This window comes from Robertkochia solimangrovi (genome assembly GCF_007279655.1).
GTDB lineage: Bacteria > Bacteroidota > Bacteroidia > Flavobacteriales > Flavobacteriaceae > Robertkochia > Robertkochia solimangrovi.
Genome location: NZ_QKWN01000001.1, coordinates 807,401 through 865,071 on the forward strand (window position 1 = coordinate 807,401; position 57,671 = coordinate 865,071).

A 57,671-nucleotide genomic window follows, 5' to 3' on the forward strand; every position below is an offset into this window, starting at 1 on the left:
GAATTCAGGATCGGTTTCAGTCCATAGACTGATCTTCGCATCGTCATACAGACGATGTATTTGTTCATTGAGAGATGGCTCCGGGTCCCAGTGATTGCTTCCATATCCCTGAGATATCGGTACACCACGACCTTCTATTCTGGCGATGAAATTCTTTCCTTCTTCATAGATTTCCGACAGGGGTCTTTGGTCACCGGTTTTCAATCGATATTTATAGTATACCCATATAGGATCACCAAAATGCGCTGTAGGATTACCCTGGGCATCTATTACTTCAAGTTTTTTAAAGAATTCCCACATAGCATCATTGACCTTATATCCGAACTGATGACGGATCCTGACATGGTCGCTGAAGGCCGTGGTGAGATAGCTTAGCATAGGGTCGTTCTTGGTGGGTAAGGCCATAAGATATGCCGGATTAGCTGGCATGATCTCGGTGATACACCAATCCAGGTCTTCCAGATTTATATCCATATGCAAGGTAGAGCAAATATCAAGCCCGATAGTGAGTCCGTGGAGTTTACCCATTGCGATATCTTCCAGACAGCAACGCACCAATTGTTCTTTTGATTTGAATACTTCAGGACCAATGAATCCTGCCACATCGTTTACATGCACCCACGAATTATTATCCTGTTTTAAGTCGTTGATGCGATATTTAAGTCCTCTCAGAAAACCATACTTTCTGGATTCATGCATCACCATATCAAATCCTTCTCCGTGACCATTGGTAAAGTCTGCACCCTGCCCGGTTTCGGCATAGAATCCGAATTGTCCGTCTCTGAGGGAAGCATATTTAAGCATTTTATCGATAGTGACGTCAAAGGTCTTGTTAGCGTTAACTGTTCCTGCAATACTCTGGAACCAGATACCTGTAGTACCAGGATGCTCTTTTTCAACTTCGGCCTGAATATCCACATGTGAGAGTACACAGTTTGGAAGCGTCTTTTCAAGTCCGAAGTCTGAAATGATCTTAAATAGTTCTTTTTCGATCGCTGCAACGGATTCAGGATCGCTGGACACCGGGTTTGTACCTAAGACCACATCGCCTACAGCGTAGGACCAGGCATTAAAAACCTGCCAGCTGATATCTTCAACATTGTCGGTGGGTGAATTGGGTTGTACCCTTGCTCCCATATATCCTTTACTGCCGATATTTGAATCTGGCAACGGATTAAATACTTTTTGACCGATAGTGATGAGTTCTTCGTTGGACATCAATTTCACCAGGCAAGCGATCACATCGCTGGAAAGTGCCGGCATGATCGATTTGATTTCATACTCGGGTTGTGACAGGATGAACCGCTTCAGTTCATTCATAGTCCATGTACCTACCTCCTCATTATTAGCGGTAGAAGTATGGATAAAATTCAGCAGCTCATCTTTATATACCGGGTGTAAATCGAGATCCTTTATTTTAGTATTTCCGAGTAGTTCCCTGGCAAATGATCTTGAAGATTCATTTAAAGCCGCGACCTGAAGGGTCTGATCACCTTCCTTGAATTCATTGGCTGCTCCCAGAAGTTGCTTATATTGAAGCATATTAAAAGAACCGTTGGTGCGATCGAGGTAGGAAAAAAGATCTTCACCTTTCAGGGGTTCGATGAATACTTTCGATGGTGCTGAGTTCTTTGAGGATCCGGCCGGGGTGAACAACTGGCATCGATTGAGCAAGAGTACCGAGGCACCCGCCAATCCGGTTTGTTTCAGGAAATCTTTTCTTTTCATAGCATCGGGATTAAGATAAAACATCCTTGTCTGCTAAATGTAAGGAATTAAGAATCAGTATGCAACAAGGGTTGGTGCCTGAAGATTTGATAATGACAGTATGAGGAGGTCTTATCGTTCCCGGTTATTCAGTCCTTTTTAACTTCAGGTCCTGAAAGTCAAAGCTAAAATCGATATCAGGAGAGATCCCTTTCATGGTGATCAAGGTGGCATTATCATTTTCGTCGACCTGAAAGGTAGCGAAGGCATCACATTCCATATCTCTGTACTCCCATGACACGGCAAAGGTGTTGGCATTATAGTAATACATACGCCCGTTGAGTTTAGGTGAACGTTTTGATCGCATCCAGAGTTCATCATTTTTTTGGTAGACCACTACTTCACCAAACCAGTCATCTTTATAGGTGCCTGTAAAGCGTTCTGTGTTGATCTTAGACTTTTTCATTTTATCCACTTTGTTCCATACGGCGGTAACTACAGAATCTGCTTCTGTGGCTCTTTGTGATAAGGCATTTTCGGCCCAGTCTAACCAGTTTAATCCTTCAACATTTATTAATTCATCCTTGATTTCGTTGGTAAGTGTTAACAGGCTGTAACCCCCAGGGTCGGAATTGGTAAGGATGATGATCCCGGCATTAAGCTCAGGTATCATGGTGATCATCGAAAGCATTCCTGGTAATCCTCCGGAATGTTGAACAATGGTATATCCGTTTTCATCTCTAAGGCTGAATCCGAGTCCGTATCCCTGATAATGATTGTTATAGATGCCTCCGCCCATAGCATTATAGTTCATATTCGTATGGATACGCCACAGTTCACGATGGTTTCGACGGGAGATCAGGGTGTCCGATTTCTCCTGGCCATAAAGGCCTTCGTTAAGGTGCATAGTTACCCATTTACTCAGGTCGTTAACGCTGGCATAGATCCCACCGGCAGCACCCAGCGAGCCATCAGCTTTGGTATAAGTAGGTATTTCTTTTAATTTACCTTCCTCGGTCTTATGCGGATAGGCTATGTTGGTGTACCCGTCGATATTTTGAAATATTCCTACAGAATTCTTCATGTTCAGGGGTTTCATGATTCTTTCCTGAACGAATTTATCCCAGGGCATACCACTTACTCGCTTTACTACTTCTCCTGCTACGACATAGAGGAGATTATCATAATCATATTTTGTCCTGAACGCAGATACGGGAGTTTGATATTGAAAACTTTTGATCACATCCTCCACTGTAAAATCTGCTCCATCAGGAAAAAACATCAGGTCGCCTGCCCCTAAACCGAGTCCACTGCGATGTGTTAGCAGGTCTGTGATCATAAAGTTCTCGGTAACATAAGGAGCATACATTCTGAATTCCGGGATATGATCTATTACCTTGTCGGTCCAATTCAGTTTGCCCTCGTCAACAAGGATTCCCAAAGCAGTGGTTGTAAATGCCTTGCTGTTCGATGCTATCGCGAATAAGGTGTTCTCATCTACCTTGGTTTCTTTTTTTACTGAAGTAATTCCATAACCTTTCAAATGGGTCACTTCTCCATTCTGAATGACGGCAACCCCAATACCGGCCTGGGGAAATCGGGACATCGAAACTTCAATAAGGGAATCGATAAAAGCCGAACTGACTTTGTTTTGTGCTGTACTTAGAAAAGGAATAACAAGAAAAAGAAATAATATTTTTCGCATGGTTCACTAGTTTTGCGTTACCTAAAGTAGGGAAATTATGCGAAATGGCTCACAGTGATTACTATGATCGAATGTTAAGACTTTATATTTTATTACTGAAAATCGGATTTATCTTTTTTGTTGGTACTTTCCACGATGGTCTGAGCCCACATGTCGCCAAGCCTTTGGTGCTTTTCAGAGGTTGCGATAATGATCATACCCACTAATCCGAAAAACCACATATCGACAGGGTCCAGTAAATGTCTTTTTAAAGATTGGCCAAAGAAAAGGTCATCTGAGAGGCCGCTGACAGATCTCGGGCGGAGTTCCATCAATGAATTTCCAAGGGTTCTGCCGTGTAGTTGCTCAATGCCAATTGTGAAGATGCCCCAAATGCCTATAACCCCCATGGATTTTAAAGTCCCCAAATGGTATCCTCCTGAAAAGTCCTGTTCTCCCATAAGAATGGCATAGATACAAGTGCATAGAAAAATGATCAGGTAATCTATAATACCGGCAATTATTCTTCTTAGGAAATACTTTTTGTGTGGATTGGTCATAGGTAACGGACAAAAATTAGTATTGGGGCTTGCGGGGAATATAATATTATGGGGTAAAAATAAAAAGATTCAGAAATCAGGGGGTAAGAATCTTACAAAATTTTAATCTTAGAGGCTATTACCTAAGCTTCATGATGGTGGCAGCGGTCAAATGAGGATTGTTGAAATCCACTGCATCGCCCGGTTTTTTTCCCGGTACCGGAAAGAGACGCGCAGAAAGGGCTTTGTTAAAATATTTTAAGGATAGCGTGGCCACATCCAGGTAAGTGTTTTCAAGGGTTTCGATGGAAATGTCTCCTCCCAGGGGCACTACGTCCAGGCCGGTGCCGGATACGGAGGAAAATAGCAGTAATTCTTCGACTGTATATCTTTCTTCCATCGCTCTTTTAGCGAGTACCGGATCTTCTATAACCGGAAGCATTAATCCTGAATATCCACATGATCTTACTTTAAGACTTTTGATCACTTTTGTAATGATCGCACATGCACTTAGAGTGGAAGTATTCCCAAAGGGTACTCCTGTGAGTGCTTCGATGGCCTTCCCGATACTGGCATCGAGTCCGGGAGCCGGGGAGGTATCGATACCGTCATAGTGCCAGGTATCAGATTCCAGGTATAGCGCAATGCGTTCAATGGGGAGGAACTCTCTGTTGAGTTCAGTTCGGAGATTTTCTTCAGCATTCATCCAGTCAGAATTATCAAAAACCCTGGTAATAAGATTCGGATATTCAAGCCCGATCGCAAAGCGATTATCTCCCTGATGGGTAGCAGCGGGAAAGAAAGGAATGTTTGCAGGGCAGTTTGCAGAGGCGGTGAATCTGAAATTCGCTTCACCATCCACACTATTATCCGCAAGGGCTTTGCAAATAGCGGCAGCCGTTCGAATTGTATTGTAATGAATTCCGTACTCTTCCGAAGCTATGGAAACATTGAAGCTGATGTTTTCAGTATGATTCACCAGTTTGACGACCCAATCAGCCATATCCTCTTTATACCGGTTTCCCTTCACCAGTTGACCAACAGAAAGTGCTACTTCATTTTTAAGTAGAAGATTGTCGATCATTATTAAGTCTGATAAGGTTTGTTCATCCGGTGAGTCAGACATTAATAAATAAAGATCCTGTGTAGTGATTCTCAGGGTTTGAACCACATAGCCGTTTTCTTCATAGCGCTGTTTTGAACTTTTCAGAAAATCGATGGCATGCTTTATGGATAAGGTGTCTGAAAGACTGTTTAAATTCACACCTGCAGTAATAGTTCTGATCCTGAAATCACGGCCAGGTAGCTCCTGAGCTTTAGCATCAGTAATTGCCAGTGTCAGTAACACCATCCATATAAGTTTCAAGGATCTAAAGCGCATATCGTTAACCTTCTCTAAGGATCTTCTCCATTTTACGTCCTTTTGCCAGTTCATCGACCAACTTATCGAGATATCTTACTTGTTTCGTCAGGGGAGTTTCTATTTCTTCAATACGGTAGCCACAGATCACGCCGGTGATGAGTTGGGCATTCGGATTTAAGGTGGCTCTTTCGAAGAAAGTTTCAAAGGTGGCCTTTTCGTCTATCAAACCCTGTAGTTGTTGCGGATCATATCCGGTTAGCCATTGGATGACTTCCTGGAGTTCTTCAAGAGTTCTGCCTTTCTTTTCAACCTTGGTGATATAATGGGGATATACGGATGAAAATGTCATTTTAGCGATACGTTCATCATGTTTGCTCGTTGTAGTCATATTAAATAATCTTTTGTAGCTTTAAATTAAACATTTTAAATTTTCTTAAACCTGGTAAAAACCATTTTTTTACCGGTTACTCATTCTACCAGATCATAGCCACTGGTATTACTGTCGTCATTCGTCTTTCTGGTTTTTAATTGTTTTACACCCTCCCCATAGATCACCTTTAAAAGGTTATCGCTGGCGATCTCGTTTTTCGGTACAAATTCATCGGATCCCATATATGAAAGGATCGATTTCAATAATGTATTTGCAGTGACATCTTCGCGGTCACTGAGATCGGTAGAACAAATGAACAGTTTGCCTTTTCCAACCTTGAATTCAAAGAGAACTCCAAGCTTCGAACTCCTCTCAAAATTATCTACCGCCTGCACGATCGGTCTATAACCGGGATCAGTATTATCGATCATAATCGGGTGGGACTTTTTCATCAGTGACCACCATTGCCAGTTTGAATGATCTTCGGTAGGGAAGTTATTAAAAACGGGATGGGTATTATCGATCAGAAGACCAAGAGTCCCCGGTGAAACCGGCTTATTATTATTCTCGCAGATCTGTTTGAACATGGGGTAACACCAGTAATCACTCATGAACAATCCTCCGGTGGAGTTCTGTGCAATACTTTCAGGATCCGGAATCAAAAGTATGTTCTTTCCGTCATTCAGCTGTTTGATAACAGATGCATCAAGTATGGTAGTGATCATGACCGATTCTGGTTTCTGAATAGACGTGGTCGGCGGATACACCCATATTTCATAATCGTTGGTTATGTCACTGGCTATCGTTGACAATGTAAGCACTAATTTCTTTGCAGCTGTAACAGTATTCAGTGGAATCTGAATACTTCCGGCTTCGGTTATTTTTCCCTGATTATAGGTAAAGCTCTCAGTTTTTCCTTCTGTAATGATAGGGCCATCAGCGATCTTTAGCTTCCATGAAATAGCTTCGTCCTTTAGATCGTCGGCTCCATAATTTATGGCGATTAGGTCGGCGATAAATACTTCATCATTTTGCCAGATACGTTTTGGCATTTCAGCCTGAATGGTTTGTGGTGCACAGGATTGGCGCCATTTTTCGGGGGTTATGATTCCTTTGGAATCCATAAAGGCGTCAAGCATACCTACCAGGGCGGTTCCCTGTCCCGGGAAATCCTGAAGATCCAGGATTTGAAACCCTCCAAATCCAGGGGTACGCATGGAGATCTCGTTATCATCCTGATAGCACATAGCGGCATGTTTTCCTGAAGCCATAAAGAGTTCTTTCCAATAGGGATACATATTTCGTTCGATCATGCGCTGACGAAATACTTCAAAATTCCGGGCTTCCAGTACCCCGGTATATTTGTCGGGTTCATCAAAATCTGGCATTACCTGATACTGACCAGTCTCATGACCGATAGCCGGAACTTCACAATATTTCAGGGCATTGTGGAAATTTCGGGTGGTATTTGGAAACTGACCGTTGAGCATTCCTCCATCCGGATCATCGATATAGGCAAAGGAAGCCCTTATATCATTTACGAAGTTTTCTTCCCGCTGTTTGGTTCTTGCAGAAACAAAGAAATCTTCATTGGGTTGTACCTCCGGATCCCAAAAAAAGTTATTTGAGCCCTGTGCATAAAGAATACTGCTATCATAAGATTTCAGCGAGTCAACCACCGAAGCAGTACGTTCCCGGTCTCCGCCTAGTTCATTACCCAATGCTAACATAACAAAGCTGGGGTGGTTGGAGTAGGCTTCCAGAATATTCTTTCCTTCCTGTAATTGAAAGTTGTAGTGCGCGGTATCATTTTTTTCGAAGTAGCGCCAATTCGGCAATTCTGCCTGCAGGTAGATTCCAACGATGTCGGCAGCCTCGAAAGCTGCCTCCGGAGGGGTCCAGCTATGAAAGCGCACATGATTAAGTCCGTATTCCTTGCAGATCTTCATGTAACGCAGCCATTCATCCTTGGTCATTGGAGGGTAACCTGTCAAGGGAAAGACACAGGCGTCATGCTTTCCACGGAGTAAAATGGTCTTATCATTGGCGGTGAATTGGGTGCCTTTGGTTTTGAAATCCAACATGCCAAAGGTATACGTCCCATCATCTTCAAAACTTAGATCCTTGTTGGTTGAGGTCTTTAAACGAACAGAAAGGTTATACAGTCCGGGTTCGAATTCATCCCAGGTCATAAAATCATCCCCCATCTCATAGAATTTCGTGAGGGTTATCAGGTTTTCTTCTGCTGCAAATTCAAAAGTTTGGGTGGAAATTGGTGCCTGAGTTCCGGTTAAAGATTTGGCCTGTAACACCAGAGACCCTTCCAATTTATAATTGTTGGGATTGGTAATTTGGACCACCGCTTTCACCGCTTTATTTTTTACATCGGGAAAGAGTTTAACCGATTTCAAATGTACACTTTCAGAGGCACGAAGTTCGATTTTTCCGATGATACCATTCCAATTGGTCTGCGTATGGCTCGCCAATGCATGGGATCCGCCGACCGGAAAAAGGTCTTTGGAATTGTCTACTGAAATGGTGAGTCTATGATTTCCAGGTTTCAAAGCCGAAGAAAGGTCATAAGTATGAGGAGCAATGAGACTTTTTCGAAGTGGAAAATACTGATCGTCTACCCATACTTCGGTGGCTTTGGTACGTTCGAGGAATAATTCAATATATTTTCCTTCCCAATCAGTCGGAATTGAAATTTCACGCTGATACCAGGCTTTGCCTTCATAGATGAATTTTCGAGTCAGATAATTGACTTCCACTGCGTCATTCTCAGTCCCTTTCAGATTCTCATCAGTAGTTCCAGGAAGTTCAACCAGCTCTTCGAAGGTTTCATTAAACCACTGCGCTTCCTTGCCGATATTGTTCCGGTCAAGTTTAAAGTTCCATTGACCAGACAGGTCTATTTTATCGATTGTTGATTTTTCTTTGGTACAACCTGTGATGGTCAGGGAGATCAACAGGATTACAAGGGTACGGAATACGTGACGATCATTTTTTCTCATATCGTTTAGAAATATAGGAATAATGCGGCATATTCAATGACGTTATCAGTAAAATGAAGGTATTTTAATAGGAGCCTGTAGCCACTTCACCTTCTCGTTTAAAGCTTGCAATGATCACACCGGTAGAAGTAACGGTATGTTCCTGTAAAGAAAACGCAGCGGGAATAACACCGTTCGTAAAAAGTTTTTTTCCATTCCCTAAAAGTAACGGATGGATTTTAAGGCGTAATTCATCTACCAGATCATGATTTAGCAGCAGTGGTACAAGTTCGCTACTTCCCCAAACCTGAATAGGAGCACCAGCAGAGGCTTTGATTTTTTTGACTTCCTCAATATCCCGAATAATTTTGGTATTGTTCCAGCCGATTACCCTTGGATCGGTATCTGACAGGGAATTGCTGAAGATGTATTTGTTTCCTGCATTGATTCCCGGCCAGAATTCACCATGGTGAGGCCAGTAATCGGCCCAGATGTCGAAGGTCTTTCTGCCCAGAAGGTAATCGGAAAAATCCAGTTCCTCCTTGACCACCTTACCATAGGTTTCATCACCAAAGGGTTTGGTCCAGCCACCATATTCAAAATTACCTGAAAGGTCTTCTTCGGGTCCACCCGGAGCCTGTATGACTCCATCCAGGGTTATCATCGCTAAAACCGTTATTTTTCTCATCAGATATTGATAATGATCCTGTTAAAGTTAGTGATATCTCTTTGAATTTTAGAAATTCGAACTGTTTTTCCAGTCGGTTCGAAGCATGGCGAAAATGACATCGTCCACCCATTGATCGTTTAGGAAAAGACTTTTCCTGAAATGTGCTTCTTTTTGAAATCCGGTACGTTCGAGCAGTCGAATTACCGATAGGTTTTCCGGATCGATGGAGGCGATGATACGATGCTTATTCAACTCGGTGAATAAAAATGTAATGATACTTTCTAAAGCTTCTGTGGCAAATCCCTTTCCCTGGAAATCCTGATGAAGAGTACAACCGATCTCTACCTGTTCATTACGGATTCCAAAGAAATGGAGTCCGATATCGCCCATGAGTCTTCCAGAAGCATTTTCAATAATGACAAGCTGAAACCATGTTTCCGGTAGATCTGGTTCACGGGCGGTCTTGTTGATGAATTCGGTTACCTCCGGCAGGGATTCCGGTATCCAGCCTTGATATTTATTGACTTCCTTATTTTTCCGGTAGGCAAAAACAGATTCGCTGTCATCGTGTGCTATCGGACGTATTAAAAGTCGGCTGGTCATCAGTTTCATAGGGGTAAATTATGAATTATTATCATATTAGTACCTTGTGTATGTAGCAATGCGGGAATGTAGTATTGCACATTTATTCACTAAACTTTTGATAATGGAGCTGTACGAGTCCTGTTTCGAAGCTTTTTGCAGAGATCAGTCTTAATGCCTGTTCCGGTCTGCCGTTTTGAAAAAGTCGTATACCATCTCCAGTCAGGACGGGAATCACAGAAATGATAAATTCATCGATGAGGTTTTCTTTAAGCAAAGCGTTTACAATGGCTGCACCTCCATCACAAAATATGTTTTTACCTTTTTTGCTTTTTAAAGAAAAAATGAGTTCTGTTAAGGAACCCGAGTAAAAGTTTATTGTATCCTGTGCAGGTTTCGAAGTTCGGGTAATGATATAGGTTTCCTTGTCGGAATGTGGAAAAAAACCGACTTGCTTTACCACCCAGTCATAGGTTCTTCTTCCTATGATGACCGTATCCACGTTTGCTATAAAATCATGATAACCATAATCTTCTCCTTCCTTTTGAACCCGGTCCAGAAAACTTAGGTCATCGTTCGGTTTTGCAATGTAGCCATCCAGTGAACAGGCAATGTAAACGATTAATTTTCGAGGTTCCATCTTAATTTCTTTTTCAGATCCAATTACTTATTTTTCATTAGTGAATGTCTCATTATTTTTCCTCGAGAAGTTTGATATAAGCCAGTACCAATGAATCGGTTTTTTCTACGAGGTCATCATCGAAAAGGGTGTTTCTGTTCATGAAAATGGCGATGGTCAGGGGTTTGTTCAGATATCGCTTCGTAAAGGTATTTGTACCGAACCATCCTCCGGTATGCATAGCCGTACTGTCGGTTACCATCCATCCCATGGCATAATGCATTTCCTTATCGTTCATAGTGAATTGCGAGCTGGGTTTAAAGATCAGTTCTGCAGTGGCATCCGAAAGTAGCATCCCGTTTCTCAATGCCTGATCATAGCGAAAATAGTCATTTACACTTGTGTAGACCCCACCCGCTCCAAGGAGTCCATTCAGAAAATGACCGTCGACCTTTTTCCAATTTCCCTGAGCGTCTTCTTCATAGCAATATGCTCTTTCCTGAATGTCGATAGGATGAGCCAGATCGAAGAAATTCGTTCCTTCCATTCCCGCTTTATCGAAAACATAGGTTTTGGCATATTCAGCAAACTTTTGTCCGCTGACCTTCTCAACGATACAAGGAATAAGCTCATAGATACCGTTATTGTACTGGAATTCTTCTCCATGAGGCGTTATAGTTCTGTTCTGATGTTGATACCAGGCGAGTATATCTTTATTCTCCGCTACCTTAGTCGAATCCCATTCGGTAAAGAAGGCTTCCTCGGCATCTTGTTTACCTGAAGTATGATTGAGAAGTTCTTCCAGGGTAGTACCATCTTTAAAGGATTCCACAGGAAAAAACGAGTAAACGGAATCGTTCAGATTTATCTTGCCTGCATCTACCAACTGGAGGATACTCAGGGCGGTGAATTGTTTACTGATCGAGCCCATTCTCAGATTTGTACTTTTAGTGATGGGTTGGTTGGCGGATACATCACGTAAGCCATACCCTTTACCGATCAGCATTTCTCCGTCATAAGCTACCAGTAGTGCTGCACCGGGTTCATCGGGGTCGATCTGATCATTGAACAATGCATCAAGTTTGGATTGAAGTTCTTTAAGTTCCTTTGATTCAGAAGCAACAATTTCCCTGGTTTCTGATTTGCAGGAGAGGAAAAGCAGTATTGCAGTACAGATTATATTTTTCATTTCACTTGTTTTAAACATATAGGTTGTAGCCGATATCGTTTGGGGAAATGAAGGTTTAAATGGGGCATTTTATAGCAGCGGACAACTTATTGATTTTGAATTTCGCCGATTCGTATCCAAACGAAAATGTAATTTCCATAATCTTGAGACGTATGGTGTACACCCATACCACCTAAGCCATCGTAGCGTATGCACCCTTTACGATTCTCATTGGAACCGGAAGTGTCATGCCAGATGTTATTCAGAGAATAGAATTCCTGAATTCCATAGAGCGCCCACTGACCTCAGAATCTTTCCGGGTCAGTGGCGGCTGCTACACGGTTACACTTTATAAAGATCTGAGACAGTACAATACCACAAGAACAGACTAGCAGTTTTCGATAGATTCTTGTCATCAGATTTTTAAAAAAGGTTTACTGAAGGATTATATGGTCCAGCTTTTCTTCAACCACTTCTCCGTCTTTTAAGGAAACGAAGTAGCAGTTATATTTCTCATCGATGGAAACTACTTTAAAAGGTTTACCGTTCTTAAAGATGATCCCAGCATTGTTATCCATTGCATATCCTGCTTTGAAAACCCCTTTTTTAATATTTTCATGATACACCGGTCTGCGGAATTCTTCACCATCATAATGCGGACTATGGCTATAGGGCAGGAATCCTAATCCTTCTACAACACTTAATTCGATCGGGCGGGAATCGGTAGTACCATTGTCGAACCAACAAAGGGATCCGGCACTTCCACCGGCAAGTACGATACCTTTTTCCAGTGCTTTCTTAAGTACTTTGTCGATACCCTGTGCCTTCCAGATGGCGATCATGTTAAGCGTGTTTCCTCCGCCGACTACGATGGCGTCCATACTGAGTAATACCTCTTCAAAGGTTTGTTTCTGGCGATAGGAACTTATCCATACTCCCTGTACATAAGGTTCTACCGGAAGGTCATTTACAAGCTCATACCAGCGGATGATCCCTCGTTCACTATCTCCTGACGCCGTTGGCAGATAACAGATTTTAGGGCGTTCCTTGCCGGTTAATTGTATAATCTCCTTCATGAATAATTTGTTTGGACCACTTCCGAACGGGAAGATATACTGATCCTGGCAATAGGCTGTTCCCGAAAGTAAAATAACGGCGAGGTACAGCAGAAATGTTCTTTTCATATATTTTGTATTTGGTTGGATGATACTAATATATGATTTAATTCATATTCTATTCAGAGATTTCAAAAGTCTTGAGCAAGTTCATTTCTGAAGGTTTAGGAACTTCAGAGATCAGTGCATACTTGCCGGGATCGAGCGTAACTTTGAAATATCCTTTGTGTCCGGCAGGCATATCGTTCACGCCACCCAGAAAGGTAAAGCCCTCCGGAACCGGATCGATGAGTCCGTCAAGATTAAGCCAGTTCATCCAGTTCTCTAGAACCGCAAGCTCTGTATCTTCAGCAATCTTTACGAGATTTACATCATGCCCCTGAAAATTATCATATTTTTTCTGATCGATATAGCTTACTGATAGTACATAGGTGCCGGGTTTATCCGGAAGTGTACCTGTGATACCTGCCTCACTTGAAATGCTTATTTCATAATCGGCCGTAGGTTCCGAAAGGGTGGATTTTTCTTCAGAAACGATAAGTGCTTTATACATTCCCATATTGGTATGGAACATCCCATTGCTCATTTTTACATAACATTCGAAAATGTAGAAACCGGGATCCAGAAATAACGTGGTTACGGCAGTTTTTCCGGGAGAAATTAATCCGACACCTCCGGGCCAGGTTGTACTGGCATACCATTCCGGGATCTTATCAAAGGCCGCAAAGGCCTCCTCATTTTTACCCTCATACATTTTGGAGATCCCTTCTCCAAAAGGGGGGAGTAGTTGTTCCTTGAATTCCTTCATCGTAATGGTGTCAATATAATCGTCGATCAGGATGAAGTGTGGTTGGGTGGATTTGTTGTGGTAGGTCCAGGTTGTCCATCCGGAGGGAATGGTGTCAGGAGCAAAGAATTCCATATTCTCAGTAGTGATATCCACCTCATAGTTGTTCTTGACCACTTCCTTTTCAGGTTCAGCAGGAATCTCTTTCTTTTCCGTTTTACAGGAATGAGTCAGCATAAAAATTAACGGCAATAAAAGAAGAATACAGAAGATCGAGGGAATCCTTTTTTGAATTTGGAAGGTTTTCATATGCTTTAATTTTGGTTGATGGTTAGTATTTCAAATTAAAGCAGGATTGAGAATCGCGGTAATTGCGTTCGGGGATTTCCTGAACATAAAGGAAAAGAATGACAACCTGGGAATTTCTGTATATGAAGCTCTAATCTAAGGATTTTTTTGGGAAATCTAAGTCTTGATAGTTATGAATTTAACAATAGAATTCATGATAACCCACTGTAAATTAGTATTATATTCAAAGAGGAGTGATCAGGAAACTATCTTTTCTTTCTACGATAATATCGGATCCCGAATACTATTCCGAAGGCAAACAGTATAAATGGCCAGATATTGATCAAAGCGACAAAAAACCAGATGAGATTCTCCCAGCCATTTCTAAATCCACTTTTGAATTTTCCTCCGAATGCGGTTTGAACAGGATTGCTTTCGTAAAAGCTGATGGTAAGGGTCGAAAAGGAAATACGGTCTTTGAGGTATTTTAAACGGCCTTCTGTCGATTCTATATCAGCACGTAACTTTCCGAGCTCATTCTCGATCTCCAGTATTTCAGTAACATTCTTTGCCTGAGATAAAAGCTCTGTATATCTTTTTTCCAGTTGTTTTTTAGTCGTCATCCTCACTTCGATATCCAGGTACTCTGCAGTAACATCCTTAACGTTAATTTCCTTATTGTCGAACTCCCCGACCCCTACCGTTGCATCGTTGTATAAAGCTTCGAAATTTTCGGCCGGAACACGAATGATGAGCGTATTGCGGATGCGCTCTGCGTAATTGTCTTCCAGATCTGAAGAAACATAAGCTTTATGTTTTGCAACGGCTTCAAGAATTATTTTTCGGGTGACACCAAGGTCGTCGGTCTCAAATTCGATGCGGCCCTCCCTGATCAGTTTACGCGATGCTATTTCGAAATTATTCTCTCCGATGACATCTTCGGATATTTTTTCGGCAAAGGTATTCTCACCGCTCTCAACACTGCTTTCACAGCTCATAAGCAGAAATAAAAGGGGAAGTACAAGAAAGGTAAAGGTGTGTTTCATTGGATATTCAAAGGATTATTGTTTCCGTTTTAGAAACAAATACTATGCCGACCTTAGGCTGCTTTTGTGGATACCATAATTTGAGTTGATATTCGTAGCAATTTTCACCGTTGGCGTTCCTTTTGCTTTTCTGATCCCTGAAAAAAGTTTATAAATTCCATCTGAAAAGGGTGTTCCGGATAATATCGGTATCAAATAAAAATCCTCAATTTAATTGAATGCAATATATGCGTCAGGAATAGTAATTTTTTCATGACTCAATTAAAATTCAATTTCAGGTATTTGATCGGGATTACTCTAATTCTCATTCAGGAAAGCCTTCTCATCGATTAGTTTCATTGCGATCGTAATTGTGAAATAACGATATACAGCTTTTTGGAATTGGTCTTCGGGTATTGGAGCCAGTATTTTTTTAAAATCATTCAGGGGACCTGAATTTCCCTCTTCATTTATTTTGAACACTTCAGACATGTATTTGTATCGCCAGTTTTCACTGTTGTACAAATCAGATTCGTAAGCTTCAACGAAACAAAGCTTATCCAACATTAACGATCTTCGGATATGTGAGTTGAGATCAAAGTTAAGCTTATGATAAATAGTTAAAATATCTTCTTGCTGAAATTCATTTTCTTCTATCTTCTTGAATAGAATCAGGTAATCCTTTTTTGTTCTGCCAGTTAGAATACCATTTTTCAACAGATGATTTTCAAAATCCAGGTGCAATTCCATGGCAGTTAGCTTATGGGATGTGTTCTCATCGTAATTATAATAGGTATTAATACAGTTTTCCAGGTATTGATCAACTTCTTTCTCCCTTATCTGGGAGAAAAGCATAATAGGTACGAGAGTGTACCCAATAAAAAATAAAATTTTGAAATGATACCCTTTCATTTTCTTATCCTTGTCAATGCTACAGGTAAGAGAATCAATATTTACGGATTGCCGTTTTAAGCTGAGCGATAATAACAATTTGTTACTATACATGAATTATTTCTTCGTTACATAAACCACACCTATACTTTCCAGCGCTTCCAGATATTCACTGACCAATGTCATAGGGATCGGACCGAATTCGGCGGAGACCATATTTCTGATATCGGAGACAGAATTTTTGCCATTCACCCTGTTCAGGATCTCATAACCGTACTCTGAGCCACTTCCACGAATTGCATGGTATGAAAAGATCTTGGGTGCGGGCTTGTTTTTACCATAGTGGTCCTTGAAATAATCGTATCCGAACGATAACATCCCACCCTTCAGACCTTCTTTACGACTGTAGATCTTAAGATTAGTATTCTCAATATGCTGCAGGGGTTTACCTGCTCCTATGGTGGTCATTAAATCTTTGAGGAAGGTTTTGTATTCTTTTTCAATTTTGGAGGGGATCACTGCATAGGGCTTGATCGAATTAAATGCCTGAAGTTCTTGTTCCCAGAAATAATATTTACAATTCGCTTGTTCCTCCGCATTTAAGGCACTGCTGAAGCCTAACATTTCATAGGAGCGCCTGATAAGATCCTGCTTCATTTGTTCCAGGAGGGCAGGGACATCCTTACTATTGAAATCAGCCAGATAATAGGCTGATGCCGCCCCGATGAACGCAGAACGTTTCAGGATGGTCGGATCGATATTTCCGGGTGCATCGTAATTGGTATGAATATAGCGGTCGGGATACTGATGTAAATAAATGGAAGGGATTTGGAAGGAGGCCTCGGTAAAAACTTCAAAATCACTTCCCATACTGAAATTCCCGATGATAGCCTGAAGGGGTTCCTTTCCACCTTCTTTTGAAACCATGGGATATTCGGTTTTTGAACCACTAGCATAGGCAAGGCTGGAATAGTTGAGGAACATACCAAAGGATTCCCCGATATCATTGATAAAGCTTGGGAGGCTCATCGGACCTCGGGAAACCTGATAAACCCCTTTGGTTTCGAGTCCGCCGCCCACCATGTCCATATGGATATTGAACTTCGTTCTTTTTGCAAACTCTGGATCGTAATTCAACAGGATCTTGGTGCCTTCAATCTCCGGAGACCAGAGAAAACGTATGGTCCTTTTGGGTCTTTCGATCCTTTCCTCGTCGATGAGTTTTTTCAGACTTCTGGCAACCTCAAGAATAGCAGCGCATCCGCTGGCATTATCATTGGCCCCGGGTCTGGGGTGGTCGAGATGACAGGTGAGCAGGATTTCTTCCTTCCCTTCATCGGTTCCTTTGATAACCGCGGTCAGGAGATCCCAATCCGTTGGTTTGGTTTCAGTTTCCACATATGCGAATAATCGGATCTGTTCCCCTTTGTTAAGTCGGTTTTGAAAAGCTCTTGCCTGCTTCAGGGAAACCATGAATGCAAAAGAATTTATGTCGGCGAAATAATCGAAATGTCCCCATCGTATAAGGTTCTCATCTTCCCCATGCCATGCGGAAGGCTGGTTCTGAGCATAGCTGATAATACCCGCAGCCTTATATTTATTGATAGCGAGATCTGCAATGCTCCCGGGTTGTGAAGAGGTTAGTACCAGCTTTCCTTCGATGTTCTTATTTTCATAATCAGATTCACTGCTGCCGGAGCCTATATCGACCAGTTCAGTAGCTACTTCACCACTTTTACTATCTTGTGCCACAACCATAGGGATCGATTCATAATCGGCGATCTTACTTTTGTTAGTCCAGACACCCCCTTCATTCTGCTGTTCCCATAGCTCTGCAAATTTTACATTCCAGGCCGGACGGGTCTTATGGGTGCCATACATCAACTTACCATCGGCAGGTATCTTTATTACCGCTACCCCTTCTAAATTATATTCCGTAAGTTTTTCAGAAATAAATGCGATCGCTTTATTGTAATCATCAGACCCACGCATACGATGTAACCTTGTGATGTATTCGAGATTTCGCTTTGCAGATTCTCCCGATAGTTCCTGATCTAAATAGGAAACGAGTTCTTCCTGATTCAGAGGCACCTTCTGTGCTGAGGTAAAGGCAGGAAGTCCACAGAGTACGATGAGGCATAAATACTTCAAGGTTGATGTCATTACGGTTTAGTTTAGTTTTATAAAAAGTCGATGGTTGGCGGAAAATAACTGTTAAATGTAAGAAAAGAATTTTTACGTTATCCGGAGGGTATGGAGATTTCAGGAATCGTTGTTTTACTTCTGTAAATAGCGGTTCCGGGATATGATCAGGTTTTAGTTCCCTTAGAATTGTGCTGTAATATAGATCAATGCAAAGATCCAGCCTGTATAGAGCAAAGTATATCCCAGAGCATACATTGTTGATTTCACGATATTTCCCTGCGTGGTTTTCGATCTGATGAATACCATTTTTAAAGCTCTGAAAAATATCCAGTAAAGTATTGCCAATAAGATGAAAATTGAAAACCATAGCGCTGCCTCCAATACAATCATCAATACGATGATGAGCATCGATATCCCAATCCATACCAGAATGGATAAAACCAGTCCGCCAATACCTTCACCGATCGATACTTCCGGTAATTTAACATCTGGAATAGCATCTCCGGTTATAAAGCCTTTTTTAAGATTTTGGAAACTTGGGTAATCATCGATGAGCCCAATACCCGTATACAGACCATAGCTCATAAAAAAGAAGAGTGCGGTTGCAATGATTCCAAGGGAGAAATAGGAGTTGGAGGTCAGACTTCGTTGAATATTGATTCCGGTTAGATATACTGTTAAAATTGTAATTCCGATTACGATCAGGGAAACGTTAAAAACGGATTTCCCCTTTAAATAGGTTTTGCTGGCTTTCATTTTGAGGGTGTTCATAATATTAATCCAATTCATTTAGGAATTGGAGGATCGCTTCAATGATGAGCTCTGGTGAATCCCGGTATTCATAACCAGAGACCATAGGATTCTTAATTCGGGTGAATTTAAGATTTTTCCCAAACGCCTTGATAAACCGGTCTTCTGCTGCAATGGTTTCGGGATATACTATTTCGGAATAGAAGCTGTGTATTTCATTTTGAAGCGTAGTATCCTTCTTTAGCAGGTTAAAAAAGGAACGAGCGGTTGTATCCTGAATGCTGTTGATCCATTGATCACGGAAGAGGGTGTCTTCTGCAAATCGATCCATAAAATCTCTTGTTGGGGAGGGTGGAATGTTGCTTCTTAGTTCATCCAGCAATGGAGATCCGACAAATAAAAGTGCCGGTGAATATGCTTCATAGCCTTGTCTTCCGTTTTCAGCGACAATGGCAAGTGCCTTAATTTTAATTTTGAAGGATTCAGTAATTGCGAGTTTAGGTATGTATTGCTTTCTGGCTGAAGTAATCTTGTTTCTGTCGTTCTTTTCTGAATTTGCCCCGGGGCTTGCTCTGCTATACATTTCATAAGAATCGAGAGGGTCATTTAAATGAACATCGAGCCAGGGAACTCCCAATCCATTTAAATATACGAGACCCGCAATCCTATCGGGGTAATTTTCAGCGAGACAGGTAAGTTCTGCCGTTACGGAAGAATTCCCCATGAATATGGCTTTGTCAAATCCGAAAGCATCAATAAATGAGATTAGGTGATTTGCTTGATTTTCTACCTTGTAAGATCCTTCAGCAGAGCCACCGTATCCGGGTCTGGTAATTGCCATGACTCTGTTGTTCCCGGTAAAAAACGGGCCAAAGTTCTTGTAGGTATATGCGTCCCATGCTTCGGAATGTACCAGAATAAGCGGGATACCTTGACCACCAAAATCGAGGTAATGTGTATTTAAGCCATTTACTTCAATGAACTTACTTTTAAAGTGAGCCTCTTCCGTCTGTCCGGAAGATATATGATGATTGAGCAGGATCATCATGAAAAGCAAGGTTAACCTATTTAAATTCATTTGCTGACTGGATTGTGTTAGTAAGGTGTTTGTAGTTAATATCCGGTTATGGCTTTTAAGGTTTGAAAGAAATCTTTCTTTCGTGCTGAACGGATCTTCCAATCAGCCGGTATACTTTGAAACCCGGATTCATAACCTTCATCTTTTCGTCTGTAATCGAAATAACCCCAGGAAGCATAGTTTTCAATAGCGGATAAAAGGTTATAAGATTCTTTATCAAAATCATAATGGTCGTCTTCATTGAACACGATGGGTTTTGGGGTGTAAGCAACTGAATTTCTAACTTTTTTCACCATAGCTTCAATATCCTGTGGATTGGCACCATTGCCATGAAGCAAAATGAAGTCGGAATTTTTGATAATTTCCTCTGAAGGAATACTTTTCCCACTATAGCTAGTACTGACCAATAGTTCGTTTTTGCTGATGTTTTTTACCCGGTTGATAAGTTCATTTACACGACCCGGTTTGAGGATATCATGATCATAGTGGATGTTACATTCATTATTGATCTCTACAATGATATTACGATATCCCTCATCCAGAATCCATTTCGTGATATGGTCCACGGCATTGATCACAGCATTTTCATCAGTCAGATATTCATCCTGACCAAAATAGAAATAGCCCAGGATCACCACCATGTGTAATTCATCAGCCTTGTCCAGAATCATTTTTAATCGATTTAAATATTCTGAGTTCAGGCTTCCATCTTTCTCAAAGGCTGAGTTTCTCCAACCTTGATTGCCATAACCGGTAGGACTTCCGCCCTGTAAATTCAAAGTGAATGCCAGTAGGCCATAAGACCTCCAGCTTTCCATCGCTGCGACGAACTCCCCGGTGTTTCTGGATGGATCCCATTCCTGAGTATCCGGATAGACGAATCTTTTTTTTGTAGTGGGGTTTGAGTCGTCAAAGATACCCTGTACCATTCTTGAATTGAAAAGGAGGCCTTCGATCTTATGATCATTCCAGTATCGTCCTTTATAAGTAAGCTGGTCATTGATGTAGAATTGCTCTCCTTTGATCGATACCATAGTGCTGGATTTCTGTTCAGAACTAAAGGAAAGGAATCCCAATGACAGCGGTAAGAGCGTTGCGAATAGTATCAGGATGTTGTATTTTACTTGCATAACGGCTTCATCTAAATTTCACAGCACTTTTTTCAATAGACATACTTAACTGTTGCTCGTCGTCAATTCTGCTTACTCGGCATTCAAATACCTGAGTCCTTCATAAATCGCAGGTAATGGAACGGAGCGATGATCTTCATTTTCCCAATAGTTATGTGTTATATTCATGGAATTTCCAGTAGCGAGAATTCCTTTATAAAATCGTTCATGACGTAATTTATTTTTTCCTTCATTTTTTTCGCCCTGATTTGCAGTTGCTATATAGAGCCGTTTTTCAAAGCATCGTGGATCTGTGTTCTCGATCTTTTCAAGCATGGTGGCTTCATCCCACCAGAGACTAGGGTCAATGGCCAAAAAATTGTCGAACATACTGTTTTCATCCAGGTAGGCATTGACGGTAAGGAGCCCTCCCAACGAGTGTCCGACTAGCGTACGTGATGCTTGTGTTCTGTAATTCTTATCGAGGTACGGAAGAAGTTCATTTTCGATAAATTTCAAAAAATGCTTACCCCCTCCCATCGTGTTGGGCCTTGTGGTCTTTATTTTGGTAATGGTGAAGTCCCGTTCCCTGTCAACATTTTCAATGGCAACAATGATCGTTTCCGGCATAAAGTAGTTTCGATTCGTACCGGAACTCATGAAATGCACGATACCAGAGGTAGTTTTAAAAAAGGTTTCCCCATCAAGCAGGATCAATACGGGATAGCTGTGGCCGGGTTCATCAGGGTCATTGTAAGAATCGGGAAGGTCGATCAGACAAATTCTCTCTTCATTTAGAATTTCGGAATGGATCGAAATGCTTTTCTTTTCCGGTTCAGATTTTTGTTGGCATGAAATTATACCAAAACTAACCAGTAACAGTATTAGTAGTTTTTTCATAGGTCAGTTTATGTCAAGGCTGTAAATGCTGTAAGTCATTGATTTTTACTGTTTAGTGCCGAAAGACAGAATTTTATTCCTGACTGGATTCATCAGTTGAGCCCGGCTCAGAGCCAGGTATCGGTAAGGGTAATTCACTTACCGGGGCGTCCCAAACGATCTTCCAGTCACCTTCAGTCTTTTCCCAAAGTACGACATATTTTCCTTTATCGGACATGGCTGGTATCGGTGCGTTTTCATAAGGTTCGAAAGTAAGTGTATACTGTCCGAGTTCAGTGGCCAGGTCACCGCTGGCCTTCACTTCCTGAACCCTAAGGTCAAATATCCATTTCCCGAATTGTATATTCTGTTTCCAGCCTTTTATCAGGTTATCACGGCCAACCAGTGGAGGTTGATTCGGAGGTAATTGAATACAGTCTTCGGTAAAATACATGGCCACAGAATCGATCATTCCTGTTGCATACCATTGCTGAATTTGTTTATTCTTATTGTCGATGATCGTTTTCACCTGCTTTGAGTACTCAGTTCCAGTCAAATCATCAATGGGCTTTGGATTGGTGCAATTGTATAACAGTAAGACGAATAAAGCCAGAGATGAAAGGAGGATATATTTTTTCATTTTCAAAAGAAATTGATTTTAATTTATGGTGATCAGGTATATTTCACATGCGTATCCGTCGTTTCGCTGACGGATGCTTCAGGTTCATATTTGATGACCTGTACCCTGCAGTTTTGAATTGCTGCACCACCCCCGAGGTCGGTAAGACGATCATTGGTCAGTGCATTGGCAGTACTACTTCCTTTAATGTGGGAAGGCCAGAAACCACTGGGCATGAGAACTACACCGGGTCGTATCCGGTTTTTTAATCTGGCCTTGATAATGACCGAACCATTTCTGTTTTCCACCCTGATCAGGTCGCCATTACTAATATTTCGACTCAGTGCATCTTTACTATGGATCTCAAGTGTTGGAGCTCCCTCGGTTTCGATTAGATGGCGGACATTGGCATGCGAAGAGTTATGGAAATTTTTGGTAGCCTTTACGGTCATTAACTGTAGTGGGTAGTCCCTGGAATTTCTATACCGAACGGCCCTGTATTTTGGTAAGGCGTGTCCGTTATTCTTAAGGGAGGTTGCATAAAATTCACATTTACCGGATTCGGTTCCGAAACCACCTTGTGCATGAGGCATAAAGGGTTCGGGTATTTTTAATTTTGCCCATCCGTGTTCCATCAGGTAGTCGAAGGTGATTCCTTCCAGATAGGGGTGGTCTGAATCGACAACGGACTTTACCAAATCCAGATCGGATTCTTCAAAGCACGGATCGGTGAACCCCATTTCCTTAGCCAGCAATCTGAAAAATTCACTGTTTGGTTTTGCTTCCCCGATCGGTTCGATAGCGGGCTGATTCAGATTGATATACACCTGACCCCAGGAGTCGGCAATGTCCCAATGTTCCAGCTGTGTGGTGGCCGGAAAGATATAGTCGGCATATTTTGCGGTATCGGTGATAAAGTGTTCGACGACCACTGTGAACAAGTCTTCTCGTTCCAGTCCTTTTCGAATCAGATTCTGATTAGGGATTGAAACAACCGGATTGGCATTAAAGACGAATAAAGTTTTTATCGCTGGTCTGAGTCTGCGGTTGTTCAACACACGACCGAGTTGTACCATATTGATAAAGCGTGTTTCTTTTTCTGCCAGTGTTGAGTGCATGTCCAGTCGTTCCCAATTCAATGCCTTGCCGAATAATTCATAGGTGAAATGCATCAATCCGCCACCGTGTTCACGCCAGGCTCCCGTAAGAGAAGGTAGCATACCGATAGCCCGGAAGGCATCACCGCCGTTATGAGAATGTTCCATCCCGATAAGGTAGCGGATCAGGGAAGGTTTGGCCTTCGCATATTCATGGGCAAGATCGATGATCTGAGATTCTTCCAATCCGCAGATCGCAGCTACGGAAGCAGGGTCATAATTTTGAACGTGGGCTTTTAAAGCCTCAAAACCAAGGGTGTATCTTTCGATATAATCATTGTCGGTGAGTCCTTCATTGATGATGATATGCATCATCCCCAGGGCAAGAGCAACATCAGTATCGGGCATAGGTTGAATATGGAGGTCCGCTTCCATGGCGGTAACTGACTTGAACGGGTCGATCACGACAAGTTTAGCACCTTGTTCCCTGGCTTTCAAGATAAATGGCCAAAGGTGGATATTTGATTTTTTGGTATTGGTACCCCAAAGAATGATATAGCGACTGTTTACAATATCTTCGGGTAGTACCCCGGTCGTTTGTCCGTTAGCAAGAAGATTTCCGGTAACCGCGGGAGCCCCACAAATGGTTTCGGATAAATTGGAAGCCCCCAGCTTTGTAAAGAAACGTTTGCTCATCGCACTTTTTTGGATCAGGCTCTGCGTTCCCATATAACCGAAGGGGAGTACCGATTCACTCCCATATTCTTCAACAGAAGCGGTCAGTTTTTCTGCGACTTCCCTGATGGCCTGCATCCAGCTGATCTCTTCGAATTTCCCTTGCCCTTTCTCACCGACACGTTTAAGGGGTGTTACGATACGGTCGGGGTGAAAGGCGATATCCTGTGGGAAGGTTTCCATTTTACCACAGAGTTTCCCTGCGGTGAACGGGTTATTCTTATCGGCTGCAAACGCTGTGATGACTCCATGTTTTACAGTTACTTTCCAGCTACAGGAATCCGGACAATCATGATAACAGACACCATGGAAAGTTTTTGCTTCACCCAGCGTACATCCAGAAAGCGACAACAATGTTCCCGGAGCGAGTGAAGCTAATTGCAGCCCGGCATATCCCTGAATTCCGAGGTCGATGAATTTTCGTCTCGTTAATTTTTTGCTTTTCCCGGACATAGTGTATTGTTTTAGTGATCGCTTTCGCAATCGGTTAATTTTTCACGGAGGAATAGGGGAGCCGGATGAGATAAAGGGGAATTATGTTGTAAATACGGATATTTTTAGTCTGATCGATTAAGGTCATACGCTAAAAATAAACTACTATGAATCATCTGTAAAGATTCGGGGGAGGTTGTCTTTTTAGGGGTTCAGGTATGGGGGATGGCGGGTACCTTGTTTAAGGTATTGTCTAATTTAAGAAATATTTCTTAAACCTTTATTCAGGTTGTGATCCCTAATCCTATACGAAGTATTAGGGATAGGTTAGTTTATGATTCCTTTCTAAGGGTTGGATGCAAAATTAAGTTTATTTAAAGATCTTAATCTGCTTCGGGAAGTAGTTTGTCAATAATCTTGAAAAATGAAGAATTCAGTTCTTGGGCTCGTTAAATAATAAGGTTCGCATCTTGTTTGCCAATTATGGCCATAATTTCAACGTGGTCATTATTGATTCTGTAATAGATAGTGTCGGCACCGCAAACACATCTTCTGTATCCTGTGCGCAGATGTTCTACAGATTCTAATGAGAAGGGTTGTTCAGCGATCAATTCAAAATGTTTAAAAAGCGTTGTAAAATATAGATCTGCCTGGCGTTCTCCGAATTTATGAACCCCAAACTGATGAATACGAATTAAATCTTCTTTTGCTACAAGGCTTAGCTTGTACTTAGCCATTCAATAATGCTTTGGATTGTTTAAGAATGTCCTCTTTGCTATCGGTAGTAAAACCACTTTTCTCAGCATTTTCTAATTTTTTATTGATCCAATCAATTTGAATCTGTTGTTTTCTAGCTTGCCGGATCAGATCATTAACCAATTCACTTTTGCTTGAATACTCCTTTTTATCAACCTGAGCTTTCAACCATTCGTCATTTGGATCGGTCAGGGAAATACTTTGTCGTGCCATAATTATTCAGTTCTGATGTAAATATACACCACATTTGAATCATTTTCAATGTTTATGAATGTTATTTTATTAGGGAATCTATCTCAATTTCGGTTAAAAACTTTAACTTGGAAAATCTCGTATCAATTGGAAAAATTCCTAATTTTGGGAAAAATTCCAATTTGATGAACCGAACCATTCTTCATCTCGATCTCGACACTTTCTATGTGTCGGTAGAGCGACTTATCGACAGTCGGCTGCTGAAACGCCCCCTGCTCGTGGGAGGTACGAGCGACAGAGGGGTGGTGGCGGCTTGCAGCTACGAAACCAGAGCTTTTGGCGTACATTCCGGAATGCCGATGCGCATGGCGAAAGAGCTTTGCCCGGAAGCTGTGGTCATCCGGGGAAATGCGGGTGTGTATAGCAAATATTCCGATCAGGTCACCGATATCATCAAAGAACGGGTTCCCCTTTTCGAAAAATCAAGTATCGATGAATTCTATGCTGATCTCTCCGGAATGGACCGCTTCTTTGGATGCTATAAATATGCCTCCGAACTTCGACAGAATATTATCAGAGAAAGCGGACTCCCGATCTCGTTTGGGCTCTCCGTGAATAAGGTGGTTTCCAAGGTGGCTACCAATGAGGCGAAGCCCAATAACCAGCTGCGTATCGATCTCGGCTATGAGAAAGCGTTTCTCGCTCCGCTGTCTGTCAAAAAGATTCCCATGGTGGGCGATAAGACCTATCAGACGCTGCGTAATCTCGGACTCAAACAGGTGCGTACCATTCAGGAGATGCCAAGGGAGATGATGCATACGGTACTCGGGATGAACGGACTCACCATTTGGGAGCGGGCCAATGGTATCGATACCTCTCCCGTGATCCCTTTTAATGAACGGAAATCCATTTCCACTGAACGCACCTTTGATAAGGATACCATCGATGTCATAAAGCTTAAGGGAATTTTGACGGCCATGACCGAGAATCTGGCCTACCAGCTGCGAAGAGGAAATAAGCTTACTGCCTGTGTAGCGGTAAAGATCCGCTATTCCGATTTCAATACGTATTCAAAGCAAATGCGGATTCCTTATACCAGTGCCGACCATGTTCTGATCCCTACCATTATGGAATTGTTTGAGAAGCTCTATAACCGAAGACTTCTGGTTCGCCTCATCGGGGTGCGGTTCAGTCACCTTGTGGGCGGAAACTATCAGATCGATCTCTTCGATGATACCGAAGAGCAGCTTCGCCTGTACAGTGCCATGGATCATATCCGGAACCGTTTCGGTGAACGCAGTGTCCTCCGGGCCTCAGCCATGGATGCCCGTACCATCGGAAGGATGTATAACCCCTTTAACGGGCAACCACCACCGGTACTGGCACATCGGAAACAATGAAGGTTAGTGATAATAGTGACACTGGTGATATTAGTGACACTAGTGTCACCGGAATTAAACTTACAACTCATACTCACAATTTACAACTGTCTCATGTATCTCAATTGCCATACCTATTACAGCATGCGTTTCGGGACGTTCTCGGAGATCGATCTTTTGAAGCTTGCCGTGGAGAACGGGGTGGGGAAGCTTGCTCTTACCGATATCAACAATACCTCGGCATGCCTGAACTTCATCCGCAAAGCCCCTGATTTCGGAGTTCAACCGGTGGTAGGGATCGACTTTCGTAATGGGATCGATCAGCAGTTCGTCGGGATCGCCCGAAACAATGATGGCTTTTTTGAGCTCAATACCTTTTTGACCGATCACTTGCATCATGAATTGCCTTTCCATCATACCGCACCTTCCTTCCGACAGGTATTCGTGATCTATCCCTTTGAAAAGGTATTGCATACAGAGAAGGATCGTTTTGAAGAGAACGAGTATATCGGGGTATCGGTGGATGATCTTCGCAAACTTCCTTTTACCCGCTATATCAGTTATCGGGATAAGCTTGTGGTGATGCAGCCGGTGACCTTTCGCAATAAAAGGGATTTCAATGCACATCGCCTGCTGAGATCCATCGATAAGAATATCCTGTTGAGCAAGCTTCCCAGAGAGGAGGAGGCTTCGGAGAATGAACGTATGTATCCCGTCACGAATCTGGCAGCAGCTTTTTCTGAATATGCCTTCATCCTCGAGAATACTGCCGCCCTTTTAGGGTCCTGCACGATCGGGTTTGATTTCTCTCCGGAAAAGGAGGTGCAGAATCAGCATACCTATACCGGAGATCCTGATGAAGATGATGCCTTGTTGCTGGAATTATGTGAAAAAGGACTCCCCTATCGGTATCCTGAAGGAGGAGAGGCAGTGCTTAAGCGGATGGAGATGGAGTTGGGAGTGATCAAAAAGATGAACTTCGTAGCCTACTTTCTGATCAATCATGATATCGTATCCTATGCAAAGCGAAAGGGGTATTTCCATGTGGGGCGCGGAAGTGGTGCCAATAGTGTGGTGGCTTATTTGCTGGGGATCACCGATGTCGATCCGTTGGAGCTCGATCTGTATTTCGAACGTTTCATCAACCTTTATCGTACGAGTCCGCCCGATTTCGATATCGATTTTTCCTGGCGTGACCGGGAAGATGTGACCCGGTATATCTTCGAGCGTTTTCCCAATGTGGCATTGCTCGGCGCCTATGTTACTTTTCAGTATCGGGGGGTGGTCAGGGAACTGGGGAAGGTGTTCGGACTCCCGAAAGAGGAGATCGATAAGCTTTCGGATGAACATCTCCTGATCAAAGAAATGGATCAGACCGCTCAGCTGGTGATGAAGTATGGGAAGCTCATTCACGGCATGCCTAACTATATCAGTATTCATTCCAGTGGTATCCTGATCAGTGAGAAACCGCTGACCTGGTTCTCGGCTACCAATATGCCTCCCAAAGGCTTTCCGACGGTGCAGTTCGATATGCATATCGCAGAGGATGTCGGACTCTATAAATTCGATATTCTGGGGCAACGCGGACTCGCAAAGATTAAGGAAGCGATGGAGATCGTAGCGGAAAATCAGCCAGATGCCTCTCCCTTTGATATTCATGATATACGGAAACTGAAGCAGGATGTCACGATCAATACCATGATCAGGCAGGCACAGTGTATGGGGTGTTTCTATGTGGAATCCCCTGCCATGCGGATGTTGCTTAAGAAGCTGGAGGTGGATAACTATCTCGGCCTCGTAGCAGCGAGCTCTATTATTCGACCCGGGGTTTCACAAAGCGGAATGATGCGGGAATATATTCTGAGGCACCGGAATCCGGAACGGCGTAAGGAGGCGCATCCGGTCATGATGCAAATCATGCCGGATACTTACGGAGTTATGGTGTATCAGGAAGATGTGATCAAGGTTGCGCACCATTTTGCCGGACTCACTCTGGGAGAGGCGGATGTGTTGCGAAGGGGAATGAGCGGGAAGTACCGGTCGCGGGAGGAGTTCAAGCGGGTGGAAGACCGCTTTATCAGCAACTGCCGGGAGAAGGGTTATCCCGAAAAACTGATCGGTGAGATCTGGCATCAGGTGGCCAGTTTTGCAGGATATGCCTTTGCCAAAGGGCATTCGGCTTCCTATGCGGTGGAAAGCTATCAGAGTCTGTTTCTCAAAGCCTATTTTCCTCTTGAGTTCATGGTTGCAGTACTCAATAACGGAGGGGGTTATTATCGTACAGAGATCTATATGCATGAAGCCCGAATGCTTGGGGCAGTGATCCATGCTCCCTGTATCAACCGGAGTTTTGCACAGCACACTATTAAGGGTAGGGACCTGTTCATCGGACTCTCGGCATTGAGGGAGCTTGAAGACCGGGTAACTGCCCGGATTCTGAAAGAGCGATTTCTCAATGGTGATTTTTTGTCTCTGGATGATTTTATAGACCGGGTGGTGATCAGTATCGAACAACTCAGTATTCTGATTCGTATCGATGCCTTCCGTTTTGCGGAAACCGATAAGTATGAGTTGCTTTGGCATGCACATTTTAAACTCGGGCACCAGGTACGCAGCGAGATACAGCAGCGCCTTTTCAAGCCACCCCACAGGAACTTCGAGATCCCGGTGCTGGAGACGACTTCTTTGGAAGCCGGATTTGACCAGCTTGAATTGCTGGGCTACTGTCTTTGTAGTCCGTTTGAATTATTAAAGGAGGAGCCCGTCAATGCCCATGGAGCCAGGGGTCTGCCCGGTTACCTTGGCAGACACATCGATATCTATGGGTATCTGGTCTCTGTAAAACGCACCAAAACCCAGCATGGGGAAGAGATGAATTTCTCCACCTTCATCGATCAGCAGGGAGAAGTTTTCGATGGAGTGCATTTTCCGCCTGTGGTCAAACAATATTATTTCCGCGGCAAAGGAATCTATCGCCTTTATGGCAAAGTAGTGAGTGATCCCGAGAATGACCGAAACGGTTATCTCAGCATTGAAGTGATCAAAATGAGGAAGGAAGCTTACATTGAAGATCCCAGGTATAAATGACAACGTCGTCGCCCGACTTTGCCAAAGGCAATGCGCCCCGAAGGCAATGCGCCCCGAAGGCAATGCGCCCCGAAGGCAATGCGACCCGTAGGGGAGCGAGCCGTAAGGTCACTCAAGGGAGTTTTGCGTCAGCAAAAGAAACCGCGACACTGGAGAACTGATCGCATGAGCGATCAGGATCGACACTCAGCACCGCCAAGTGCACGTCACTGGGTTAGAATAAAACATTAAAACTGAAAAATCTCTCCCCTAAATGTCCACGCTTTTGAAATAAAAATCCCAAAATAAACAACGGCGATAACAAATTTGAGAAAAGTACCCGTCAGGAACCCAAGAAAAGAACCAAAGGCCGCTTTTAGGGCTTGCTTGTGTTCCACCTTATTGATCATCTCTCCAACAAACGCTCCGATAAAGGGCCAGATGATAATGCCAAAGACGCCAAAGATCGGAAAGACCAAGGCTAGTATGAGTCCGATCGTTGTGCCCCAGATGCCATATTTGCTCCCTCCGAAACGTTTGGTTCCTGCAGCCGGAATGATATAGTCCATGATCACAACAATGATAGCAATGGCCAAAGTGATGCCTAGCAGCCACCAATTATCCGGTACCGCTTTGGTAAAATACAGACAAAGAAGTCCCAGCCAACTCAATGGCGGACCTGGAATCACTGGGAGAAAACTCCCCAATACTCCGACGAACATTAAAAGAAAGCCAATAACAAAAAGCAGTATATCCATGATATGGTTTTAAGAGGTTTGACGAAGATAGGTATTGTTTGTTACATGAAACTTAATACTGGGACATTCCCAGTGACCCTCCTGTCTATCGCAGGCAGACTACAGCCTTTGGCTGTGTCGAGTGTCGTCGCTAGTAGTGGCTAAAGGCAAAAGAGGAGGCATACGGAAATGCGACCCGAAGGGGAGCGAGCCGTAAGGTCACTCAAGGGAGTTTTGCGTCAGCAAAAGAAACCGCGACACTGGAGAACTGATCGCGTGAACGATCAGGATCGACACTCATCACCGCCCGGTGCACGTCATTCGGTAGGGTAAATCATTTTATTTCATTTTTTTCAACTAAAAAGTTAGTTTAAACTAAATATTTAGTTATATTTGAATTATTGAACTAAACAATTAGTTGAAAAAATGAAACAATTAACAAAAGCCGAAGAAGAAGTAATGCAGATCCTCTGGCAATTAAAAAAAGCCAATGTAGCTGCGATTATTAATGAGCTTCCTGAGCCAAAGCCAGCCTATAATACGGTGTCGACCATCGTGCGTATACTCGAGAGCAAAGGTTTTGTGGATCACGAGCAGGAAGGAAAAGGCTACCTGTATTTTCCGCTTATTGCCCAATCGGAATACAGCAACCAGTCGATCACGAAGCTGGTGGATAACTACTTCCAGGGGTCTTTTAAAAGTATGGTGTCTTTCTTTGTAAAGAAGAATGATATCAGCCTTCATGACATGGAAGCCATCATGAAAGAACTCAACGATAAAAAAGACTGATTATGTTACAATACCTGATCGAAAGTATTAGTTTCCAGCTCTTATTTCTGCTGGTATACGATCTGTTCTTAAAGAAAGAAACCTTCTTTAACTGGAACAGAACCTATCTGATCATCACTCCTTTGTTGGCTATGGTATTACCGCTCATCAGGCTGGAAATACTGAAGACGACCGTGCCTCAGGAGTTAGCGGGAAACATCCCTGTGATCTTACTGGGTGAAGCTGCTCCTCCGGTAGTACTGGCGGAACAAGCGGTCGAACCTGTAGTGACGCTGAATTTATGGGAATGGATCGGAGTCTGTGGCGCTATCATTGCCTTTTTCCTGTTCCTGTTCAAATTGCTACAGATCATACGCCTTCGCAGATCCGGAGAGCTGCATCGTTATGCTGAATACCTCCAGATTGAAGTACGTGACAGTGAAGTAGCCTTCTCTTTCTTCAGGCAGATATTTTTAGGAAAACGCCTGGTGGAACGCGAGCACGATCATATCATTGCTCACGAGCTGGTGCATATTCGTGAACGGCATTCCTGGGATCTGATCTATTTCGAAATATTTCGCATACTCATGTGGTTCAATCCGCTGATCTATGTTTACCAGGCTCGTATAACTGAGCTGCATGAATACATCGCCGATTCCATTACCGCCAAAGATCATCGCGATGAAACTTATCAAAATCTACTGGAGCAGGTCTTCCAGACTCAAAAGATCTCATTCATCAACGCATTCTTTAATCATTCACTAATCAAAAAACGAATAGTTATGTTAAACAAAGACCGATCGAGCACGATCAAAAAGTTCAAGTATCTATTAATGGCTCCGCTAATGCTAGGGATCTTATTATATACTTCCTGTGAACGGGAAGTCGATACCGTAGTAGGCGTAGAAGAGCAACTCACGAATCCAACCCTGGATAAGTATTACAAAGAATATAAGAGCAGGATCGATAAGGGCGAAGAAGCCAATGTTATCTATTCTGAAATTCTCGAGCTGACACCGGTGGGTGAGGTTTCTACAGAGGAAGCTTATTATCGTAGTAGTGCCTATTTTCTTTTACGACAGGAGCATTTTAATGAGACAGTAGGATTATCAGACGGACTCAACAAAGAGATCAGCGCGATTGCAACGCGAACCTATGAGGATTATCTGGCCTGGACTAAAACAGAAGAAGGACAGATGCAATTGAAATTGCGTAGTATGCCTTATTTCAGCTTTGACTCCAATGGTAATTTGACTGCTGGTTCCGGAGGTGATGTGCCTTTTACTACCATTGCTGTAAAACCTAGTTTCAAAACTGATTGCGGTGAAGGGATGAGTGATTTCGATTGTTTTAAGGAGCAGTTGGATGCGCATGTGAGATCCACTTTTAAATATCCGGTAGAAGCGCAAGAAGCCGGAGCTCAAGGTAGAGTATATGTCAATTTCCGAATCAATACCGATGGTTCTGTGACTATACTGAATACCCGAGCCCCTGATGAATCGCTGGATCAGGAAGCCAGGAGAATTATCGAGGCATTGCCATCTTTCAATCCTGGGAGTGATGTGGAAGGGAAACTATATCCCGTAACCTTCGCCTATCCGATCGTCTTTAAATTAAGCGGTGGTGTAGCAGGTACTTCAGATAAAACGATCCCGCTTACTGTAGTGGCGGAAAAACCGAGCTTTCCGGGAGCATGTGACGATGGGCTTAGTGCTATAGATTGCTTTAAATCCAATTTGGATAAGCATGTTATTAAGAATTTCAGATATCCGAAAGAAGCACAGGAGCAGGGAATTCAGGGAAGGGTTTATGTGCAATTCCAGATCAAACCTGACGGAAGTATCGCACTGGAAAAAATGAGAAGTCCTAGCACGCTTCTGAGTGAGGAAGTAAGAAGAATTATGAATGCCTTGCCTAAAATGAATCCGGGGAGAGATGCTGATGGTAACGCTGTGGCTGTTTCTTATGCCTATCCGGTCGTTTTCAAACTGAATACGAATAAGGGTGATAGTGCCGATTTAGATGGAGAGCCAATATTGGTGGGGTATAACAAGGATGGTTCTAAAATAACTGTCCCGAATCAACATGGAATGGGAGCGGAAATATCGGAAAGGAATGGAATTCCTAAAGGAGTCATCGGTGGTAATATTAAAGATCTGGAAGGAAAAGGTCTGCCCGGGGTGAATATTACCATAGAAGGGCAGAATTCAGGCGTGGTAACTGATTTCGATGGTAATTTCAGAATTTCAGCAAAAGTTGGTGACATTGTTGTTTTTCAGCATTTAGATCATGGGACTTACAAAATGGACTTATCTGAAATTTTTAAGTATGACAACTATATGGACATACGTATGTAAATCTTTTCTATGAATAAAAAGTTATTGGCTTTTAGCCTACTGCTTTTAGGTTTAGCGAAGGGAGTCTGTGCTTATGCACAAGACTCCTTGTCCGTTGCCGATAGCTTATTCGCAGCGGGGAAGTTCACCGAAGCGATCAATACCTATTCGGGGGTCAATACCCGTCATGCCGATGTCCAAATTGCCAAAGCCTATGACCAATTGGGGAATTATGGAAAATCAGTACTACAATATGAATATCTGGTAACAAAGTACCCCGAAGACCTTCAATTAAAAAGAGATTTAGGAGCCTTGTTATTCAGAACCCGGAAGTTTGAATCTGCAGCGGCTACCTATGAGTCATTGCTCAGCATCGATTCCCTTAATCCGGAATTGAACTATAAGCAAGGTCAGGTGTTTTATGCCTGGAATAAGGATTCGATCGCAATTCGTTATTTTCAACGTGCTTTCGAACTGGATACAAATCATGTCAAGAGTGCGATCGCTCTGGGTGAGCATTATCTGAAATACCGGAAGTATGATACCGTGCATTTTTATGCAGACCGCGGGCTAACCATAGCACCGGAACATGCAAAATTGCTGAATATTAAAGCGCTTGCCTGGTTTAATAATTACCGGTTTAAGGAGGCAGTGCCCTATTTTGAAAAACTGATGGCTAATAATTATCGCGATCAATATATTCTTATGCGACTCGCGCATTCTTATGCTGAGACCTGGGAGCCACAAAAGGCTTTGAAGCTGTATAAGGAAGTGGTTAAAGTCGACGCTGATCAGGCAGATGCGTACAATGCCATGGGGAAAATATATTTTAAACACAAACAATTGGATTCTGCAATGGTTTGTTTTAAAAAGGTAATAGCGATCAATAATACCGATCTCAGTAATGAATATGTTTCTATAGCCAGTATCTACAGAGCGAAAGAGGATCTGAATTCTGCATTGACATATTACAAGATGGCGGCCGATGAGGATCCGGATAATGCCCTGATCTATTATAATGTCTGTGAGATCATCGATAAATTATATGCAGATAAACAGGTTAAGCTTCGTTATTATGAAAAATTTTTGAATGAATATTCCGACTCGGTTTATATGACGGTGTTTCGAAAAAAAGTGGAAGATCGCATCGCTGAACTCAAAGGATGACAAATGATAGTTTCCCGTTATTGAAAAAATCGTATTTTCGGGTACTAAAGAACTTTCATGCATAAAACGGGGCTTTTTCTTATCCTATTAACCTTGGTCTCTTGTGAGTACTTTTCCTCGAATAAGGTTTCGAAGGAAGAGATCGTGCGTAAGGAGATCCAAAGTATCAATTGGGATGATATCGATCGGTATCCGTTATTTGATGATTGTGATGAGACGGCTACGAAATATGAACAGCGGCGTTGCTTTCAGTCTGAGTTCTCTCAAAAATTCTTTTCGATCCTTAAAGATGAGCTCAGCGTAGCTCATAAGCCGATCAATGATACGGTAAGGGTGCAATTGCTGATCGAACGAACCGGTACGATCAGTATGGTAGCTGTGGTGAAAAATGAATATGTTGCCCGGGTTATACCTGATCTTGACTCCATTGTAAAAAGAACTATAGCTAAACTTCCTAAGGTTTATCCCGCCTTGAAAAGAGATATTCCCGTTAATACAAGAGTAGTACTTCCACTGGTGCTCAGGGTGGAAACAGAACCTTTGAATTCTCCAGAATAAACCTGAGGCAGCAATGTTTACTTAGGTTTGGGACCATTCTTGTATCTTCCTGTGCCAGTAACATTGAAGATTTTAACAGAATGGCCATAATTCACAATTCTCAATTAATATGTAGATTTGCACTATTGCCTTATCAGAATAAATACCTTGCCTTTGAAACAGGAGAAGATAATCTTAGGGATCGATCCGGGAACTACCATCATGGGGTTCGGACTCATCCGTTGCGTTGGTCAGAAAATGCAACTCATTCAATTGGATGAGCTGATCCTGAAGAAGTATATTGATCATTATGTGAAGCTTCGTAAGATCTTTGAGCACACGATTGGACTTATCGATAGTTATCATCCGGATGAGATTGCGATTGAGGCTCCTTTTTTCGGAAAAAATGTTCAGTCGATGTTGAAACTGGGCCGGGCACAGGGAGTGGCAATGGCAGCGGGATTGTCACGGGATATCCCCATTACTGAATATTCTCCCAGAAAGATCAAGATGGCAATTACAGGTAAGGGAAGTGCGAGCAAGGAGCAGGTTGCAAAAATGTTGCAAAGTCTGGTCGGACTAAAGGAGATTCCTAAGAATCTTGATGCTACCGACGGGTTGGCGGTAGCGGTTTGCCATCACTATAATAGCGGAAAGCCCGAAATGGGAAAACAATACACAGGCTGGGAGGCGTTCGTCAAGCAGAACGAATCTCGGATAAAGTTAAAATAATGGGCGGAAGTCTTTATAAGTCAATGGAAGAGGTGACCGGTATCTATGAATTATTATCACTGGCAGAGGAAAAGAAACTCTACCGTGATCTGATACGCCAATTAAACAAAGATTTTAAATTTGCGAATCTTGAAGCAGATTATGAAGAGGATATTCATCCGGTAACACTCAAGCAATTATTGCATGAAACCGTGTTCAATCTCATCAATCAAAGATTTGCTGATTATCTGAATCTTCTCTATATCATCGATGTCTCTGAAGCTAAGGTGAAGGAACTCGACGGGTCTGATATCCTGAAACTCTCTGAGGCAGTGGTATTGCTGATTCTCAAACGTGAGTGGCAAAAGGTTTGGTTTCGTTATAAATATCAGTGATCAGAAGTAAACTCTAATGAACGGCATCCAGGCATTACCATAGATGCTTTTGTCTTCATCATAAAGCACATCATAGCGTATTCCTACCGTGATGGGTCCGGTGTTATAACCTGCGCCCAGAAACAAAGCCGGATACCAGTAATCTTCATCGGCAAAGAATTGTGAATCGTAATTTCGCTGTACATACAGCTCTTCGAATTCACCCGATAATTGCAGTTCCCGTATCGGGGTGTAGATCCCGATCAGACTCCCACCCATAATGGTGGATTTATAGAAGTCACGTTGGTTAGCCCAGGTGAAATTCAGTCCGGCTCCTGCTGCAAACTGGGGGTTGAATTGATAAATAGCACTAGGAGCGATTGTGCCACTGAAAAAGCCATCACCAAAACCCAACCCGATATTACCTCCGAAATGAATACGGGATGGCTGAGGTGCATAATTTTGGGCTTGTAAAAAAAACGTGGTAGAAAAAAATAAAATGAGAGGAAGATACCATTTTAAGAAAGTTATGTTGTAAATCTTCATAAGTGATGGTTTTAACTTATAAATATACTAAAATCAGCTAGCAATTTTCTTATTTATTGTACTTTTGTATTAAAATTTTGCCCCCTAAAGGCACTGAAATAATAACATGGATAAATATTCCTTTTTAAATGCGGCCCACACCGCTTTTTTTGCGGAGTTATATGACCAATACCTAATCAATCCTGATAGTGTGGAACCAAGCTGGAGAGCTTTTTTTCAGGGTTTTGATTTTGGAATGGAAAGCGCAGCTGATGGTGATTTTCACCAGCCTTCTGAGAATGGAACCTTTACAGTAGAGGTGCCTGCTACAGGAGAAAAGATCGAGATCTCTCAGGATGTGCACAAGGAATTTCAGGTGGTACGACTCATCGACGGATACAGAAGTCGTGGGCACCTTTTCACAAAAACGAATCCCGTTAGGGAAAGAAGACAGTACTCGCCTACGCTGGCGTTGGAAAACTTCGGTCTGAACAAAGGAGACCTTGAAACCGTATTCAATGCGGGTGAGATCCTTGGGATAGGACCTTCTACACTTACCGAGATCGTGAAACACCTCGAGTCTATTTATTGTGATTCGATCGGTGTGGAATATATGTATATCAGAGACCCTGAAAAGGTAAACTGGATTCAGGATTGGCTGAACGTAAATGATAATCACCCTCGTTTTGATGTGCCTCACAAGAAGCATATTCTTAAGAAGCTGAATGAGGCTATTTCCTTTGAAACCTTTCTTCATACGAAATACGTAGGTCAAAAACGATTCTCTCTTGAAGGTAATGAATCACTGATCCCGGCGCTTGACGCTATCGTTGAACATGCAGCCGGAAAGGGTGTGCAACAGTTCGTGATGGGAATGGCTCACCGTGGACGTCTTAACGTACTTACCAATATTTTTGGAAAGAGTGCCAAAGATATCTTCAGTGAATTCGATGGTAAGGATTATGAGATGGATATCTTCGATGGTGACGTTAAATATCACCTTGGTTGGACCAGTGATCGTGTTACCGACAACGGGAATAAGATCAACATGAATATCGCTCCTAACCCATCCCACCTGGAAACAGTGGGTGCGGTTGTGGAAGGAATTACCCGTGCGAAACAAGACAGGCACTATGGTGACGATTTTTCGAAGGTGTTGCCTATCGTTGTTCATGGAGATGCAGCAATCGCGGGTCAGGGTATCGCTTACGAAGTGGTGCAAATGGCCAGACTGGACGGTTACAGAACCGGTGGAACCATCCATATCGTGGTGAATAACCAAATCGGATTTACTACAAACTATCTGGATGCACGTTCTTCAACCTATTGTACCGACGTTGGGAAAGTAACCCTTTCTCCGGTACTTCATGTAAATGCTGATGATGCAGAGGCGGTAGTTCATGCTTCGCTGTTTGCACTCGAATATCGTATGCGTTTCCAGCGCGATGTATTTATCGACCTGCTGGGTTATCGTAAATACGGACATAACGAAGGGGATGAGCCAAGGTTTACCCAGCCTAAACTCTACAAAGCCATCGCTAAACATAAGAGTCCGCGCGATATCTATGCGGAAAAACTGATCGGTGAAGGCGTGATCGATGAGAGTTATGTGAAACAACTTGAAGATGATTATAAGGCTACTCTTGAAGAGGAACTGGAAGATTCCAGGAAAGAAGAGACAACGGTGATTACTCCCTTCATGAAGGATGAGTGGAGTGGGTTTACACCAGCTCTGGAAGATAAGATGCTGGAAGATATCGATACTACTTTTGAGAAAGATAAACTTACGGAGATCGCGAAATCCATCACTGAACTTCCGGAGGGTAAAAAATTCCTTCGCAAGATCGAAAGATTGATCGGGGAACGTAATAAAATGTTCTTCGAGACCGATAAACTGGATTGGGCGATGGGTGAGTTACTTGCTTATGGTTCTTTGCTTGCCGAGGGTTATAACGTGCGTATGTCTGGTCAGGATGTTGAACGCGGTACTTTCTCCCACCGTCATGCGGTGATTAAAGTTGAAGATTCGGAAGAAGAAGTGGTGCTGCTTAATGAACTAGGCGAAAATCAAAACGGCCATTTTGATATTTATAACTCGCTGCTCTCCGAGTACGGTGTCGTAGGATTCGATTATGGCTATGCCATGGCAAGTCCGAATACGCTCACGATATGGGAAGCACAGTTTGGAGATTTCAGTAACGGAGCGCAGATCATGATCGATCAGTATATTTCCGCGGCAGAAGACAAGTGGAAATTGCAGAACGGACTCGTGATGTTGTTGCCTCATGGTTACGAAGGTCAGGGTGCAGAGCATTCCTCAGCAAGAATGGAGCGATACCTTCAACTTTGTGCAAAGGATAATATGTTCGTGGCGGATTGTACCACTCCGGCTAACCTTTATCATTTGTTAAGAAGGCAGATGAAGGCTGATTACCGTAAACCTATGGTGATCTTTACACCAAAAAGTTTGTTGAGGCATCCGAAGGTGGTTTCTACAGTTGCAGATTTGGCAGAGGGTAGTTTCCAGCGTGTGATCGATGATGCTGAAGCAGATGTTAAGAAGGTGAAGTCGTTGGTTTTCTGTACCGGTAAGTTCTACTATGATCTTCTGGCTGCTAAGGAAGATAAAGGTCGTGATGATGTGGCGTTGGTACGTATTGAGCAATTATTCCCGATACCTGCCAAAGAGATCAGAGAGGTGATCGCTAAATACAGCAATGCTGAAGAAGTAGTCTGGGCGCAGGAAGAGCCGCGCAATATGGGTGCATGGAGTCACTTCCTGTTGCATCTTGAAGAGGCGCGTACGTTCCGTGTGGCATCGAGAAGATTTTATGCTGCCCCAGCTGCAGGTAGTTCGACAAGATCTAAACGTCGCCATGAACAGGTGATTGAATATGTCTTTGATAAGACAAAAGATAATATGCAACGTAAATCCAAATAGGAATATAGATATATTTGTAACTGTTTTCCTTACAACCAAATAATAAAAAAGAATAAATATACATACAATGGTTTTAGAAATGAAAGTTCCCTCACCGGGAGAATCCATTACCGAAGTTGAAATAGCAGAATGGCTTGTTGAAGACGGAGATTATGTAGAAAAGGATCAGGCTATCGCTGAAGTTGATTCTGATAAGGCAACACTAGAACTTCCTGCAGAAGCCAGTGGTATCATTACCCTGAAGGCGGAGGTTGGAGATGCTGTTGCTGTTGGTGAGGTGGTTTGTCTGATCGATACCAGCGCTGCCAAACCAGAGGGGGCATCAGCAAAAACTGAAGAAAAATCGGAAGCTCCGGCTCCTGAAGCTAAACCGGCAAAAGCGGAAGCTCCTGCGCCGGCTAAAGAAACCTATGCCAGTGGTGCGGCCAGTCCTGCAGCGAAAAAGATACTTGCTGAAAAAGGAATGGAAACCAATCAGGTCAAAGGAACCGGGAAAGACGGAAGAATCACTAAGGAGGATGCTGTTAAGGCTGTTCCTTCAATGGGTACTCCAAGTGGAGGTGCTCGTGGTGAATCGCGTTCTAAGCTTTCCATGTTGCGAAGAAAGGTTGCTGAGCGTCTTGTAAGTGTAAAGAATGAGACAGCGATGCTAACTACTTTTAACGAAGTAGATATGAGTCCGATCTTCGAATTAAGAAATCAGTATAAAGATCAGTTCAAAGCGAAACATGGGGTAGGACTCGGGTTTATGAGTTTCTTTACCAAAGCGGTAACAAGAGCATTGGAGCTTTATCCTGCAGTGAACTCAATGATCGACGAGAAAGAAATGATCTCTTTCGATTACTGTGATATCAGTATTGCAGTTTCCGGGCCAAAAGGACTTATGGTTCCTGTAGTGCGTAATGCTGAGAATCTGAGTTTCCGTGGTGTTGAAGCGGAGATCAAGAGGCTGGCGATAAGAGCTCGTGAAGGTGAGATCACAGTAGATGAAATGACAGGTGGTACGTTCACGATCACCAATGGAGGTGTTTTCGGATCGATGCTTTCTACGCCTATAATCAACCCTCCTCAAAGCGCAATTCTCGGAATGCACAACATTGTTGAGCGTCCGGTAGCCGTAAATGGGAAAGTGGAAATCAGACCTGTGATGTATGTGGCCCTTTCTTATGACCACCGAATTATCGATGGTAGAGAGTCGGTAGGATTCCTGGTGGCTGTTAAAGAGGCTTTGGAGAATCCAGCTGAATTATTGATGAATTATGATGTTAAAAAGGCGCTAGAGCTCTGATTAACGAGAACATAGCATAATAAAAAGCCCGAAGGACAGTAATGGACTTCGGGCTTTTTGGTTGTTCATGAGATCCTGGGGACTTACAGTCGAATGACTAGAAAGAGATTCAGTAATATTGTGAAAAGAGCAAGAGTGATAATCAGAGCCGCTAAACCAAAATAATCTTTGTTCTTAATATCCTGTTCTGTAGAAGATCTCATCTGATTGGGTTTTATAAATGGATTGTAAATTTCCTAAAACCTTAATGGTTGTGTTAGGGGAAAAAGACCCTTTTTAGAGTAATCGGTGTAAGGAATAGTGAGCTCGTATACGGTGACATCGTAAAGCTGTATGGCGGTTATCTGTTTTCAGTTTGGTAATGATGTTAGCTGTTGCTTCAAGGTAGGGCTGCCGATTTCTCGTGAAACACTCCTCCTTCACCGAAGTTGTCCTGATAATTCGGGAGCAGGATCGTCTCCCGGATAGCTATCGGGATTCCAGTGCGCCAGTGGACCAGAAGATTAATCGACACCGGTAATTCTAAACCAAATAGCAGGTGATCGTATAATTAACCTTTAAGATGAAGCATCTTTTTGTTATAGTCGATTACCGCTTTTCCTTTTCGTAATATATCTGCACCGATGATACCATGAACAGGTAGTGCGTCGTGTTCAGTAAGCGCGGCATTGACGTGGGTAAGGTCGAACAAAACCAGCTTGATCTTTTTGACCGACCAGTTGCCGATCTCGATCATATTCTTTTTCGAAACCTGAGTAAGCATATTGGAGGCGCCTGCTCCTGTGGCTTTGATCTCTGAATCTTCCGATGTGAGATTGAAATGATCTATACAGTCAAGTCCGATACAAGTGCTCGATGCGCCGGTATCGAGAATAAACCTGCCTTCGATCCCGTTGATGCTACCACGAACTTCGAAATGATTCGTTTTGGTAAGCGTGAGTGGCGTGGATTCATAACCTTTCGATTTCAGGAGTTTCTTCAGACTTTGCATGTTCACTTATATGTTTTGGCAAATATAGCTGATTAACCCTTATTTTTGTGCCATGATTTTAACTGATACCCATACACATTTATATAGTGAGGCATTTGAGGAAGATCGTGACACGATGATACAACGTGCACTGGATCTGAATATAAAACGATTTTTTATTCCGGCGATCGACTCTACTTATGTGGCATCGATGTATGCATTGGAAGAAGCCTATCCGGAGCATGTATTCCTTATGGCGGGTTTGCATCCGACTCATGTAAAGGAAAACTATCGGGAGGAGCTCGATCTAATCAGGAAGCAGCTTGAGACGCGTAAGTTTGTGGCGATAGGTGAGATCGGGATCGATCTCTACTGGGATAAGACCTTTTTGAAAGAACAGCAGGAGGCTTTTCGTGAGCAGATACGAATAGCTAAATCGTATGACCTCCCGATCGTTATTCACTGTCGGGACGCTTTTGAAGAGGTATTTGACATTCTGGAGTCTGAAAAGGATGCTAAGTTAAGGGGGATATTCCATTGTTTTACAGGTAATGAGGAGCAGGCGCATCGGGCGATCTCCTACAATATGTTGCTGGGTATTGGTGGGGTGGTTACCTTTAAAAATGGAAAGATCGATCAATTCCTCGGAAATATAGATACGAAGCATATTGTGCTTGAAACAGATTCTCCTTATCTGGCTCCGGCACCATTTAGAGGAAAGCGAAATGAAACGGCGTATTTGACCTATGTGCTGGATAAATTGGCAGGAATCTATCAATTAACTCCGGAAGAACTCGCGGCGATTACCACAGAAAATTCACGGTTAGTTTTCGGGGTTTAAGATAATTTAATGTGAAACTAAGTGTTTTTTTGTTCTTTTGTACTTAAATAACTTAATCATTGATACAAATAGACGATATAAGGCCCTATCATGATGATGAGGTAAATGATGCCCTGCAGGCAATCAGCCGACATCCCATGATCATGGCGCTTCTACAGTTTACCTTCCCGGATAAACCGATGGCAGAGATCAAAAAGATCGTTGAGTCTTGTCATTCGATCAGGGACTTTCAGACCAGAGTGATCTATAAAAGTGTTCAAATGGTTCTCGAAAGGAGTTCGGAAGGATTTACAACCAGTGGATTTGAAAAGCTCGAGCCGGGAGTGCCTTATCTTTTTATCTCCAATCACCGGGATATTATATTAGATACCTCCTTGCTGAATGTTGCGCTTTATGACCATGATCTTATCATGACTGCTTCGGCTATCGGTGACAATCTTGTCGGGAAGCCTTTTTTGCTCGCATTATCCAAATTAAACAGGAATTTTTTAATTCTGCGCAATTTGGGTCCGCGGGAGATGTTGCAAAGTTCAAAGCTGGTATCGTCTTATATCGGAGATCTCATTCTGAATCGTTCCAGATCTGTCTGGATCGCTCAGCGTGAAGGGCGAACTAAAGATGGTAATGACCGAACCCAGCAAGGGGTGCTTAAAATGATCGCGTTGGCAAAGGGTAGAGATGAAGAGGTGATGGATTATTTTAAAAAATTAAAGATCGTACCGGTATCTATTTCCTATGAATTTGATCCGACCGATGTGTTGAAGATGCCAGAGTTGATGGCGAAGCATTATGATGTGGAATATGTGAAGTCTAATAATGAAGATTTTAATACAATATTGAAGGGAGCCACCGGAAGGAAGCGTAGAATACATATGAGTGCCGGTGATGTGCTTGATGCGGAACTCGATGTGATCCGTGATTCCGGAGAGCCTGTGAACCGGCAGTTTCAAATGCTGGCGGAAGAAATCGATCACATCATACATAAGAACTATAAGTTATGGCCTTCAAATTATTTCGCTTATGACCTGTTGAATGGTACTAAAGAATTTGAGGCAGAATATGACGAAAAGGAACAGCGCCAATTTGAAAGACGGATCAAGAGAAGAGTTGAGGATGATCATGAGATCGAGCTTAAGAATTTTCTGTTGATGTATGCCAATCCGGTGATCAACAAGTTTAGTGATGAACAAGTACAGAAGTAAGATACTCCTTGTCTATACCGGTGGTACTATCGGAATGATCAAGGATTATGAAACGGGAGCCCTTAAGGCGTTTAATTTTGATGAATTGCTCAATCGTATTCCTGAATTATCACATTTAGATTGTGAGATTCAGACCGTTTCTTTTGAAACTCCCATGGATTCATCAAATATGAATCCGGAGCACTGGATTCGTATCGCCGATATCATAGAGGATTCCTATTCAGATTTTGATGGATTTGTGGTATTGCATGGCAGTGATACGATGAGTTATACGGCTTCTGCGATGAGCTTTATGCTGGAAAATCTTGGTAAGCCTGTGATCTTTACCGGCTCACAATTACCTATCGGAGATATCAGGACCGATGCCAAGGAGAATCTGATAACGTCGATTGAAATTGCTTCTTTAAGAAAGAACGGACGTCCTGTGATCCAGGAGGTTTGTCTTTATTTCGAATATAAACTATACCGCGGAAACCGCACCACAAAGATCAGTGCGGATCACTTCCAGGCATTTGCTTCCCTTAATTTTCCACCCCTTGCTGAAAGCGGGGTACATCTGAAAGTAAATGAAGATCAACTGCTAAGGTCAGGGCGTAAAAAGTTTAAAGTACACCGCGATCTCGATCCTTCGATCGCATTGGTGAAGTTATTTCCCGGAATCAACAAAACGGCGGTCAGAGCAATGGTGATGACCGATGATATTAAAGCGGTGGTCATCGAGACCTATGGAGCCGGTAATGCACCCACCGACCAATGGTTCAGCGATTTGGTGAAAGAGGCGGTTTCGTCAGGGAAGTTTTTGGTTAATGTTACGCAATGTTCCGGAGGAAGCGTGATGATGGGTCATTATGAGACGAGTTCACATCTTAAAAAAGCGGGTGTAATCAGTGGGAAAAATATTACAACAGAAGCTGCTTTAACGAAATTGATGTATCTTTTAGGAAGTGGTGTCGGACCTAAAGTGTTCAGAACCATATTCGAAACTTCACTGCGTGGTGAAATGGATTAAAATTAACTACATAAATTTTAACAACTAAAAAAAAATTCGTTATTTGCCGCTCTAAAGCTAAAGAGAGGTGGCCGAGTGGTCGAAGGCGCACGCCTGGAAAGTGTGTATACGGCAAAACCGTATCGAGGGTTCGAATCCCTTCCTCTCTGCTGTAGTTTTAACGTTTAATAACAATTTTTTTTTATCTTTAACCCTATTAACTAACAAAATTAAGTTTAGAAGAAATGAAAAGACTATTCTCTATTCTGGCTATTGCTGGATTATTGGCTTTTAATACGACAACTGCCAACGCGATGGTTGCAAATTCAGCGATTTCTGCAACATCAACAGAAATGATGTCTGCTGACGATGCAGTAGCATTACAGGATGAGGCTGAGCCTGCCGCAACCGAATCAGTAAGTTTCCATCAGGAATTAAAAACCCGTTTCATCGAGGGGGGTGCCGGCTTCATGGGAATCGTATTACTGTGTTTGATCCTCGGACTTGCAGTGGCTATCGAAAGAATTATTTATCTTAACATGGCTACAACCAACACTAAGAAGCTTGCACAAAAAGTGGAAGATGCACTAAACAGTGGAGGAGTTGAAGCTGCTAAAGAAGTTTGTAGAAACACCAAAGGGCCTGTAGCTTCTATCTACTATCAGGGTCTTGATCGTGTAGACGAAGGTGTTGACGCTGCTGAAAAAGCTGTTGTGGCTTACGGTGGTGTACAAATGGGTCAGTTAGAGAAAAACGTTTCTTGGTTGTCTCTGTTTATCGCGATTGCTCCTATGCTTGGGTTCATGGGTACGGTAATCGGTATGATTCAGGCGTTCGATAAGATCTCTGCTGCTGGTGGACTTGATGCTTCACTTATTGCAGGAGATATTAAAGTAGCGCTTTTGACAACTGTATTCGGTCTTATCGTGGCTATTATTCTTCAGATATTCTACAACTATATCATCGCTAAGATCGATAGTATAGTAAATGAAATGGAAGATGCATCTATCTTATTGGTAGACCTTCTTGTAGATCACAAAAAATAATAGTTTAAAGACCTAATAAAATTAATTATGTACAAAATAGCTAAAATAATAGCGATCGTACTGGGAGTTATCGGACTTGTCCTCTGGTTGATGCTTATGCGTCTCGGAGAAGGAGAAGTTGAGACTTCAAGTGTGGTTGACTTTATGTTAAATCTGGGTATTTGGATGACCGTGATTCTTGCACTTGTAACGATCGTATTGTCATTCTTCCAGTTACTGACACATCCGGAGAAACTTAAAAAAGCACTTATTTCTGCTGGAGCCTTCATTTTGGTGATCGTAATAAGTTACTTCGTGCTTTCAACAGGATCTGATCTTGATTTTGCAGGTCTGTCCAGAAAAGGTATCGAAGTTACTGAAGCAACCTCTAAGTGGGTTGGTGCCGGTCTTTGGGCTTTCTATTTACTTGCTGGTATCGCGGTATTGGCAATGGTTATCTCAGGATTTAAAAAACCTTTAAGTAAATAATACTATGGCGAGAAGAGGAGGAGCACCGGAAGTAAATGCTGGTTCGATGGCAGACATCGCGTTCTTGTTGCTTATCTTTTTCCTGGTTACAACAACCATTGAAACTGATGCAGGACTTGATCGTAAGTTGCCGCCTGACGAGCCGCCAAAGGATAATGTAGTTATCAAACAAAAGAACATATTTACCGTAGAGGTAAATAAGGATAACCAACTCCTGGTTGAGAACGAATTGATGGAGCTGAAGGATTTGAGAGCAGCTGCAGTAAAGTTTCTTGACAATGGAGGAGGTACCGGAGAAAAAGGTGAAAAATGTGATTACTGTAAAGGGGCTAGAGATCCTGAATCTTCTGACCACCCGAATAAAGCAGTTATCTCCCTTGTAAATGACCGTCTTACAAAGTATAGTACTTATATCGCAGTTCAGAATGAATTGGTAGCTGCATATAATGAGCTTAGAAATCGTGAGGCAGAACGTTTATACGGCACGGATTTCACGACCATGGAAGCGGACTTTAATGATCCAAAAACGTCAGATGCGGTAAAGGATGAGTTAAAGCCTAAGATTGAAAGAATTCAGGAGATGTATCCTCAGAAACTTTCAGAAGCGGAACCTAAGAAAAACTAATTTCATTATGTCAAAATTTAATAAGAAAAAAAGCGGAGACTTGCCAGCGATTTCAACAGCATCCTTGCCTGATATCGTATTCATGTTACTCTTTTTCTTCATGACTGTAACAGTAATGAAAGATAGTTCGCTTATGGTTCAGAATGAGCTTCCTTATGCAGACCAGATACAAAAACTCGATAAGAAAGACCGTGTGATCTATATCTATGCGGGAAAACCTAGCGAGCGTTATCAGTCTACTTATGGAACCTCAGCCAAAATTCAGCTGAATGATAAGTTTGCGGATGTTTCCGACGTTGCAAATTATATCCTGGCTGAAAGAGCGAAGAAAAGAGAGGAGCTTCAAAACGTTTTAACTACAGCTTTAAAAGTTGATGAAGAAACGAATATGGGGCTTGTTTCCGATATAAAACAAGAACTGCGAAAAGTGAATGCATTGAAGATCAATTACACCACTAAGAAAGGTGATGCATTCAGAAACATGCAGAAATAATCTTCGATAAACTATTTGTTTAGTTATAAAAAAACGCTTCCGAACGTTATTGTTCGGAAGCGTTTTTTATTTTTACAGTATACTTTCATCCATGACCAAAAGGCTTCTTACCCTATTGCTGCTCACCGCCACAGGTGTGATTTACAGCCAGTCTGATACCCTCGGATTAGGAGGAGTTGTCGATGATAAATATTTTGAAGATCAGTTCTATTACGGTCTCTCATATGATGTGTTGCTGAACCCGCCTACCGATGTTAAGCAAAATAACCTTTCTTATGGGGTTCAGGGAGGTTTTATTAAAGATATACCACTAAACAGACGCCGTAATATTGGGTTTGGTATCGGGGCCGGATTGGCATTGAATGTGATTTACAGCGAACTTCAGGCAGATCTGCAATCCGATGGTACCGTGACCTATCATAAGATCGATGATGATACCGATTATCGCAGAAATAATATGTCTTCCTTTTTGGTAGAATTTCCAATAGAATTCCGTTGGCGCACCTCTACTGCAACGCGCTATCAATTCTGGCGTATCTACGGAGGCGTTAAATTAGGTTATTTGTTGTATGGACGTTCGAAGTTCGTGACGGATCAAGTGGTGAAATTTAAGAATCCGGATATTGAAGATCTGCAATATGGAGTTTATTTCAGCTTTGGATACAACACCTGGAATTTCTACACCTATTATCAGTTAAATACCCTGCTCAAAGACGGTACACAGACCGTCGACGGTGAAGCCTTGAATATGCGAACTCTTAACGTAGGATTGATTTTCTATATTTTATAGTCTATTGCTTTCCTATTTAAACCTTTTTGTCTGCCCGCTCAGTTTTCTTGGTTTCACAGGCTCAGTTTTTAATTTGTAATTCTTTGGTTTGAATACTAGAGCTATGCTTTCGGTCTTTATTGAATTAGGTATCTGCTAACTGACTTTATGAATGAAATTTAATGTTTTCGCGGTTCTTCCCGTACTTCGGTAATTCTATAATCTAAGTATACCGGAAATTTTTTACTTGATGTACCAGTTTTACTTTAAAACTGTGATCTTTAGGCTGTCATCTTGGTGCTACCTGATCGGTATCCGTTAACGTAAGCATTTGCTGCTACATTCATATTTTCTGAGCTGATTTCAGATTTACAACCAATATGTAAACGTGATGAATTGTGGTAGGGCGCCTAAAAGGATCCCAGCGATAATCTCCGGACCATCGTGGTTCTTCAGGTAAAGTCTGGAAGTTGCAATAGCACCACTGACCAGAACGAGTCCGGCGAGTGCGAGCGTGATGTTTATTTCATAGTGAACAGCCAGGCCGAATATAAAGGTCGTCAGGCCGCTTATTCCAATCATATGCATAGATGCCTTGAATTTTAGAAAAACCATGATCAGGCAGGCTATAAGAGCCCCTATGATGCCTACAAAGAAGAAGTTCAGTTCAGATGAAGCGCTGTTCGGTAATATTTTAATAATTGTGATATAGTTCAGAATAATGAAGATCAGTAATGGTAATCTGCGTTCTTTGGTTTTGCTCAGATCCGAGTCAGACACCCAACCCAGATTCTTCAGTAGGAAGAAAAATAGAATCGGTATAGCAATGGTAACGATTAGAATTGCAAATATGATGCTTTTTTTGACCTCTGGGGCGTTGTATTTGGGTGAAACCAGATAATAGGCTACAGTTCCAGCCAAAGGCATGAAAAGTGGGTTGAAAAGGTGGCTGGTGATTTGGGAGAATGTTCGCATCATATTTCTTTACGGAGACGCGCTACGGGAATATTCAATTGTTCCCGGTACTTGGCTACCGTTCTTCGGGCGATGGGATATCCCTCTTCCTTAAGTAAGCTGGCAAGTTTGTCGTCGGTCAGTGGTTTGGTTTTATCTTCATCCTCGATCAGGTTTTCGAGGATCTTTTTAATTTCTCTGGTTGATACATCTTCACCCTCCTCATTTTTCATCGCTTCTGAGAAAAGTTCTTTGATCAGTTTCGTGCCGTAGGGGGTGTCGACATATTTGCTGTTAGCGACTCTTGAAACAGTTGATACATCCATACCGATCTTGTCTGCGATGTCTTTTAAGATCATCGGTTTCAGTTTTCGTTCATCTCCGGTAAGGAAATATTCCTCCTGATGATGCATGATCGCGTTCATGGTTACCCAAAGTGTTTCCTGTCTTTGACGTATCGCATCGATAAACCATTTAGCAGCATCAAGTTTCTGTTTGATGAACATCACAGCATCTTTTTGGGATTTGCTTTTCTCCCGGGAATCTTTGTAGCCTTTAAGCATATTGTTGTATTCTCTGGATACATGAAGTTCCGGAGCATTTCGGCCGTTAAGTGTAAGTTCCAGTTCGCCGTCATTGATGCGGATGGAAAAATCAGGAACGACATGTTCAACCATCTTACTATTTCCTGAATAAGCGCCTCCCGGTTTCGGAGTGAGGCGTTCGATTTCATGGATAGCATCCCTGAGTTCATCTTCAGTGATCTCATGACGTTGTAGTAATTTCTGGTAATGTTTTTTGGTGAACTGTTCAAAAGAACGTTCCATGAGGTCGATGGCCAGATCTACCGCCGGGGTAGGTTGTTTTCGGTGTAACTGAATGGTGAGGCATTCTTGCAGATTTCTTGCACCCACACCGGCCGGGTCCATCTCCTGAACGACTTTCAGTACCTCCTGGAGCTTCTCTTCATCGGTGTAGGTGTTTTGAGTAAAGGCGAGATCATCGACAATATCACTCAAGTCCCTTCTCAGATAGCCGCTCTCATCGATACTTCCTACCAGAAATTCTGCGATCTCCCGATCGTTCTCATCCATGATGAAAGTATTGAGTTGATTTAGTAAATACTGATGGAAGGAGGTTCCGGCTGCATAGGGCACCGATTTATCCTCATCGTCGGCACTGTAATTATTCGATTGTAAGCGATATTCCGGAATTTCATCATCACTCAGGTATTCATCGACATTGATATCCTCAGCTCCGATGCTTTCATTTTCGTAATCGTCTTCGTAAGTATTGTCAAAATCGTCAAGTCCGGCTTCGTCATTGGACTCCTTTCCACTTTCCAGAGCGGGATTCTCTTCGAGCTCCTGCTTTAAACGTTGCTCAAAAGCCTGCGTAGGCAACTGGATCAGTTTCATTAACTGTATCTGTTGCGGAGAAAGTTTCTGCGATAATTTAAATTGTAATTGCTGCTTTAACATCTTTGACGAAGCTTTGTATAAAAATAAAAAAAACTAGCTATTCGAATGAATTTCGAAAGCTAGTTTGGTTAAGAATATTTTGTTAAATTCCAATTAGAATTCAGCGTTTTGCGGCGTTCTTGGGAAAGGGATAACATCCCGGATGTTCGTCATTCCGGTCACAAACAAGACCAGACGCTCAAATCCGAGTCCGAAACCACTGTGAACAGCCGTTCCGAATTTTCTCAGTTCGAGATACCACCAGAGTTCTTTTTCATCGATTCCCATATCGGCCACTTTCTGACGAAGTACATCATATCGTTCCTCACGTTGTGAACCACCTACGATCTCACCGATACCCGGGAAAAGGATGTCCATCGCTCGAACAGTATTACCATCTTCGTTAAGCCTCATGTAGAATGCTTTGATCTTTGCCGGATAATCGAAAAGGATCACCGGTGCATTGAAATGTTTCTCTACCAGATAACGTTCGTGTTCACTTTGAAGATCTGCTCCCCATTCTTCGATGATATACTGGAATTTTTTCTTTTTGTTCGGTTTAGATTGCTTCAGGATCTCAATGGCCTCAGTGTAGCTAACACGCTTGAAGTTATTGTCGATCACAAAGCGAAGTTTTTCGGTAAGACTCATTTCGCTTCTTTCCGCTGCCGGTTTTGTTTTTTCTTCATCCTTAAGTCTGTCTTCAAGGAATTTCAGATCATCTTCACAATGTTCCAGCACATAACTCAATACATTCTTGATAAAATCCTCTGCGAGATCCATATTTCCGTCAAGATCTAGAAATGCCACTTCTGGTTCGATCATCCAGAATTCGGCAAGGTGTCTGGAAGTATTGGAATTCTCTGCGCGGAAAGTAGGTCCAAAAGTATACACTTTTCCAAGCCCCATCGCATAGGTCTCTGCTTCCAGCTGCCCGGAAACGGTAAGGTTGGTCTCTTTTCCAAAGAAATCCTCAGAATAATCCACCTGTCCATTCTCGGTTAATGGTGGGTTTTTAGGATCCAGTGTGGAAACACGGAACATTTCTCCCGCTCCTTCTGCATCTGACCCTGTAATTACAGGGGTGTGTACATAGTTAAACCCGGTCTGACGGAAATAATTATGAATGGCAAATGCCAGTGTTGAGCGTACACGCATGATTGCACTAAAGGTGCTGGTGCGTACGCGAAGATGCGCCTTTTCTCTAAGGAATTCCAAAGAATGTTTTTTGGGCTGTATCGGATATTCTTCCGGATCTGAGTCACCAAGGATCTCGATATGTTTTACCTGTACCTCATAACTTTGTCCCCGACCCTGGCTTTCCACAAGGGTTCCTTTGATAGAAACAGCAGCTCCGGTAGTGATTCTTCGTAACGTCGCTTCATCGGTATTTTCAAAATCAACGACACACTGAATGTTATTTATAGTCGATCCGTCGTTAAGAGCGATGAATCTGTTACTTCTGAAAGTTCGTATCCAGCCTTTGACATGGATTTCCTGTAGGAGGCTTTCTCCGGCTAAAAGCGCTTTAACACTTTGTATTTTCATTTCAAATGCTATTCAAATTTTAGGAGTCCAAAGATAAAATAATTAACTCTAGTATTGAACTAATCGACATGGAAACCGGTAAAATATAAAGATGAATTTAAAAAAGGGGATTTTCCCCCTGTGCCGTAACGTATACAAAAGGTATATTTGTATTGTTAATAGGAAAAGATACTTCTCTGTATTAAAATATATAAAATGTAGGTTTGGGGGAACCTTAAAGTCTGTTCGGAAATTTTTTCGGCAGACTTTTTTTATTTTATTTCATCTTCATCAGCCTCATCATCCAATACATTGATATGGGGTTCTTTCAGAACTTGCTTGTTGGCAATGTTTCTTTCCAGTGCCAGTAAGAGTGACGGCAGCAGAATCAGGTTGGCCAGCATGGCAAATAAAAGGGTGAAGGATACCAATCCTCCCAATGCCTTGGTTCCGCCGAATTCACTGATCATAAATACGGAGAATCCAAAGAAAAGCACGATAGAAGTATAGAACATGCTTACCCCGGTCTCCCTTAAGGCATTGTATACCGATTTTCTGATATGCCAGTGGTTGGCGGTTAATTCCTGTCTGTATTTGGCCAGAAAATGTATGGTGTCATCGACAGAGATACCGAAAGCGATACTGAACACCAGGATTGTTGACGGTTTGATAGGAATTCCAAGGAAGCCCATCATTCCTGCGGTGATGATCAGTGGTAGTATATTCGGGAGTAAGGAAATGAGTATCATTTTGAACGACCGGAACATATAAGCCATGAAAAGCGAAATGAGCACGATCGCCAGGGCGAGAGACATCACCAGATTCTTAACGAGGTATTTGGTTCCTTTCATGAAAACCAGCGCTTTTCCGGTAACTGTAACATCGTAACGGTCTTCCGGTAAAACCTTGTGTATTCGTTTTTCCAATTCGTTTTCGATGCCTTCCATTTTGTCTGTGCCGATATCCTGCATGAAGGTAGTGATCCTTGCGATCTGACCTGTTGAATCAACAAAACTGTGCAGAAGATTTGAGTTGCCTGATGATTTTTTGGCATAACTTAGGATGAACGTGTTCTCCTGATTGTTAGGAAGCTGATAATAGTTAGGATTTCCGTTATAATAGGCCTGCTTCGAATATTTTACAAGATTGGTGACAGAGATCGGATCTGAAAGCTCAGGAATCTCTCTGATCAGTTCTTCAAGTTCATCCATTCTGCGAAGGGTAGATAGCTTCATGACTCCGTTTCTCCGTTTGGTATCAACCATGATCTCTACGGGAAGCACTCCGTCAAATTCCTTTTCAAAGAATCGGATGTCCTTAAAGAAGGGAGCGCCTTTAGGCATATCTTCGATCAGGCTACCGGAGATTCTGATTTGGTAGATACCGATGATACTTACGATCAGTGCGATCAAAGAAACGATAAATACAGCGATGCGGTGTTCGCGTACCGTTTTTTCCATCCATCCTACAAAAGTTCCAATCCATCTTTTGTTCAGGTGCTTCAGGTGTTTGGTCTTTGGAAGGGGGAGAAAACTGTATATGATGGGTATGATCAGCAGTGATAGTATAAAGATCACAAAGATGTTCAGGGAGGCAACGATACCGAATTCTTTTAATAATTTACTTTCAGTGATAATGAAAGTGGCAAATCCTGCTGCCGTCGTAACATTGGTCATCAGGGTGGCATTCCCAACACGGGATATCACCCGTTGTAAAGATTTAGCCTGGTTTCCGTGCTTCTTTACTTCCTGCTGGTATTTATTGATCAGGAAAATACAGTTCGGGATTCCGATCACAATGATCAGTGGTGGAATAATCGCAGTTAAGACGGTGATCTCGTACCTCAATAAGCCCAGTATTCCGAAAGCCCACATCACTCCGATCATAACGACTACCATCGATATGATGGTTGCTCTTACCGATCGAAAAAAGAAAAAGAAGATCAGGGAAGTGACAAGCAAGGCTGCACCGATGAACAGACTGATCTCATCGATGATACTTTGAGCATTCAGGGTTCTGATATAAGGCATACCAGAAACTCTGACATCCATTCCGGTTCTTTCTTCAAATTCCTTGATCAGTGGTTCGAAATCGTTGAAGACGAAATCTTTTCGGACAGGCGTATTGACGATCTCCTTGTCAAGGTATATGGCGGTTCGTACCGTTTGTGTCTCTTTGTTGTAAAGAAGGTGGTCATAAAAAGGCAGTTTGTGAAATATCTCCTGCTTGATAGAGTCTACGTCCTTTTGTCTTTCGATATTTCCGCCGATCAGGGGCTTTAGCTCAAATTCCTGCTTTTCGGTATTCTTTACGAGGGTTTGTAGATTATCGGTTGAGATTACCAGGGAAACCTCAGGCATCGACATCAATTGCTTGCTCAGTCGGTTCCATTCGTTGAGTTTTCTCGGAGTAAAAAGCGAACTGTCTTTTACCGCGATGACGATCAGGTTACCTTCTTCTCCAAAAACATCCAGAAAATGATTGTATTCAATGTTGACCGGATGATGATCGGGGAGCAGGTTTGCTTCCGTGAAGGTGAAACGCATGTATTTCCATTGCATCGCAAGGAAAACCGTACACGCTGTTAATAGTACCAGGATGAGAATCCTGTTTCTAAGGATAATTCTTGCTACACGCTCCCAAAAGCCTTTCGTGATCCAGTTCGTCATTGAAAAAAATTTCCGTGCAAAGTTAGAAAACTCATATGATAGCGCCTAAATTCCAAGTGATAAATAAAAGGTGAATTTAAACGAAAGATTATCTTCAAATATCGGCAAATGATAAGCGCCGTATCGATACATCAGATTCAGTCCGAATCCGGACAGAATGTTGTTGATCTCAAATCCACTTTCCATGAATCCATTTTCCAGTGAAGTAAAGGGTACGCCCACATGGTTTTGCAGGTCGTTCACGTCACCTATTGCGAATCTGGATATAAGCACGAGTTCCGGATTTATGATCTTTGAAATGTTCCAGGGCTTGAAAAAATATTTTGACTGTAGACTCATGTAACGATCAGAATAGAATTCGTCGAAATACATGGTTTCAAAACTGTCGCGACCGGCTACTGAGAAACGTTGTAGCAGTGCGTCCTTTTTTGGTTGGTTTGGAGAGGCGTGATAAAGTTCGGTTATAGGAAGTTCACCGAAAGCGATACCGCCTCTGAAATTAAAGGTGAATTTACTCTCGTCAAATAGTTCAATTTCGTGTACGATCATCGCCTGGAACTTTGTAAAACTGAAGTCACTTTTGAAAGTATCCTTGAATCCCTGAGTTGCCTGAACGGTAAATTGCGGGAATCCGGTTTTGTATGGCAACACTTCGTCGGCCGTCCTGATGTATTCTGAGAAAGGATCCCAGTGGAATGCAACAGTGGCGGTGCTGGTCTGATAATGCGTAAAAGGTACTTCTCCATCCCTCAGATATACATAATAATAGGTCGGTGCTGTATCCGTATGGTCGAATTGCAGTTTTGCCTTTAATTTCGGGTTGAAATTATAGGCGATATGAGTACTGATCATACGGTTTCTCTGGAATGACGTAATATTGAAAAGCCTCGGTTCAAAAACATAGAATTTTCTCCCTTCGGTAATGAACTTAGAACTTCCCGTTTCAACGAGATCATCTACGTAATTAAAACCAAGCCAGGAATCCGACGCCTTGTCGTACCGATAGGCGCCTCCAAAACCATACTTCAGGTCTTTATCTCGTGTACCATAGGCAGTATAGGCACTCAGTCTTGCATTTTTAGAGAAGCGATCATTGGTAATTGCTCCCATTCCTGTACGAAATGCTTCGTAGTTGTTGTATTTGATCAGGTATTTCAGGTCGAAATCTATATATTTTGTGGTCAGGTAGCCTGTGAAAAGCTTCTTCCAGAATCCTATTTTTTCATTAAGCTTGTTGGCGGTGGCAATGCTGTCGAGTACGACATAAGTTTCCTGGTCGCGAAGGGTGATGCTGTCACTGCGGAATTCATTCCAGTAAGACTCAGGACGTATTGATGCGCTGTCTGCTACTTTTACCGCTAAACCTTTTTCTTCGATATTCACCTTTTGATTAAAAGAAAAATCAAAGGCCGTCTCTCTGGAATAGAATTTAATAAAGGAAGAAACCTTTTCCCTGTTGGTATGATACTCCAGGGTATCGTTTATTTCCGGTTGTTTTTTAATGTCTACTTTTCCAAACAACTTCACCGGAAGATCTTCAGAACCTTCGCCAACGACAATATCGGTTAAGGAGGGAAACCACAGGTTTGAATCTTCGATGTAAAAGTACTCCTGCGTTACGTCGATATCAAGGGTGCCTTTTAGCTGAGCGATCCCCTTTTGAAGGGCATAGCTTTCTTTATCGATGTAAAGGACGCCTTGTAAACGTGCGGTCTTGTGTTCATTGGCAGGGTAATAATAGATCATATACGCATCTCTTCCATATTGTGAAACCGTATCGAGAATACGAAAATTATAAGTGTTGAATGGGTTGTGACTAAGCGGACTTTTGTATTTGGTGCCAAAGAGTTCGTAGGCTTCCTGATAGAATGAGAAAGACTGCAGCTTAAAGCTCAGCAGGCGGTAAACAGGTTCTTCCAATCCGGCCATTCGGTTCGCCATTATGGTTTCCTGCTGTCCAAGTTCCTTTTGAAAAGCCGTATTGGAGAGTGTTTCTGTGATGTATAAATGTGATCGTTCCATTTGTTTTTTCATCGAATAGGCCGTTGAATCGGCGGATACAAATGAAAGTTCACCCTCTCTGGTGGTGAAAATGGAATCAACTTCGCCTTTGAGGTCTTCAGGGTTAGCGGTTACGACTGCTCTTCGGTAGCTTTTGAAGGAATAGGAATTCAGAGCTGTTTTTGGGTCATTCTGTTTTTTAAACGCGATAGCTTTCCGAATAATGTCATCGGCTT

49 protein-coding genes and 1 tRNA gene (2 of these 50 running past the window's edge) are annotated in these 57,671 nt (G+C 42.5%); 19 read left to right on the forward strand and 31 right to left on the reverse strand.

The annotated features are described in order from the left end of the window. The 23 genes from eutB to DMZ48_RS03580 all read right to left on the reverse strand — a co-directional run. Positions 1-1,728: the 5' portion of an ethanolamine ammonia-lyase subunit EutB gene (gene eutB, locus DMZ48_RS03470; RefSeq protein WP_143953693.1), read on the reverse strand. It extends 588 nt beyond the left edge of the window; 1,728 of the gene's 2,316 nt are visible here — the first part of the coding sequence; its start codon is at positions 1,726-1,728; the stop codon falls past the left edge of the window. A gap of 124 nt (positions 1,729-1,852) precedes the next feature. Continuing rightward, on the reverse strand, positions 1,853-3,412 hold the full coding sequence (locus tag DMZ48_RS03475; RefSeq protein WP_143953694.1) for a serine hydrolase: 1,560 nt from the start codon (positions 3,410-3,412) through the stop codon (positions 1,853-1,855). 92 nt (positions 3,413-3,504) lie between these two features. Continuing rightward, a complete protein-coding gene (locus tag DMZ48_RS03480; RefSeq protein ID WP_143953695.1) occupies positions 3,505-3,951 on the reverse strand; it encodes an RDD family protein in 447 nt (148 codons plus the stop codon). A 118-nt stretch (positions 3,952-4,069) separates the two neighbouring features. After that, positions 4,070-5,365, reverse strand: coding sequence for a DUF711 family protein (locus DMZ48_RS03485; RefSeq protein WP_143953696.1), 1,296 nt, complete (start codon positions 5,363-5,365; stop codon positions 4,070-4,072). Then, positions 5,316-5,681: a DUF2200 domain-containing protein gene (locus DMZ48_RS03490; protein ID WP_143953697.1), complete on the reverse strand. Its 366-nt coding sequence runs from the start codon at positions 5,679-5,681 to the stop codon at positions 5,316-5,318. Before DMZ48_RS03490 ends, DMZ48_RS03485 begins: the two co-directional genes overlap by 50 nt. Before the next feature lie 80 nt (positions 5,682-5,761). Beyond that, positions 5,762-8,677, reverse strand: coding sequence for a sugar-binding domain-containing protein (locus tag DMZ48_RS03495; RefSeq protein WP_143953698.1), 2,916 nt, complete (start codon positions 8,675-8,677; stop codon positions 5,762-5,764). A 64-nt stretch (positions 8,678-8,741) separates the two neighbouring features. Further along, positions 8,742-9,344, reverse strand: coding sequence for a dihydrofolate reductase family protein (locus DMZ48_RS03500; protein ID WP_143953699.1), 603 nt, complete (start codon positions 9,342-9,344; stop codon positions 8,742-8,744). A gap of 48 nt (positions 9,345-9,392) precedes the next feature. Then, the gene (locus DMZ48_RS03505; protein ID WP_143953700.1) at positions 9,393-9,938 is read right to left on the reverse strand and encodes a GNAT family N-acetyltransferase; all 546 of its coding nucleotides are present in this window, start codon (positions 9,936-9,938) and stop codon (positions 9,393-9,395) included. Positions 9,939-10,011: 73 nt separating this feature from the next. Continuing rightward, entirely contained in the window at positions 10,012-10,548 is a 537-nt protein-coding gene (locus DMZ48_RS03510; protein WP_143953701.1) for a dihydrofolate reductase family protein, read from the reverse strand. Between the two features lie 52 nt (positions 10,549-10,600). Next, positions 10,601-11,716: a serine hydrolase domain-containing protein gene (locus tag DMZ48_RS03515; protein WP_162558657.1), complete on the reverse strand. Its 1,116-nt coding sequence runs from the start codon at positions 11,714-11,716 to the stop codon at positions 10,601-10,603. A 413-nt stretch (positions 11,717-12,129) separates the two neighbouring features. Further along, a complete protein-coding gene (locus DMZ48_RS03520; protein ID WP_143953703.1) occupies positions 12,130-12,879 on the reverse strand; it encodes a Type 1 glutamine amidotransferase-like domain-containing protein in 750 nt (249 codons plus the stop codon). 49 nt (positions 12,880-12,928) lie between these two features. Further along, entirely contained in the window at positions 12,929-13,906 is a 978-nt protein-coding gene (locus DMZ48_RS03525; RefSeq protein ID WP_143953704.1) for a hypothetical protein, read from the reverse strand. Positions 13,907-14,151: 245 nt separating this feature from the next. Next, positions 14,152-14,931 (reverse strand): DUF4349 domain-containing protein, encoded by a 780-nt coding sequence (locus DMZ48_RS03530; protein ID WP_143953705.1) that lies wholly within the window; start codon positions 14,929-14,931, stop codon positions 14,152-14,154. A gap of 297 nt (positions 14,932-15,228) precedes the next feature. After that, entirely contained in the window at positions 15,229-15,765 is a 537-nt protein-coding gene (locus DMZ48_RS03535) for a hypothetical protein (protein WP_143953706.1), read from the reverse strand. Positions 15,766-15,918: 153 nt separating this feature from the next. Next, on the reverse strand, positions 15,919-17,964 hold the full coding sequence (locus DMZ48_RS03540; RefSeq protein ID WP_143953707.1) for a DUF4910 domain-containing protein: 2,046 nt from the start codon (positions 17,962-17,964) through the stop codon (positions 15,919-15,921). Positions 17,965-18,126: 162 nt separating this feature from the next. Further along, positions 18,127-18,702 (reverse strand): hypothetical protein, encoded by a 576-nt coding sequence (locus DMZ48_RS03545; protein ID WP_143953708.1) that lies wholly within the window; start codon positions 18,700-18,702, stop codon positions 18,127-18,129. A gap of 19 nt (positions 18,703-18,721) precedes the next feature. Beyond that, entirely contained in the window at positions 18,722-19,744 is a 1,023-nt protein-coding gene (locus DMZ48_RS03550; protein WP_143953709.1) for an alpha/beta fold hydrolase, read from the reverse strand. A gap of 65 nt (positions 19,745-19,809) precedes the next feature. Then, positions 19,810-20,904: a hypothetical protein gene (locus tag DMZ48_RS03555; protein ID WP_143953710.1), complete on the reverse strand. Its 1,095-nt coding sequence runs from the start codon at positions 20,902-20,904 to the stop codon at positions 19,810-19,812. Positions 20,905-20,976: 72 nt separating this feature from the next. Further along, complete coding sequence (locus tag DMZ48_RS03560; protein WP_143953711.1) at positions 20,977-21,783, reverse strand: alpha/beta hydrolase; 807 nt, start codon at positions 21,781-21,783, stop codon at positions 20,977-20,979. 73 nt (positions 21,784-21,856) lie between these two features. Beyond that, positions 21,857-22,402: a YybH family protein gene (locus tag DMZ48_RS03565; protein ID WP_143953712.1), complete on the reverse strand. Its 546-nt coding sequence runs from the start codon at positions 22,400-22,402 to the stop codon at positions 21,857-21,859. A 32-nt stretch (positions 22,403-22,434) separates the two neighbouring features. Further along, positions 22,435-24,666, reverse strand: a complete 2,232-nt coding sequence (locus tag DMZ48_RS03570) for a molybdopterin-containing oxidoreductase family protein (RefSeq protein ID WP_143953713.1) — start codon at positions 24,664-24,666, stop codon at positions 22,435-22,437. Positions 24,667-25,094: 428 nt separating this feature from the next. Then, entirely contained in the window at positions 25,095-25,382 is a 288-nt protein-coding gene (locus DMZ48_RS03575) for a type II toxin-antitoxin system RelE/ParE family toxin (RefSeq protein WP_143953714.1), read from the reverse strand. Continuing rightward, the gene (locus DMZ48_RS03580; protein WP_143953715.1) at positions 25,375-25,614 is read right to left on the reverse strand and encodes a ribbon-helix-helix domain-containing protein; all 240 of its coding nucleotides are present in this window, start codon (positions 25,612-25,614) and stop codon (positions 25,375-25,377) included. The genes DMZ48_RS03575 and DMZ48_RS03580 overlap by 8 nt, the downstream gene beginning before the upstream one ends. A 164-nt stretch (positions 25,615-25,778) precedes the next feature. On the opposite strand from DMZ48_RS03580, the gene dinB reads away from it, so the two are divergent. Both dinB and DMZ48_RS03590 read left to right on the forward strand, forming a co-directional pair. Further along, positions 25,779-26,993, forward strand: coding sequence for a DNA polymerase IV (gene dinB, locus DMZ48_RS03585; protein WP_143953716.1), 1,215 nt, complete (start codon positions 25,779-25,781; stop codon positions 26,991-26,993). 93 nt (positions 26,994-27,086) lie between these two features. Then, complete coding sequence (locus DMZ48_RS03590) at positions 27,087-30,059, forward strand: DNA polymerase III subunit alpha (protein WP_143953717.1); 2,973 nt, start codon at positions 27,087-27,089, stop codon at positions 30,057-30,059. 227 nt (positions 30,060-30,286) lie between these two features. Here DMZ48_RS03590 and DMZ48_RS03595 read toward each other — a convergent pair whose 3' ends face one another. Further along, positions 30,287-30,796: a DUF456 domain-containing protein gene (locus tag DMZ48_RS03595; protein ID WP_143953718.1), complete on the reverse strand. Its 510-nt coding sequence runs from the start codon at positions 30,794-30,796 to the stop codon at positions 30,287-30,289. Between the two features lie 405 nt (positions 30,797-31,201). Here DMZ48_RS03595 and DMZ48_RS03600 point away from each other — a divergent pair, with 405 nt between their 5' ends. The 6 genes from DMZ48_RS03600 (at position 31,202) to DMZ48_RS03625 (ending at position 36,689) form a co-directional block, all read left to right on the forward strand. Beyond that, complete coding sequence (locus DMZ48_RS03600) at positions 31,202-31,564, forward strand: BlaI/MecI/CopY family transcriptional regulator (protein WP_143953719.1); 363 nt, start codon at positions 31,202-31,204, stop codon at positions 31,562-31,564. 2 nt (positions 31,565-31,566) lie between these two features. After that, on the forward strand, positions 31,567-33,900 hold the full coding sequence (locus tag DMZ48_RS03605) for a M56 family metallopeptidase (RefSeq protein WP_143953720.1): 2,334 nt from the start codon (positions 31,567-31,569) through the stop codon (positions 33,898-33,900). A 9-nt stretch (positions 33,901-33,909) separates the two neighbouring features. Next, a complete protein-coding gene (locus DMZ48_RS03610; protein ID WP_143953721.1) occupies positions 33,910-35,046 on the forward strand; it encodes a tetratricopeptide repeat protein in 1,137 nt (378 codons plus the stop codon). Positions 35,047-35,103: 57 nt separating this feature from the next. Beyond that, a complete protein-coding gene (locus DMZ48_RS03615; RefSeq protein WP_143953722.1) occupies positions 35,104-35,604 on the forward strand; it encodes an energy transducer TonB in 501 nt (166 codons plus the stop codon). A 153-nt stretch (positions 35,605-35,757) separates the two neighbouring features. Beyond that, positions 35,758-36,315, forward strand: a complete 558-nt coding sequence (gene ruvC / locus DMZ48_RS03620; RefSeq protein WP_143953723.1) for a crossover junction endodeoxyribonuclease RuvC — start codon at positions 35,758-35,760, stop codon at positions 36,313-36,315. Then, entirely contained in the window at positions 36,315-36,689 is a 375-nt protein-coding gene (locus DMZ48_RS03625; protein ID WP_242009094.1) for a hypothetical protein, read from the forward strand. Before ruvC ends, DMZ48_RS03625 begins: the two co-directional genes overlap by 1 nt. Here DMZ48_RS03625 and DMZ48_RS03630 read toward each other — a convergent pair whose 3' ends face one another. Further along, positions 36,690-37,214, reverse strand: coding sequence for an alpha-ketoglutarate decarboxylase (locus tag DMZ48_RS03630; RefSeq protein WP_143953724.1), 525 nt, complete (start codon positions 37,212-37,214; stop codon positions 36,690-36,692). It lies immediately after the preceding gene. A gap of 106 nt (positions 37,215-37,320) precedes the next feature. On the opposite strand from DMZ48_RS03630, the gene DMZ48_RS03635 reads away from it, so the two are divergent. Next, positions 37,321-40,134 (forward strand): 2-oxoglutarate dehydrogenase E1 component, encoded by a 2,814-nt coding sequence (locus DMZ48_RS03635; protein WP_143953725.1) that lies wholly within the window; start codon positions 37,321-37,323, stop codon positions 40,132-40,134. Positions 40,135-40,201: 67 nt separating this feature from the next. Beyond that, positions 40,202-41,422 (forward strand): 2-oxoglutarate dehydrogenase complex dihydrolipoyllysine-residue succinyltransferase, encoded by a 1,221-nt coding sequence (odhB, locus tag DMZ48_RS03640; RefSeq protein WP_143953726.1) that lies wholly within the window; start codon positions 40,202-40,204, stop codon positions 41,420-41,422. 550 nt (positions 41,423-41,972) lie between these two features. Here odhB and DMZ48_RS03645 read toward each other — a convergent pair. After that, on the reverse strand, positions 41,973-42,413 hold the full coding sequence (locus DMZ48_RS03645; RefSeq protein ID WP_143953727.1) for a retropepsin-like aspartic protease family protein: 441 nt from the start codon (positions 42,411-42,413) through the stop codon (positions 41,973-41,975). Between the two features lie 52 nt (positions 42,414-42,465). On the opposite strand from DMZ48_RS03645, the gene DMZ48_RS03650 reads away from it, so the two are divergent. The 9 genes from DMZ48_RS03650 (at position 42,466) to DMZ48_RS03690 (ending at position 48,845) form a co-directional block, all read left to right on the forward strand. After that, positions 42,466-43,233, forward strand: coding sequence for a TatD family hydrolase (locus tag DMZ48_RS03650; RefSeq protein ID WP_143953728.1), 768 nt, complete (start codon positions 42,466-42,468; stop codon positions 43,231-43,233). Between the two features lie 59 nt (positions 43,234-43,292). Further along, on the forward strand, positions 43,293-44,435 hold the full coding sequence (locus DMZ48_RS03655; protein WP_143953729.1) for a 1-acyl-sn-glycerol-3-phosphate acyltransferase: 1,143 nt from the start codon (positions 43,293-43,295) through the stop codon (positions 44,433-44,435). Continuing rightward, positions 44,416-45,444: an asparaginase gene (locus DMZ48_RS03660; protein WP_143953730.1), complete on the forward strand. Its 1,029-nt coding sequence runs from the start codon at positions 44,416-44,418 to the stop codon at positions 45,442-45,444. Before DMZ48_RS03655 ends, DMZ48_RS03660 begins: the two co-directional genes overlap by 20 nt. Positions 45,445-45,505: 61 nt before the next feature. Then, positions 45,506-45,593: transfer RNA gene (locus DMZ48_RS03665), tRNA-Ser, on the forward strand. Positions 45,594-45,668: 75 nt separating this feature from the next. Further along, positions 45,669-46,469, forward strand: a complete 801-nt coding sequence (locus DMZ48_RS03670) for a MotA/TolQ/ExbB proton channel family protein (protein ID WP_143953731.1) — start codon at positions 45,669-45,671, stop codon at positions 46,467-46,469. Positions 46,470-46,496: 27 nt separating this feature from the next. Beyond that, entirely contained in the window at positions 46,497-46,937 is a 441-nt protein-coding gene (locus tag DMZ48_RS03675; RefSeq protein WP_143953732.1) for a hypothetical protein, read from the forward strand. Between the two features lie 4 nt (positions 46,938-46,941). Then, the gene (locus DMZ48_RS03680; RefSeq protein WP_143953733.1) at positions 46,942-47,562 is read left to right on the forward strand and encodes an ExbD/TolR family protein; all 621 of its coding nucleotides are present in this window, start codon (positions 46,942-46,944) and stop codon (positions 47,560-47,562) included. Between the two features lie 7 nt (positions 47,563-47,569). Beyond that, a complete protein-coding gene (locus DMZ48_RS03685; protein WP_143953734.1) occupies positions 47,570-48,055 on the forward strand; it encodes an ExbD/TolR family protein in 486 nt (161 codons plus the stop codon). 91 nt (positions 48,056-48,146) lie between these two features. After that, positions 48,147-48,845: a porin family protein gene (locus DMZ48_RS03690; RefSeq protein WP_143953735.1), complete on the forward strand. Its 699-nt coding sequence runs from the start codon at positions 48,147-48,149 to the stop codon at positions 48,843-48,845. A 348-nt stretch (positions 48,846-49,193) separates the two neighbouring features. Here the strand turns inward: DMZ48_RS03690 and DMZ48_RS03695 are convergent, their stop codons facing one another. The 5 genes from DMZ48_RS03695 to DMZ48_RS03715 all read right to left on the reverse strand — a co-directional run. Then, on the reverse strand, positions 49,194-49,802 hold the full coding sequence (locus DMZ48_RS03695; RefSeq protein WP_242009095.1) for a hypothetical protein: 609 nt from the start codon (positions 49,800-49,802) through the stop codon (positions 49,194-49,196). Continuing rightward, positions 49,799-51,259 carry an RNA polymerase factor sigma-54 gene (rpoN, locus tag DMZ48_RS03700; protein WP_143953736.1) on the reverse strand — a complete coding sequence of 487 codons (1,461 nt, stop codon included), beginning with the start codon at positions 51,257-51,259 and terminating at the stop codon, positions 49,799-49,801. Before rpoN ends, DMZ48_RS03695 begins: the two co-directional genes overlap by 4 nt. Before the next feature lie 93 nt (positions 51,260-51,352). Continuing rightward, positions 51,353-52,786 carry an asparagine--tRNA ligase gene (asnS, locus tag DMZ48_RS03705; protein WP_143953737.1) on the reverse strand — a complete coding sequence of 478 codons (1,434 nt, stop codon included), beginning with the start codon at positions 52,784-52,786 and terminating at the stop codon, positions 51,353-51,355. 251 nt (positions 52,787-53,037) lie between these two features. Continuing rightward, positions 53,038-55,434 carry an efflux RND transporter permease subunit gene (locus DMZ48_RS03710; RefSeq protein ID WP_143953738.1) on the reverse strand — a complete coding sequence of 799 codons (2,397 nt, stop codon included), beginning with the start codon at positions 55,432-55,434 and terminating at the stop codon, positions 53,038-53,040. Positions 55,435-55,479: 45 nt separating this feature from the next. Continuing rightward, positions 55,480-57,671, reverse strand: partial view of a DUF5686 family protein gene (locus DMZ48_RS03715; protein WP_143953739.1) — the 3' portion only. It continues 325 nt past the right edge of the window; 2,192 of the gene's 2,517 nt are visible here — the last part of the coding sequence; the start codon falls outside the window, past its right edge; it ends in the stop codon at positions 55,480-55,482.

Coding starts and splice junctions, on each gene's coding strand:
- DMZ48_RS03475 (WP_143953694.1), bottom strand. CDS start 3,412: ATGCGAAAAATATTATTTCTTTTTCTTGTTATTCCTTTTCTAAGTACA.
- DMZ48_RS03480 (WP_143953695.1), bottom strand. CDS start 3,951: ATGACCAATCCACACAAAAAGTATTTCCTAAGAAGAATAATTGCCGGT.
- DMZ48_RS03485 (WP_143953696.1), bottom strand. CDS start 5,365: ATGAACTGGCAAAAGGACGTAAAATGGAGAAGATCCTTAGAGAAGGTT.
- DMZ48_RS03490 (WP_143953697.1), bottom strand. CDS start 5,681: ATGACTACAACGAGCAAACATGATGAACGTATCGCTAAAATGACATTT.
- DMZ48_RS03495 (WP_143953698.1), bottom strand. CDS start 8,677: ATGAGAAAAAATGATCGTCACGTATTCCGTACCCTTGTAATCCTGTTG.
- DMZ48_RS03500 (WP_143953699.1), bottom strand. CDS start 9,344: ATGAGAAAAATAACGGTTTTAGCGATGATAACCCTGGATGGAGTCATA.
- DMZ48_RS03505 (WP_143953700.1), bottom strand. CDS start 9,938: ATGAAACTGATGACCAGCCGACTTTTAATACGTCCGATAGCACACGAT.
- DMZ48_RS03510 (WP_143953701.1), bottom strand. CDS start 10,548: ATGGAACCTCGAAAATTAATCGTTTACATTGCCTGTTCACTGGATGGC.
- DMZ48_RS03515 (WP_162558657.1), bottom strand. CDS start 11,716: ATGAAAAATATAATCTGTACTGCAATACTGCTTTTCCTCTCCTGCAAA.
- DMZ48_RS03520 (WP_143953703.1), bottom strand. CDS start 12,879: ATGAAAAGAACATTTCTGCTGTACCTCGCCGTTATTTTACTTTCGGGA.
- DMZ48_RS03525 (WP_143953704.1), bottom strand. CDS start 13,906: ATGAAAACCTTCCAAATTCAAAAAAGGATTCCCTCGATCTTCTGTATT.
- DMZ48_RS03530 (WP_143953705.1), bottom strand. CDS start 14,931: ATGAAACACACCTTTACCTTTCTTGTACTTCCCCTTTTATTTCTGCTT.
- DMZ48_RS03535 (WP_143953706.1), bottom strand. CDS start 15,765: ATGCTTTTCTCCCAGATAAGGGAGAAAGAAGTTGATCAATACCTGGAA.
- DMZ48_RS03540 (WP_143953707.1), bottom strand. CDS start 17,964: ATGACATCAACCTTGAAGTATTTATGCCTCATCGTACTCTGTGGACTT.
- DMZ48_RS03545 (WP_143953708.1), bottom strand. CDS start 18,702: ATGAAAGCCAGCAAAACCTATTTAAAGGGGAAATCCGTTTTTAACGTT.
- DMZ48_RS03550 (WP_143953709.1), bottom strand. CDS start 19,744: ATGATGATCCTGCTCAATCATCATATATCTTCCGGACAGACGGAAGAG.
- DMZ48_RS03555 (WP_143953710.1), bottom strand. CDS start 20,904: ATGCAAGTAAAATACAACATCCTGATACTATTCGCAACGCTCTTACCG.
- DMZ48_RS03560 (WP_143953711.1), bottom strand. CDS start 21,783: ATGAAAAAACTACTAATACTGTTACTGGTTAGTTTTGGTATAATTTCA.
- DMZ48_RS03565 (WP_143953712.1), bottom strand. CDS start 22,402: ATGAAAAAATATATCCTCCTTTCATCTCTGGCTTTATTCGTCTTACTG.
- DMZ48_RS03570 (WP_143953713.1), bottom strand. CDS start 24,666: ATGTCCGGGAAAAGCAAAAAATTAACGAGACGAAAATTCATCGACCTC.
- DMZ48_RS03575 (WP_143953714.1), bottom strand. CDS start 25,382: ATGGCTAAGTACAAGCTAAGCCTTGTAGCAAAAGAAGATTTAATTCGT.
- DMZ48_RS03580 (WP_143953715.1), bottom strand. CDS start 25,614: ATGGCACGACAAAGTATTTCCCTGACCGATCCAAATGACGAATGGTTG.
- dinB (WP_143953716.1), top strand. CDS start 25,779: ATGAACCGAACCATTCTTCATCTCGATCTCGACACTTTCTATGTGTCG.
- DMZ48_RS03590 (WP_143953717.1), top strand. CDS start 27,087: ATGTATCTCAATTGCCATACCTATTACAGCATGCGTTTCGGGACGTTC.
- DMZ48_RS03595 (WP_143953718.1), bottom strand. CDS start 30,796: ATGGATATACTGCTTTTTGTTATTGGCTTTCTTTTAATGTTCGTCGGA.
- DMZ48_RS03600 (WP_143953719.1), top strand. CDS start 31,202: ATGAAACAATTAACAAAAGCCGAAGAAGAAGTAATGCAGATCCTCTGG.
- DMZ48_RS03605 (WP_143953720.1), top strand. CDS start 31,567: ATGTTACAATACCTGATCGAAAGTATTAGTTTCCAGCTCTTATTTCTG.
- DMZ48_RS03610 (WP_143953721.1), top strand. CDS start 33,910: ATGAATAAAAAGTTATTGGCTTTTAGCCTACTGCTTTTAGGTTTAGCG.
- DMZ48_RS03615 (WP_143953722.1), top strand. CDS start 35,104: ATGCATAAAACGGGGCTTTTTCTTATCCTATTAACCTTGGTCTCTTGT.
- DMZ48_RS03625 (WP_242009094.1), top strand. CDS start 36,315: ATGGGCGGAAGTCTTTATAAGTCAATGGAAGAGGTGACCGGTATCTAT.
- DMZ48_RS03630 (WP_143953724.1), bottom strand. CDS start 37,214: ATGAAGATTTACAACATAACTTTCTTAAAATGGTATCTTCCTCTCATT.
- DMZ48_RS03635 (WP_143953725.1), top strand. CDS start 37,321: ATGGATAAATATTCCTTTTTAAATGCGGCCCACACCGCTTTTTTTGCG.
- odhB (WP_143953726.1), top strand. CDS start 40,202: ATGGTTTTAGAAATGAAAGTTCCCTCACCGGGAGAATCCATTACCGAA.
- DMZ48_RS03645 (WP_143953727.1), bottom strand. CDS start 42,413: ATGCAAAGTCTGAAGAAACTCCTGAAATCGAAAGGTTATGAATCCACG.
- DMZ48_RS03650 (WP_143953728.1), top strand. CDS start 42,466: ATGATTTTAACTGATACCCATACACATTTATATAGTGAGGCATTTGAG.
- DMZ48_RS03660 (WP_143953730.1), top strand. CDS start 44,416: ATGAACAAGTACAGAAGTAAGATACTCCTTGTCTATACCGGTGGTACT.
- DMZ48_RS03670 (WP_143953731.1), top strand. CDS start 45,669: ATGAAAAGACTATTCTCTATTCTGGCTATTGCTGGATTATTGGCTTTT.
- DMZ48_RS03675 (WP_143953732.1), top strand. CDS start 46,497: ATGTACAAAATAGCTAAAATAATAGCGATCGTACTGGGAGTTATCGGA.
- DMZ48_RS03680 (WP_143953733.1), top strand. CDS start 46,942: ATGGCGAGAAGAGGAGGAGCACCGGAAGTAAATGCTGGTTCGATGGCA.
- DMZ48_RS03685 (WP_143953734.1), top strand. CDS start 47,570: ATGTCAAAATTTAATAAGAAAAAAAGCGGAGACTTGCCAGCGATTTCA.
- DMZ48_RS03690 (WP_143953735.1), top strand. CDS start 48,147: ATGACCAAAAGGCTTCTTACCCTATTGCTGCTCACCGCCACAGGTGTG.
- DMZ48_RS03695 (WP_242009095.1), bottom strand. CDS start 49,802: ATGATGCGAACATTCTCCCAAATCACCAGCCACCTTTTCAACCCACTT.
- rpoN (WP_143953736.1), bottom strand. CDS start 51,259: ATGTTAAAGCAGCAATTACAATTTAAATTATCGCAGAAACTTTCTCCG.
- asnS (WP_143953737.1), bottom strand. CDS start 52,786: ATGAAAATACAAAGTGTTAAAGCGCTTTTAGCCGGAGAAAGCCTCCTA.
- DMZ48_RS03710 (WP_143953738.1), bottom strand. CDS start 55,434: ATGACGAACTGGATCACGAAAGGCTTTTGGGAGCGTGTAGCAAGAATT.